General features: G+C 38.6%; 41 protein-coding genes (2 of these 41 cut by a window edge). 12 read left to right on the plus strand and 29 right to left on the minus strand.

Features of this window, described 5'->3' with window-relative positions; genetic code table 11:
- The 15 genes from ACKWBX_RS12610 to ACKWBX_RS12680 all read right to left on the minus strand — a co-directional run.
- On the minus strand, nucleotides 1–411 hold the 5' portion of the coding sequence (locus tag ACKWBX_RS12610; protein ID WP_413969056.1) for a LacI family DNA-binding transcriptional regulator. 165 nt of this gene lie to the left of the window's left edge; only the first 411 of its 576 coding nucleotides appear in the window; its start codon is at nucleotides 409–411; the stop codon falls past the left edge of the window.
- Between the two features lie 249 nt (nucleotides 412–660).
- Entirely contained in the window at nucleotides 661–1,326 is a 666-nt protein-coding gene (locus tag ACKWBX_RS12615; protein ID WP_413969057.1) for an ABC transporter ATP-binding protein, read from the minus strand.
- 15 nt (nucleotides 1,327–1,341) lie between these two features.
- Nucleotides 1,342–3,810 (minus strand): ABC transporter permease, encoded by a 2,469-nt coding sequence (locus ACKWBX_RS12620; RefSeq protein ID WP_413969058.1) that lies wholly within the window; start codon nucleotides 3,808–3,810, stop codon nucleotides 1,342–1,344.
- A gap of 13 nt (nucleotides 3,811–3,823) precedes the next feature.
- Complete coding sequence (locus ACKWBX_RS12625) at nucleotides 3,824–6,238, minus strand: ABC transporter permease (protein WP_413969059.1); 2,415 nt, start codon at nucleotides 6,236–6,238, stop codon at nucleotides 3,824–3,826.
- A gap of 209 nt (nucleotides 6,239–6,447) precedes the next feature.
- On the minus strand, nucleotides 6,448–8,823 hold the full coding sequence (locus ACKWBX_RS12630) for an ABC transporter permease (RefSeq protein ID WP_413969060.1): 2,376 nt from the start codon (nucleotides 8,821–8,823) through the stop codon (nucleotides 6,448–6,450).
- An 11-nt stretch (nucleotides 8,824–8,834) separates the two neighbouring features.
- Nucleotides 8,835–11,234, minus strand: coding sequence for an ABC transporter permease (locus ACKWBX_RS12635; RefSeq protein ID WP_413969061.1), 2,400 nt, complete (start codon nucleotides 11,232–11,234; stop codon nucleotides 8,835–8,837).
- A gap of 30 nt (nucleotides 11,235–11,264) precedes the next feature.
- Nucleotides 11,265–13,745 carry an ABC transporter permease gene (locus ACKWBX_RS12640; protein ID WP_413969062.1) on the minus strand — a complete coding sequence of 827 codons (2,481 nt, stop codon included), beginning with the start codon at nucleotides 13,743–13,745 and terminating at the stop codon, nucleotides 11,265–11,267.
- 101 nt (nucleotides 13,746–13,846) lie between these two features.
- On the minus strand, nucleotides 13,847–16,279 hold the full coding sequence (locus ACKWBX_RS12645) for an ABC transporter permease (protein ID WP_413969063.1): 2,433 nt from the start codon (nucleotides 16,277–16,279) through the stop codon (nucleotides 13,847–13,849).
- 123 nt (nucleotides 16,280–16,402) lie between these two features.
- Nucleotides 16,403–18,835 (minus strand): ABC transporter permease, encoded by a 2,433-nt coding sequence (locus tag ACKWBX_RS12650; protein ID WP_413969064.1) that lies wholly within the window; start codon nucleotides 18,833–18,835, stop codon nucleotides 16,403–16,405.
- A 315-nt stretch (nucleotides 18,836–19,150) separates the two neighbouring features.
- Nucleotides 19,151–21,580 (minus strand): ABC transporter permease, encoded by a 2,430-nt coding sequence (locus ACKWBX_RS12655; protein WP_413969065.1) that lies wholly within the window; start codon nucleotides 21,578–21,580, stop codon nucleotides 19,151–19,153.
- Between the two features lie 171 nt (nucleotides 21,581–21,751).
- A complete protein-coding gene (locus ACKWBX_RS12660; protein ID WP_413969066.1) occupies nucleotides 21,752–24,184 on the minus strand; it encodes an ABC transporter permease in 2,433 nt (810 codons plus the stop codon).
- Nucleotides 24,185–24,302: 118 nt separating this feature from the next.
- Nucleotides 24,303–26,738, minus strand: a complete 2,436-nt coding sequence (locus ACKWBX_RS12665; protein ID WP_413969067.1) for an ABC transporter permease — start codon at nucleotides 26,736–26,738, stop codon at nucleotides 24,303–24,305.
- 116 nt (nucleotides 26,739–26,854) lie between these two features.
- Entirely contained in the window at nucleotides 26,855–27,550 is a 696-nt protein-coding gene (locus ACKWBX_RS12670; RefSeq protein ID WP_413969068.1) for an ABC transporter ATP-binding protein, read from the minus strand.
- A gap of 135 nt (nucleotides 27,551–27,685) precedes the next feature.
- Nucleotides 27,686–28,936 (minus strand): efflux RND transporter periplasmic adaptor subunit, encoded by a 1,251-nt coding sequence (locus tag ACKWBX_RS12675; protein ID WP_413969069.1) that lies wholly within the window; start codon nucleotides 28,934–28,936, stop codon nucleotides 27,686–27,688.
- Between the two features lie 7 nt (nucleotides 28,937–28,943).
- Complete coding sequence (locus tag ACKWBX_RS12680; protein WP_413969070.1) at nucleotides 28,944–30,290, minus strand: TolC family protein; 1,347 nt, start codon at nucleotides 30,288–30,290, stop codon at nucleotides 28,944–28,946.
- A gap of 195 nt (nucleotides 30,291–30,485) precedes the next feature.
- On the opposite strand from ACKWBX_RS12680, the gene ACKWBX_RS12685 reads away from it, so the two are divergent.
- Both ACKWBX_RS12685 and ACKWBX_RS12690 read left to right on the plus strand, forming a co-directional pair.
- A complete protein-coding gene (locus ACKWBX_RS12685; protein ID WP_413969071.1) occupies nucleotides 30,486–31,856 on the plus strand; it encodes a sigma-54-dependent transcriptional regulator in 1,371 nt (456 codons plus the stop codon).
- A gap of 64 nt (nucleotides 31,857–31,920) precedes the next feature.
- Nucleotides 31,921–33,270, plus strand: a complete 1,350-nt coding sequence (locus tag ACKWBX_RS12690; RefSeq protein WP_413969072.1) for a sensor histidine kinase — start codon at nucleotides 31,921–31,923, stop codon at nucleotides 33,268–33,270.
- A 114-nt stretch (nucleotides 33,271–33,384) separates the two neighbouring features.
- On the opposite strand, the gene ACKWBX_RS12695 is transcribed toward ACKWBX_RS12690, so the two are convergent.
- The 5 genes from ACKWBX_RS12695 to ACKWBX_RS12715 are packed head-to-tail and all read right to left on the minus strand — an operon-like array spanning nucleotide 33,385 to nucleotide 36,834.
- Nucleotides 33,385–33,720, minus strand: a complete 336-nt coding sequence (locus ACKWBX_RS12695; RefSeq protein WP_413969446.1) for an MGMT family protein — start codon at nucleotides 33,718–33,720, stop codon at nucleotides 33,385–33,387.
- Nucleotides 33,721–33,728: 8 nt separating this feature from the next.
- Entirely contained in the window at nucleotides 33,729–34,361 is a 633-nt protein-coding gene (locus ACKWBX_RS12700) for a LysE family translocator (protein ID WP_413969073.1), read from the minus strand.
- Between the two features lie 4 nt (nucleotides 34,362–34,365).
- On the minus strand, nucleotides 34,366–35,034 hold the full coding sequence (trmB, locus tag ACKWBX_RS12705; protein ID WP_413969074.1) for a tRNA (guanosine(46)-N7)-methyltransferase TrmB: 669 nt from the start codon (nucleotides 35,032–35,034) through the stop codon (nucleotides 34,366–34,368).
- 49 nt (nucleotides 35,035–35,083) lie between these two features.
- The gene (locus tag ACKWBX_RS12710) at nucleotides 35,084–36,148 is read right to left on the minus strand and encodes a sensor histidine kinase (RefSeq protein ID WP_413969075.1); all 1,065 of its coding nucleotides are present in this window, start codon (nucleotides 36,146–36,148) and stop codon (nucleotides 35,084–35,086) included.
- Nucleotides 36,148–36,834, minus strand: a complete 687-nt coding sequence (locus ACKWBX_RS12715) for a response regulator transcription factor (RefSeq protein ID WP_413969076.1) — start codon at nucleotides 36,832–36,834, stop codon at nucleotides 36,148–36,150. Before ACKWBX_RS12715 ends, ACKWBX_RS12710 begins: the two co-directional genes overlap by 1 nt.
- 183 nt (nucleotides 36,835–37,017) lie before the next feature.
- Between ACKWBX_RS12715 and ACKWBX_RS12720 the strand changes: the two genes are divergently transcribed.
- The 6 genes from ACKWBX_RS12720 to ACKWBX_RS12745 all read left to right on the plus strand — a co-directional run bounded on the left by ACKWBX_RS12720 (nucleotide 37,018) and on the right by ACKWBX_RS12745 (nucleotide 45,667).
- Nucleotides 37,018–39,840, plus strand: a complete 2,823-nt coding sequence (locus ACKWBX_RS12720) for a TonB-dependent receptor (RefSeq protein WP_413969077.1) — start codon at nucleotides 37,018–37,020, stop codon at nucleotides 39,838–39,840.
- A 33-nt stretch (nucleotides 39,841–39,873) separates the two neighbouring features.
- Nucleotides 39,874–41,073 (plus strand): multidrug transporter, encoded by a 1,200-nt coding sequence (locus ACKWBX_RS12725; protein ID WP_413969078.1) that lies wholly within the window; start codon nucleotides 39,874–39,876, stop codon nucleotides 41,071–41,073.
- 156 nt (nucleotides 41,074–41,229) lie between these two features.
- Nucleotides 41,230–41,538, plus strand: a complete 309-nt coding sequence (locus ACKWBX_RS12730) for a T9SS type A sorting domain-containing protein (RefSeq protein ID WP_413969079.1) — start codon at nucleotides 41,230–41,232, stop codon at nucleotides 41,536–41,538.
- A 178-nt stretch (nucleotides 41,539–41,716) separates the two neighbouring features.
- The gene (locus ACKWBX_RS12735) at nucleotides 41,717–42,040 is read left to right on the plus strand and encodes a T9SS type A sorting domain-containing protein (protein ID WP_413969080.1); all 324 of its coding nucleotides are present in this window, start codon (nucleotides 41,717–41,719) and stop codon (nucleotides 42,038–42,040) included.
- Between the two features lie 69 nt (nucleotides 42,041–42,109).
- The gene (locus tag ACKWBX_RS12740) at nucleotides 42,110–43,087 is read left to right on the plus strand and encodes a LuxE/PaaK family acyltransferase (protein ID WP_413969081.1); all 978 of its coding nucleotides are present in this window, start codon (nucleotides 42,110–42,112) and stop codon (nucleotides 43,085–43,087) included.
- Nucleotides 43,088–43,174: 87 nt separating this feature from the next.
- Complete coding sequence (locus tag ACKWBX_RS12745; protein ID WP_413969082.1) at nucleotides 43,175–45,667, plus strand: DUF3857 domain-containing protein; 2,493 nt, start codon at nucleotides 43,175–43,177, stop codon at nucleotides 45,665–45,667.
- A 33-nt stretch (nucleotides 45,668–45,700) separates the two neighbouring features.
- On the opposite strand, the gene ACKWBX_RS12750 is transcribed toward ACKWBX_RS12745, so the two are convergent.
- The 4 genes from ACKWBX_RS12750 to tyrS form a co-directional block, all read right to left on the minus strand.
- Nucleotides 45,701–46,150: a hypothetical protein gene (locus ACKWBX_RS12750; RefSeq protein ID WP_413969083.1), complete on the minus strand. Its 450-nt coding sequence runs from the start codon at nucleotides 46,148–46,150 to the stop codon at nucleotides 45,701–45,703.
- 150 nt (nucleotides 46,151–46,300) lie between these two features.
- Complete coding sequence (locus tag ACKWBX_RS12755; RefSeq protein WP_413969084.1) at nucleotides 46,301–46,831, minus strand: hypothetical protein; 531 nt, start codon at nucleotides 46,829–46,831, stop codon at nucleotides 46,301–46,303.
- 87 nt (nucleotides 46,832–46,918) lie between these two features.
- The gene (locus tag ACKWBX_RS12760; protein ID WP_413969085.1) at nucleotides 46,919–47,308 is read right to left on the minus strand and encodes a lipocalin family protein; all 390 of its coding nucleotides are present in this window, start codon (nucleotides 47,306–47,308) and stop codon (nucleotides 46,919–46,921) included.
- Between the two features lie 12 nt (nucleotides 47,309–47,320).
- Nucleotides 47,321–48,616 (minus strand): tyrosine--tRNA ligase, encoded by a 1,296-nt coding sequence (gene tyrS, locus ACKWBX_RS12765; protein WP_413969086.1) that lies wholly within the window; start codon nucleotides 48,614–48,616, stop codon nucleotides 47,321–47,323.
- A 105-nt stretch (nucleotides 48,617–48,721) separates the two neighbouring features.
- Between tyrS and ACKWBX_RS12770 the strand changes: the two genes are divergently transcribed.
- Entirely contained in the window at nucleotides 48,722–49,729 is a 1,008-nt protein-coding gene (locus ACKWBX_RS12770) for an NAD-dependent epimerase/dehydratase family protein (protein ID WP_413969087.1), read from the plus strand.
- Here the strand turns inward: ACKWBX_RS12770 and ACKWBX_RS12775 are convergent.
- From ACKWBX_RS12775 to ACKWBX_RS12785, 3 genes are read right to left on the minus strand one after another with little or no spacing between them, the layout of a single operon-like run.
- Complete coding sequence (locus tag ACKWBX_RS12775) at nucleotides 49,710–50,144, minus strand: DUF4296 domain-containing protein (RefSeq protein ID WP_413969088.1); 435 nt, start codon at nucleotides 50,142–50,144, stop codon at nucleotides 49,710–49,712. The genes ACKWBX_RS12770 and ACKWBX_RS12775 overlap by 20 nt on opposite strands.
- On the minus strand, nucleotides 50,141–51,475 hold the full coding sequence (locus ACKWBX_RS12780; RefSeq protein WP_413969089.1) for a dihydroorotase: 1,335 nt from the start codon (nucleotides 51,473–51,475) through the stop codon (nucleotides 50,141–50,143). Before ACKWBX_RS12780 ends, ACKWBX_RS12775 begins: the two co-directional genes overlap by 4 nt.
- A 1-nt stretch (nucleotide 51,476) precedes the next feature.
- On the minus strand, nucleotides 51,477–52,205 hold the full coding sequence (locus ACKWBX_RS12785; protein WP_413969090.1) for a polyprenol monophosphomannose synthase: 729 nt from the start codon (nucleotides 52,203–52,205) through the stop codon (nucleotides 51,477–51,479).
- Nucleotides 52,206–52,334: 129 nt separating this feature from the next.
- On the opposite strand from ACKWBX_RS12785, the gene ACKWBX_RS12790 reads away from it, so the two are divergent.
- The 3 genes from ACKWBX_RS12790 to ACKWBX_RS12800 are packed head-to-tail and all read left to right on the plus strand — an operon-like array spanning nucleotide 52,335 to nucleotide 55,410.
- Entirely contained in the window at nucleotides 52,335–54,005 is a 1,671-nt protein-coding gene (locus tag ACKWBX_RS12790; RefSeq protein ID WP_413969091.1) for an ArnT family glycosyltransferase, read from the plus strand.
- A complete protein-coding gene (locus tag ACKWBX_RS12795; RefSeq protein WP_413969092.1) occupies nucleotides 54,005–54,658 on the plus strand; it encodes a DUF4271 domain-containing protein in 654 nt (217 codons plus the stop codon). Before ACKWBX_RS12790 ends, ACKWBX_RS12795 begins: the two co-directional genes overlap by 1 nt.
- Before the next feature lie 8 nt (nucleotides 54,659–54,666).
- The gene (locus tag ACKWBX_RS12800; RefSeq protein ID WP_413969093.1) at nucleotides 54,667–55,410 is read left to right on the plus strand and encodes a uroporphyrinogen-III synthase; all 744 of its coding nucleotides are present in this window, start codon (nucleotides 54,667–54,669) and stop codon (nucleotides 55,408–55,410) included.
- Nucleotides 55,411–55,459: 49 nt separating this feature from the next.
- Here ACKWBX_RS12800 and pckA read toward each other — a convergent pair whose 3' ends face one another.
- Both pckA and ACKWBX_RS12810 read right to left on the minus strand, forming a co-directional pair.
- Nucleotides 55,460–57,076, minus strand: coding sequence for a phosphoenolpyruvate carboxykinase (ATP) (gene pckA / locus ACKWBX_RS12805; RefSeq protein ID WP_413969094.1), 1,617 nt, complete (start codon nucleotides 57,074–57,076; stop codon nucleotides 55,460–55,462).
- A gap of 257 nt (nucleotides 57,077–57,333) precedes the next feature.
- Nucleotides 57,334–57,671: the 3' portion of a DUF423 domain-containing protein gene (locus ACKWBX_RS12810; RefSeq protein ID WP_413969095.1), read on the minus strand. 55 nt of this gene lie beyond the right edge of the window; the window shows 338 of its 393 coding nt (coding positions 56–393); the start codon falls outside the window, past its right edge; the stop codon is at nucleotides 57,334–57,336.

The following is a 57,671-nucleotide window of genomic DNA, read 5'->3' on the forward strand; positions in this document are numbered from 1 at the left end:
ATCTTTTTCGCACTTTTCGGCAAAGCGTTCATCAGTAGTCATAATCAGACCATCAATACTACCATCGAACAATAGGCTGGTTATCTTATTTTTTGCCGCTAACCTGTTTTTGGATTGATATATCACCAACTTATAGCCCTTCTCCGTAGCCTCGTCTCCAATGCCCTCCATAATGTTGGCACAATGTACGTTTGAGAATTCGGGTACTATCAAGCCTATGATACCGGTTTTATTGGATTTTAAGGCCTTTGCCGTATTGTTAGGTTTATAGTTATAGGTTGTTGCAATTTTCTTGATCTTATTTTTAGTTTCCTCACTGATTTCCGAACTGTTGTTCAATGCTTTGGAGACGGTGCCTATGGAGCAACCGCACAAATACGCTATTTGTTTTATATTGATTTCCGATTTCATTTTTTAACTATAACAATTTCACAATAATTTCAATTTCAAGTGAGTTATAGTCATTCTCACAAATAGGGGGAATATTATAATAGTTTAAATCAAATTGGAAAGAACCAATCCTTAACTATAACGTTTGCGTAAAAGACGTCAATTATATTCAAAGTGTTACACTAATAGTTTAAAAAAAGAAAAATTAACATTGTTTTAGTTTTCTTAAACTAAAAATCTTTAATTATTGATAGGAATATACATCGAAAACTAGATTTTTCTCCCATCCAGCAGGTTAATGATTCGTGAACCGTAGGCTGCATTTTTTTCGGAATGGGTTACTTGAATGATGGTCACCCCATCTTCCTCATTCAATTTTTTGAAGAGTTCCATGATTTCCTCGCTTTGTTGAGAATTTAAATTTCCGGTAGGTTCATCCGCTAAAATCAATTTAGGATTAGCGATCAAGGCACGGGCCACGCCCACTAATTGTTGCTGTCCTCCACTCAATTGTGCAGGAAATAAATCTTTCTTCCCCACAATATTAAAACGGTCCAGCATATCGGCTACCATGGCCTTACGTTCGGAGCCCTTGAATTTTTTATACAATAAGGGCATTTCAAGATTTTCCTTCACCGTAAGCTCGTCCAAAAGGTGGTACGACTGAAAAACGAAGCCAATGTATTCTTTGTACAAATTGGCACGGTGTTTCTCTTTTAAAGTATGAACGGACTCGTGCAGAAAATGGTATTCCCCCTCATCAAAGCCATCCAGCATTCCGATTACATTTAGTAAAGTAGATTTTCCGGAACCCGATGGCCCCATTACCGAAATAAATTCCCCTTCTTCTATCTGTAAATTGATGTCCTTCAATAAGAAGATACGCTGGCCTCCCGAGTTGACCCATTTGAAAATGTTTTTTAATTCTAGTAACATAGTTTTCTTTTTAATCTATTCTTCTCTCAAGGCCTTAATTGGATTTGCAATTGCGGCATTATAACTTTGCCAACTCACCGTTAATATGGCCATACCTATAGCTACTATGCCAGATAAAAAATATACCCATGGGCCAATTGAGGTTTTATAGGCAAAATTATTGAGCCATTGATTTAAAATATAACATGCTAAAGGGCATGCAATGACATAAGCTATGATTACCCATTTCATAAAATCCATGTTCAACGATACCAATATTTGATTTGTCCGGGCACCATTTACTTTACGAATGCCTATTTCCTTTATGCGTTTTTTTATATTGAATAAAGCAATTCCCAAAAGCCCTAAACATGAAATGAATAGTGCTAAAATAGTAGTATAACCTAAAATTTGACTAAACTTTTTATCTTGTAGATATTGCCCTGCATACTGAGCATCGGTAAAATTAAAAACAAACTCCTCTTTAGGGTACAAGCGGTTCCATATATCAGCTATTTGGGCAATGGTATTCTCCATATTTTGCGGACTTAGTTGAAATGAATAGAAACCTACCGCATGGTCCCATTGTAAATTTTGGTTGAAAATTGTAGGTCGTACAGGCGTATGTAACGATGTGTGGTGGTAATCTTTAACAACACCTCTAATCTTATAGTTTTGATTATTGACCACCAATGTTGTGCCTACTACCTCAATAGGGTCAGATACCCCCATTTTAGAAATAGCACTTTCGTTTATCAATATATCTTTCGAACTCCAATCGTTCTGGGCATTTAGATTTTCTCCCACTAATAAAGGAATCCGATAAGTCTTGATAAATTGCTCATCTATACTCATTTGGTCAAATAAAACTGGATAAGGTTTTTCTTCATTCAAGGGTTTTACCTCATTGGAGGAACGATTGATTATTTTACCGGGAATTGAAGAACTGGAAGAAAAAGAGACGACCCCGCTCAAAGCAGAAACTTCGTTCTTAAAAGTAGTCAATCTACTAGCCAATTCAGGATGTTGGTTCATTGTCATAGGAGTATAACTGAATACTGTCTGATCGCCAGTAAAACCTAGTTCCTTTCCCATCATAAAATCCATCTGCTTGTAGATTCCCATGGTAGCAATAATCAAGATAATAGTGATGGAAAATTGAAATATAACCATCATTCTCTGATTGATCCATTTTTGTTGCAGTTTTTGACTTCCTGACCTAACGATTAAAAAAGCTTTGTTTCTTACGATAAATAAGAAAGGAACAGTACAAGCTATAAGGGTTGCTGTCAAAACAATACCTGCCATAGATAATAAGGTGGTAATAGTAATTTCTGACCTGATATCTTCTACCGCAATCAATTTATATCCTAGTGGCAAAGAGATACATAATGCCAAAATATTTAAAAGTAAGCTCTGTAAAAACATTATTTGAAACACTTGATCATAACGGGAGCCGTTCAACATTCTGATAGAATAATTCTTCATACTTTCTATCGTAGAAATAGTATTTAAACTAATGAAATTAATGATGCAGACCAGCAATACGACCAGATTGATTATCCATAAAAAAAGCACTTGTTTTTGTGATCCGTTGACAGACCATTCATCGTCCAAATCCGATTTCAAGTGTATGTCTTTAATAGGCTGAAAAATAAAATCCATTTTTGCGTCTTTCAAAATCTGCGGTAAGGCCACTTTTTTAACTGCCGCTCTAGATTTGGATTGTAATGAGGCCAAAGGAATTTTCCTGTTTAATTTAATATAGCCATAAGGACGATATTCAATAGGAGAACGCCATCTATTTGTCATGTAAGGATCGGTCTCAGAATAAGTATAATTAGGATTGTCCACCAAAACTTGTTTTGCATTGTCAAAGTTTTGCATGTAATAGAACAAGGTTTTATAATTGGCAACCATATCTATTTGTAGATGACTATTTTCAGGAATGTCCTCGAACACTGCGCTTACTACATACTTCCAACCTTCATTTACGGTAAGCTCCTTCCCAATAGCTTTCTCATCTCCATAAAGTTTTTTGGCAAAGGATTCCGAGATGGCCACTCCATGAATGTTTTCCAATAGCGAAATACTTTCAGAAGCAATAATTTCTCTATCAAAAACATCAAAGAATGTTGGGTCGCTCCAGACAAAATCTACATCTTGTATTTTTTGTTTTGGCCCATTAAAAACAGTAACTACGTCCTTACCTATATTACATTGAACGGCTACCTCATCCAATTCGGTTTTTAAAAGTTCACTGGCCCCTGGAAAGTTTTTAGCAGATTTTACTTCTTCTCCATTTTCATAAGTAATGTCCAGACCAACCCTGTAAATTGAATCTGCATTGCTCCAGAATCCGTCATAGCTTTTTTCATAATTAATTTTTTCGGTCAAAAAAATAAAAACAACAAACCCTACAATCAAGCCTAGAATTTTAGCTGTGGATAAGAATTTCCTTCTCCAAATATCCCTTAAAACTGCTTTTATTAATTGTAATTTCATCTTCTCATTTCCTTTACTCGTCCCTAAGACTTTTCACAGGATTTTGCATGGCCGCCTTAAGTGTTCTGCCACCTACCGTGAATAAAGCGATGACCGTTGCGGACAAACCTGCAGTAATAAAAAACAGCGGACTTAAGTTTATTTTAAAAGGATAATTCTGTAACCATTCTTTCATAAACCACCAGGCTATGGGCGAAGCTATCAAGAACGATATCCCTACCAATTTCAAGAAATCCTTGGTCAGTAAAAACATGATATTGACTACGCTGGCACCAATTACTTTTCTGACTCCTATTTCCTTGGTACGTTGATTTACGATTAACAATGAAATGGCAAAAAGACCTATACAACTGAGTACAATTGCTATGATCGAACCACTGGTAATCATAGTGGTCATTTTCTCTTCTTTTCTGAAAGTACGATTGATGTTTTCATCTAGAAACGAACCTAAAAATTCTGCATTGGGTTCTATTTTTGCCCATGCTTTTTCTATGGCATCATATGATTTTGCTATGTTGTCTGGCGAAACCTTGACATAGGCATAATATAGGTCATAGTCGCGGCTCATCATCATTGAAATAGGTTCAATGGTTGTATCTAGATTTTCGAAGTGGTAATCCTTGACCACTCCGATTACCGGAAATCGTAATGAATCACTAAAACTTATATAGGCAGTCAACGGGTCTTTTTCGCCAAACTCCTTTGCCATAGCCTCATTGATGACCACACCTGATCTGTCACTTGCGAAGTTTCTATTAAAACTCCGGCCCGCAACCAATTCTAAATCCAAGGTTTCTACATAATCATAGTCCACCGTTAGGTAGTTGGTATTGATTACCCTGTTCTTATATTCAAAACCGAACATACTTTTAGACACGCTGCCATCCCTTCCGTAGCCCAGATTATTGTCAGCACCGGATATTTTCAGAATATCAGGACTGCCAGCCAGCTCATCACGTAATAGGTCCAAGGCATCGTAGCTGTTTTTCTTTCCGTCCAAAGGAAAAGAAATGACCTGTTCTTTGTTGAAACCAAGGTCTTTGTTGCGCATAAAATCCAATTGGCTACGCAGTACCAATGTTCCGGTAATCAATAAAATGGCAATGCCAAATTGAATGACCATCAAGGTATCACGTACCCGATTTTTTCCAGAAAGCTCAACTTTGCCCTTAAGGGATTGAATAGTGCCCAATCTACTTAAAAGCAATGCGGGATATCCCCCAACAATTAGGGTAATCAATAAAACCGCTGTTAGAAATAATAGTACCGTAGTTGGGGATACGATAAGATCAAATGAAACATCAGTGTTAAAAATGGTTTTGAACTCGTCAATGAGCAATAGGCTCAGCACCATACCGATACCCGTTGAGAACAAGAAAATAAACAAACTTTCACTCCAAAACTGAAAAAAAAGTTGTTTGCGTTTTGCGCCCAATGTCTTTCGCATACCAATTTCCTTTAAACGTTGTCCGCTTCGGGCCACGCTCATATTAATGAAATTGACACAGGCGATAAAGAGAATTAAAAATGCTACACACAGCACCAAATAAGCAGTACTTCTACTGACTTCCGCATCTCCGGTCGTGAACTTGGCGAAGTTCATATCTGTCAACGGTAGTAGATCTAACTTAAAATAGCGTCCATCAGCATTGGCCTCAGCCCCATCTCTTTTGGCGTTTTCGATTCGTTCTTGAAAGTTCAGGTCTACCAATGATCGTGTTGCCTTTTCAAATTCTTTTGGATTTGCATTAGCGGCAAGTTGCACGAAAATGTCATGGTATCTGTCGCCCCATGAATTTTGGTTGTTCAGATAGCTTGCCTCTTTCTCAAACCGTACCGCTATCTCAAAATCGAGATTGCTCTGTTCCGGCGGATTAGCCACGACGGTGCTTACCGTAAATGGCCGGTCTTCACCATCAATTAGAATTTGTACGGTTTTGCCAACGGCCTCTTCTTTCCCAAAAAGCTTTTCTGAAGTTGCCTCGGTAATGACCACATCCGATTGCTGTTCCAAAGGATTTTCCATCTTACCTTTTATAGACGGAAATGTGAACATATTAAAGAAATCTGCATCCACCCAAATGGCATCCATATTGATTTCCTTTTCCCCATGCGACACAATGGTTTCCTGTTCCAAATGACGTGTTGCTTTTTCCACGGTAGGAACATCCGCTTTTATCGCATCCATTAACGGGGCGGCGTGGCTTACGTTTGCTACGGGGCCCTTTGGGGTCTGTCCTGCCCAGTAGACCTTATAGAGACGGTCTGCATTGTCATGAAATTTATCGTAGGATAAATCGAAGAATCCTGCCATGGAGAGCAGAATGGCTGCCCCAAATGCAACTGATATGCCTACGGTATTCAAAAGGGTGAAAACTTTGTCCTTGATAAGACCCCTCCATGCAATTTTCAGATAGTTCTTGAACATGACTGTTGTTTTTTGATGTTTTTGGCTGTGTTGGATTGATTTTTTACAGATTATCAAATAGAAAACGATTATCATGCCAAAGGAACAACATATTGAAATTGAATTGATTACATGAAATCATTCAAACAACAGTGTCCAATATTTTTACAAAAGATGTAAAATATGTTTACAGGTTTACTATTATTAATACTCCCTAAAAAAGGAAACAACTATTCCGTTCTTAAGCTTTTTACCGGATTCTGTCTGGCCGCCCTATAACTGTGCCAACTTACGGTAAATGCCGTAACCAAGGTAACGATACCGCCTGCAAGTATGAATATGTATAAATTGACCTCTATCTTATATGCAAATGTTTCCAACCACTTTTTTACTAATAAATAGGCAATCGGTGTTGCTAAAACAAAGGCAAACAGTACCAATCGCAGAAAATCCGTATTGAGCATCATCAATATTTCAGAGATTTTAGCACCGTTCACTTTTCGTATGCCAATTTCCTTAAAACGTCTTTGGGACACCATTAACGAAAGTCCCAACAATCCCATGGCACATACAAATATGGCGATTATCGCAAAAATCAAAATCAGCTTTTTTTGTAGTAGCTCCGTCCTATATACATTTTTATAGAGCGCGCTTACTTGAAAATATTCCAGCGGATAACTGGGAAATAGATTCGCCCATGATTTTCGTATAGTGGCCAAGGCTTCTTTCCTATGGTCAGGTGCATAAGAAATAGTAATATTTTGCAACCAACTACTTTTTTTGAACAGGACCAACGGTTCTACTTTGGTCCGTAATCCAGAGAGGTGAAAATCCTTGATTACCCCAATAATCCTACCTTTGGGCAATGTGACCCCATCTACGGGGGAAATCAATGCGAAGTCTTTCCCCACCACCGTATTGGCATCCTTAAATCCTAAATAATGTAAGGCTGTTTCGTTAATAATGTATTCCCCATTACCTTCTTCATCCCTACTTTTTTCGGTAAAATTTTCACCACTTAAAAAAGGAAGTTCAAATACATCCAAAAAAGAGTAATCACAGGCAAAAACCCCAATAAATTTTTCTTTTTCATTTGGAACATCTTGCATATCAAAGGCAAACATATCGTTTGTCTCCCCGCCTGGAGGAGCCATAATCGAAGAAACGGATTCTATTGCACTTTGTTCAAGAAGCGATGATTTAAAAACTGCGAAATCTTTCTGTATCTCCGAATGCACAAAGGGTATACAGAGTACGTTATCTTCTGTGGCGGCCATACCTTGGTCCAAGGCATAATTGGTCTGCTTTGAAATGACAATGACCCCTACTACTAAAATTATGGCCAACGCAAACTGTGAGACCAATAAAACCTTATGTCCGCTCACGGAACGTTGCCCTTTTATCGATTTCGCCAAGGCAAAATTCCCAAAGCGATTCTTAATAACAGGCTGTATTCCGGCCAAGATTCCCAAAAGACTAAAAGCAACCATTATTCCAGTTACAAACCAACCATTTTTTTCAAATAGGTTTATTTGATAGTTCTCAGAAATAAGCCCGTTCAACTTTAAGGAAACGAACACCACCAAAATCAAAGCTGTAATCACGATAATAGCACTCTCGATCAAAAAATAACGAGTCATAATTCGCTTGGACGATCCCAAAATTTGATTTAAGCTCAAAAACTTCGTGAGATAGCCCGCCATGCCCAGATTGAGGCTGGTGAAATTACTCAGCGAAATAAAAAGCAGCATTAGAGCGGCAATACCCAACATATAAACATGGGTCATGTTTCCATTATGTTCGATTTCACGCAACAAGTCCGATTTTAAATGAATTTCCTTAATATTCATTAAATGGACCTGTGCTTCTGATGCATCACCGATTTCAATACCATACAGCTCATTCAGCTTTTGGGAAAGTTTATCCGTTATGTGAGGCGCGCTGGTTTTCTCTCTTAAAAGCAGGTATACATAGGCCCATCCAGAAATCGCATCCTTTCCGGGCATGACCAATAAATCCGGGTGCAGATGGTTTTGTTGGGCAAAATCTTCCATGACACCCCTAATCGTAAACGCTGTCTCGAGCGAATTAAAATGTCCCGGCGGCAATGAAATAACTTGACCTATCGGATTTTCTTCGCCAAAAATATTTTGCGCCAATGATCTTGAGATTATGGCATTTCCTGGAGCCGATAGGGCATTGGCGTCGCCCTCTTCAAAAACAATATCAAAAATCTCTAAAAAAGAGGTGTCTACGGCAAAAGCTTGGTTTATGGAATAATGTTGTTCTCCTTGCAAGATGAGTTTGTCGCGTAAGGGCATTAAGCGAACAGCTGTTTCAATTTCGGGAATCTGTTCGTAGAGTTCGGGGATTATCTTTGAATCGGGAACTCTTGCAAAATGATTGCCCTTTGCAAAATTAGGACTGGTAATAGTCAATCTATGGATACAGTCCGCTTTGGAATGCCCGCTGTCATAGGTCATTTCATTTTTTAGAAAAAGTGCAATAAATAAAACACCGCATAACCCAAGGGACAGTCCCACTACTTTGATGAAATTTAGCGCGAATCGTTTTTTTATATTTCTAAGCGCATATTTTAAAAGCATATTGGCTTAATTTATTCCGTTCGTAAACTTTTGATTGGATTCTGTTTTGCAGCTTTTATTGCCTGAAAACTAACGGTCAATACCGTGATGCCCATGGCACCGATCACCGCTAAAAGAAATATCCACCATTTTAGGATGACCCGATAGGGGTAATCCTGTAGCCAACCGTTCATAATATAATACGAAATGGGTATCGCAATAAAACAGGATATCGTTACTAGTTTTAAAAAATCTTTGGACAACATGTTCCATACATTGAAAACCGTGGCGCCCAAAACCTTACGCACCCCTATTTCTTTGGTACGCTGCTCCGCCACAAATGAAGTAAGACCGAACAAGCCCAAACAGCTTATTAAAATTGCCAAAGCCGTAAAAATTCCAGAAAGGTGGCCTATACGCTCCTCCGAAGCAAACTTTCTCCCGTATTGCTCATCCACGAATTGATATTCAAACGGAATATCGGGAAAATGTTCCTTATACACCTGTTCTACAATTGCCAAGTTTTCACTGGCACTTTGTTTGGGATTTAAACGCAGATTGTAGTAGCTGAAGTTCTCAAAGCGGTCATAAACATATACTCCTTGCTTTACCGGTTCGTAGGGCGATTGGGCTATCATATCTTCCACTACTCCAATAATTTTCATAGGCGGATCAGGATCCTCATCATCAGTATCTCTCAACAACTTACCTACCGGATCTAACATTCCAAGATATTTCTTAGCGGTTTCGTTGATAAGAACACCTAAAGAATCCGAGGCAAAATCCCTTGAAAAATCTCGCCCTTCCACAATTTTAAGATTCAACGTTTTTGCATATTCTGCGGATACTTCGGTCCAGGCCAGGTCCTCTTGAAAGCCATCCGGTTTTCCTTCCCAGGTAAAACCACTTCTATTGGACCAAATCTGTGTTGTAGGACTGCTTGATGTCGCCATGTGGGTAACGGCACCTGATGCTATAAACTCGTTTCGCATTAAATCGGTTTTTCCACTGAAATCCTGACTAAAAGTGGGTATTTGAATCAAACCTTCCCTATCGTAACCAATAGGGCGATTCTTGGCATAGTTAATCTGTTGCATTACGATTACGGTACCTATGATAAAGGCTATGGATACCGTGAACTGCACTACCACCAATATTTTTCTTGGAAGCCCGGCATATCTGCCAGCCTTAAAAGTTCCTTTTAGGACATCCACAGGTCTAAATGATGATAGGTACATGGCCGGATAGCTTCCTGCCAATAGTGCGGTAAAGAAAATAAACGCTATGGATATCAGCCAAAATCCAGAACTCTTCCAAGGAAAAACCATTTCTTTTCTTGCCAACTCGTTAAATCCGTTCAGAGACAAAAGCACAAATAGCAAAGCGAGAAAAAAAGCAAATACTACCACTAGGAAAGATTCACTTAAAAACTGATATACCAATTGTCCCTTTTGTGAACCGATGGATTTACGTATGCCAACTTCCTTAGCTCTTTTTTCCGAACGCGCCGTACTTAAGTTCATAAAATTGATACAAGCCAAAAGCAAAACGAAAGCCCCAATAATCCCAAAAAGCCAAACATATTTTATACGGCCACCTACTTGTTTTCCTTGCTCAAAATTGTTGCGCAAATACCAATCTTCCATCGGCAAGAGAAAAATCTGTGGATTAAATTCTGCCGTGTCCTCATTTAAATCCTTTTTTAAATTTCGTATGGTTTCAGAAAACTTCTTCATATCCGTGTTTGGCGTTAATTGCACAAACATCTGAAAGGAATTGTTTCCCCAGTTTTCCAACGAGTTTTGGATCCATTCCCTGTTCGCGGTATAGTGTTCCCAAGGAATAATGTACTCCGTATCATGAAAAGAATTGTTTTGGGGAATATCCTTATAAACACTGGTCACCATTAAATCATACTCGTTACTGATGCGTATTACCTTACCAATGGGGTCTTCTTCCCCGAAAAGGGATGAAGCCGTAGATTCAGAAATCATGATTGAATTTACTTCTCTAAGCCCATCCTTTTCACCCTTCAATATCTGCAAATCCAAAAGTTCGGGTGCTGTCCGTTGCATATAATTTCCAGGTCTGGAAATTTTGTTTTCGCCGTATTTTAAAAAGGAATCGTTCGTCCAAGAAGACATCACCAAGTGTTCAAAGCTATCGCCATATCTTTCCCTAAGCGCGGGCTCCAATGGAAGTGGAATTGCCGGTCCTGTACCCGTATTTCCATTAAAGGTCTGTGATTGGTAAACCTGGGCAATTTTACTTTTATCCTGAAAATAGTTATTGTATGAGAGCTCGTCGTTTATCCATAGACCTATGATTAGGGTTACTGCCATTCCCAATGCCAGTCCCCCAACGTTTATGATGGAATAGCCCTTATTTTTGAGAAGATTTCTCCAAGCGATTTTCAAATAGTTCTTAAACATGATTGATGATTTTTTTTAATTGATTTTAATTTACTCGTCTCTTAAAGAGATTGCTGGGTTGATAAATGCTGTTTTTACAGCCTGTGAGGAGATGGCCAACAATGCTACTATGGTTACAATAAATAACGGCAATAGAAACATCCAAACATCCATTTCAACATTAAAAGCATAATTCTCCAACCACCTTTTTAAAACAAAATAGACAACCGGAATAGACAGAAATCCAGAAATCAAAATAAGGCTCAACAACTTTTTGGGAATTAAGATAATTGCTTGTAGTGTTGTAGCACCCAATACTTTACGCAAACCTATTTCCTTTACCTTTTGTATGGCCATATGAGAACCAAGTCCAAACAATCCTAGTGCGGCAATAATAATAGCAAGTATAGAGAATAAAAGGCATATGACTCCGAATTTCATATCGGCCTCATATTGTCTATTAAAATATTCATCCAAAAAAAAGTAGTTGAAATGGTCATTTGGAAAAAACTTATTAAAAGTTGTTTCAATAGACGCTACCGTACTTTTAATATTCCTCCCATCAATATTGGAAGTTAAATAAGTAGCAAAATAATCATCCATATAAATGAATACCATGCCATTAAAATCACTTTTTAAAGATTCGTGATGATAATCTTTTATTACACCTATTACTTCTGCTTTTCTATCAATTGGTCCTTCTTTAAAAATTACTTTTTGGTTAACAGCAGCTTCAACATTTGAAAAACCTATTTTTTTAGCAGCAGATTCATTTAGTATTACTTTATGCAATGGTGGATTTTCAAATGCATCATTATTATAATATGAGGTCTTGTCCTCATACCTAAAATCACGCCCCGCTAAAAGGTCAACTTTATAAGTTTGTACAAAATCGTGGTCAGCATATAAATAACTTGCACCTACACTTGTGGTTTTTTCATCTTTCTCTTTACGAATATTATTCACCGTTATGATAGTTTTACCAGGAACAGAATTTGTAAAAGAGCTGGAATTGATATTGGGGTTCTTTAACAACTCCCTTTTGAAAGCCTCAACCTTATTTCCCGTAGTAGAATCTTTATAAATTGGAGCATTTATAACCAAACTATGATCTTTGTTGAAGCCAAGGTCCTGATTCTGCATGAATGAAAATTGGTTGTACACTACAAACGTACCCGACACTAAGGCAATGGAAACTGCAAATTGAGTTACGACCAAAGCCTTCCTAAAAATTGAACCTTTTGAAGATTGATGAAATTTTCCTTTTAAAACCTGTATGGGTCTAAAACCTGACAATACAAAAGCTGGATATATTCCGGCCAAAAGACCTCCAGTAAGAAATACCAGTACCATGGTAGCCCAAATACCGGACTGTGACCACATGTCAAACGATAGTACTTTAAACCCTATTAACTGATTGAAGGGTACTATTAAAAGATTCACCAATACTATGGATAGGCATATAGCCAAAAGATTAATAATTAGCGATTCACATAAAAATTGAGTAATAAGTGAATTTCGTTGAGCTCCCACTACTTTTCTTATACCAACTTCCTTCGCTCTTTCCAGAGACTTTGCCGTAGATAAATTGATGAAATTCATCAAAGCAATAGCAATTACAAAAAGGGCTATAATAGTTAAAAAATTTAATGTGCTCTCATCATTATTAGCTGATAATTCTCTTCTTAAGTGAGATTTTAAATGGATGTCTTTTACTGGCTGTAATGTCATTTTTGCCTCAAAACCGTGCTCTTCCATAATATCAGTGAGATATTTCTCAACAAAAAAAGGTAACTTTTTCTCTATTTGTTTTGGGTCGGTTCCTGGTTTTAACTGTATATAGTTATAAAACTCAGGCCATAACCACGTGGTTTTGGTATACTCATTTAGTGTCTCAAAAGAGAATAACATATCAAAATCTAAATGTGAATTTTGAGGAATATCTTCAAATACGCCAGTAACCTTTACCAGATCATCATTATTAATAGTAATAATTTTTCCGATAGGATTTTCGTCTCCAAAAAAACGCCTAGCTAAACTTGACGATAGAATTATTGTCATAGGTTCAGATAAAGCTGTTCTTGTGTCTCCTATAACCAATGGAATATTAAATAATTCCAGCATGGAAGATTCTCCTATCAATAATCGGTCGTCATTGGTACTCACTTTAACAATATCTCCAATGGTATTTCTGTAGGAGAGTAAAAAATTATTGACCCAGACTACACTTTTATCAACTAAACGAGCGTAATTCTCAACTTCGGGAAAATCTTTCTTCAGTGCAGTAGCAACTGCAGGATGATTAGTAGCAGAAGTTTCAAAGCCATTACCTCCTAAATCTGTAGTGAGGGTTACCCTGTATAGATCATCAATATTGACATGATAATTATCGTACGATTTTTCAAAATTTACATATTGTGTAATCAGTAAAAAAGCTGTGATTCCAATAGTCAATCCTGAGATGTTTATAAACGTAAAAAGCTCATTCTTGGAAAAAAACCGAAATGCGATTTTTAAATAGTTCTTAAACATGATTCTCGTTTTTTTAATTTGTCCGTGAGCGTCCCGAATTCTAGAGAGAGAACTATTGACCTCTTGACTGCGCTCGAGGGGACAACAACACCTACATATATTTATTCCGTCCGTAAACTTTTTACAGGATCTACGATTGCGGCTTTAATGCTTTGATAGCTAACCGTGATGGCCGCCACCAAAACCGCCAAAAAAGCAGCGAGCAATAAAACGCCACCGCTTACCTCTATTCGATATGAAAAATCTTCTAACCATTTGGTCATCACATACCACCCTATTGGCAATGCAATCAGTACTGAAATAACCACCATCTTAAGAAAGTCAGTAGTTAATCTAAATGTAATTTGGCCCACACTGGCTCCCAATACTTTTCTGACACCAATCTCTTTAGTACGCTTTTGGGCATTGAAGGCCGCAAGACCAAAAAGACCAAGGCATGCAATCAGTATTGACAATACGGTAAAGACCATGAATATTTTGCCCAAACGCTGTTCTGCTTCATAGGTAGTGTTAAAAGAGTCATCCATAAAGCGATAGTTAAAAGGTTGTCCAGGAGCAAGCTTATTCCAAATACTTTCTATATCGGTCAACGTTTTGGAAAAATCCCCTGCCTTGATTTTTACGGCCATATTACCTGTAGATTCATCCATGAACAAGCCCAAAGCCCCTATATCTTCCCGTAAGGATTCATAATGAAAATTCTTGACCACTCCAATGACCGTATAAAATTGTGCAACTTCTAATTCTATGTCCTGGGAAATTTGCATTCCCAGTGCATCCTCCGCCCCTACACCCAAAATTGGAAGGGTGGCCTCGTTGATAATGATTGCGGTAGAATCTGTTGTAAACTGAGGGTCAAAATTTCGCCCAGCCACAAGTTTCATGTCCAAAGTTGGAATGTAACCATGGTCTACCAACCAAGTTTGCATCTGAATGGCATTCTCTTGGTTCATTGCATCTTCTTTAAAGAACGAACTGTTTGATCGCCCGGATGGGGTAGGTAGGTAGTCGCTCAAGGTTACATTTTCAACTTGGCCCAATCGCAGTACCTCTTCCCTAAAAGTATTTACCTGATTTCCGGCTGCATAGGTATCATTGATAATTGCCACTTGGTCTTTATCAAAACCCACATCCTTACTTTGGATAAAGTTCAATTGTTGAAAAACGACCAGCGTGCCTACTATCAGGAAAATGGATATGGCAAATTGACATACTACCAGCGCATTTCTAATTTTTCCACCCCCTATACTTTGTGCCCCTCCCCCTTTAAGGGTTTTTACAGGCATGAACCGAGACATAAAGAATGCAGGATAGCTTCCTGAAAACAATCCCAATATGAGCGTTGCCAGTAAAACGATAACCCAAAACGCAGAATTTGTATAAGGGAAAGAAATTGATTTCCCCGAAAGTTCATTAAAAAAAGGAAGTGCCAGAACGACAATAATCAGGGCCAATAACAAAGCTATTAAAGAAATTAGGCCAGATTCTGTCAAAAACTGCCGTACCAAATCTAATTTTTTGGACCCTAAGGTTTTACGAACACCCACTTCTTTTGCCCTTTTTAAGGAATAGGCCGTAGAAAGATTCATAAAATTGACACTCGCCAACAGAATAAGAAACAAGGCGATACATGAAAGAATATATACATTTTGAATACTACTATTGGCACTTAGCTCGCTTTGGCGGTCGGAGTGTAAGTGAATATCTGTCAACGCCATTGTGCGGTACTTAATATAATTTCCGGATGCGGCAAATGATTCCGCTGTGATTCCGGGAAAATATCCTTGTGCCCATGGCATCATATATTTTTCAAAAATGCCTTGCAACGGCTCTTGGAAATCCTCAATGTTGGCCGAGGGAATCAATTTGATGAAGGTAAAATAATTGCTATTGCCCCAATTGTCCACTCTGGAATCGGCATAACCGGCCATGGCCATAAAAATGCTATGGTCTCGCAGAAAAGAATTTTTAGGCAGATCATCAATGACTCCGGTTACAGTATAGGTGTCCGTATTGTTGAGCACCACATTTTGACCCAAAGCATTTTGGAGTCCAAAATGCTTTTCCGCTGCGGTCTTCGTGAGTACCAAGGTGTTGGGTTCGGTCAAAGCGGTATTGGCATCGCCCACCAAGAAGTCGATTCCAAAAAAGTTGAAAAAGGTAGAGTCCGCAAAGGCAACGTTCAACTCTTTGGTATTGGCTTTAGTACCGGTTTTCTTGATCAACGCACTGCCTCGATTACGTATTCTTGTCGCTGCCGCTACCTGTGAATAATCACGTTCCAATGCTTGGGCCATGGGTGCCGCGGATTCTGCGGCCTTGATTTCAGCTCCTCCAAATTTTATATCGGCATCGATCCGATGAATGCGATCAGCATCTTTGAACATCTTGTCAAAACTCAGTTCATCATAGATGTACAACCCTATTAAGAGCCCGCCAGCGATACCGATGGCTAGTCCAAAAGTGTTGAGAAATGTAAAAAACGGTTGATTTTTTAAGCTTCTCCAAGCGATTTTTAAATAGTTGTTGAACATGGTTTTTTAGTTTTTGTCTTCCCCCTAACCCCCTTCCGAGGGAGGGGGAACGAGTTTGTTTTTTGATAATTATTTTTTCTTCCCTTTTGGGGGAGATACCTGCCTTTAGCAGGTAGAGGGGGCCTATTCCGTTCGTAAACTTTTTACTGGATTTACGGTGGCTGCCTTGATAGTTTGAAAACTTACTGTAATCAGTGCCACAATTAGAATAGCCACAAAGGGTAACACAAAAAATGCCCAATGGATACTTATCTTAAAGGCATAACCCTGTAGCCAATTGTGAATTGTAAACCAAGCTATGGGAATCGCAATGACAAATGCCAGAACCAATAACCAAGCAAATTCCTTATACAACAGTTTTAAAACACCTAAAACCGATGCTCCAAGTACTTTGCGTATTCCTATTTCTTTCGTACGCTGTAATGTGGTGAAAGATGCCAAACCGAATAGCCCCAAACATGCGACGAGTATGGCCAATCCTGTAAACACTCCAAATACTTGACCAAATTGTTGATCTGCACGGTACTGTTTATTGAAATGGTCGTCCAAAAAGAAATATTCGTAGGTATTCCCCGGGAAGAACTTATCCCACTCTGTGCTAACTTGGGCAATAGTCTGTGCTACATTGTCCGTATTTGTTCGTATGGTAAAATAACCTTGAACATCAGGCATTAATCGAATGACCAATGGTTCATAAGCCTCACGGAGCGATTCTTGATGAAAATTCTCAGCTACACCAACAATATCATATTGATTTCCCCAAAAATCTATTCGTTTTCCTACAGCCTCTTCAGGATTCTTAAACCCTAATTGTTTCATTCCCGCTCTATTGAATATGACCGCTTGAGGGTCCGCTCCAAAATCCTTTGAAAATTTCCTGCCGGCAATTAATTTAATATCAAACTGATCTATATAATCATAATCCACTCCGATGACGCGGTATTGGTTACCTGCCGATTCATCTTCGGAGGTTAATTTTATACCTCCGGCATTCCAACCCACAGGTTGCCCCGGAACCGTAGATGCCGTTGCTACACTGGTTACACTGGGATGTTTTAATAGGGTTTCCTTAAAGGCCGTCATTTTGCCCAAATAGGTAGAATCAGTAACAATTGGGCGCTCAACCACCAAAGTTCTATCTATGCTTAACCCTAAGGATTGCTTCCGCATAAATTGTATTTGTTCATACACGGCAAATGTTCCTATCAATAAAAATAAAGATGCCGCAAACTGAAATACAACCAAGGATTTTCGCATTAATCCTCCTTGTTTGGTACTTACCATTTTGCCTTTTAATACCTCAACAGGCCTAAAGCTTGAAAGCACAAATGCAGGGTACGCTCCCGAAAGAAAGACCCCGACGACAAAAAGTATAATGAAACCGATCCAAAAATCGTCCCTGGCAAATAATTCATAAGATAGTGTTTGACCGGAAAGCCTATTGAATGCAGGTATACTCAATGCCATAAACCCAAAAGCCATTATCAATGCCAATGCATTGAAAAGTCCGGATTCAAAAAAGAATTGAACAATCAATTGTTTTCTATGCGAACCGACCGCTTTTCTAACCCCTACTTCTTTAGCTCTTCCAATGGCCCTAGCGGTGGCCAAATTAATATAGTTGACCCAAGCTAAAATGATAATGAAGAATGCAATTCCCAGAAGTAAGTACACCGTTTTTCCATCTCCCGTAGGGTTAGGTTCCATCATGTAATTGGAATACAGATGAATATCGGTCAATGGTTGTAAAGTATACACAGCATTGCTATTGTACTGTCTTAAAAATTCCCCTGCCAATTCTTCTACAATAGGAACAAACTTATTCTCGACCGTTACAGGGTTTACCCCTTGCTTTAATTTCAAATAAGTCAAACAACCATCGGAAAACCACCAATTTTCTGGATTAGAGTTTGGGTCCTGATCATTTTGGGCCAACATTCGTTCTTTAAAGGTGATATAGGACAATAATATGTTGGGCCGTAATTGCGTATTCGTTGGCATATCCTTATAAACACCCGTAATTCTGTATTCGCTATTCCCATTTAAATTTATTGTTTTACCTATGACATCTGTAGTGCCAAAAATCTTTTTGGCTATGGATTCTGATAATGCCGCTGTTGTAGGTTCTGCAAAAATCGTTTGTTTCTCTCCAGCTATCAGCGGGTAGGAAAATATGTTAAAGAAAGACTCACCGGAATAATAAACGTCTTGGATTTTTAAGGTTTCGTCGCCTTTGTCAATGACTACGTCGCCTGCATCAAAAACCATCACATAATCCTCTATCTCTGGGATACGTTCCTTAAAATGAAATCCAGCGGCGAATGCACCGGCAGCCCATTCTGTTTCTAGCTCGCCGTCATTATATCGGTCTTGTTTTACTCTATATATTTTATCACCATCTACATGAAAATTTTCATAGCTAGTTTCAAACGCTACATATTGAAGAATAAGAAGGCAAGCCGTTATTCCTATGGCCAACCCACCAATATTGATTACGGAGTAGGCCTTATTTTTGAAAAGATTTCTCCAAGCAATTTTTAGATAGTTTTTGATCATGATCGGCGTTTTGCGTAGCTACTAATTCCCTGTATCACCATTTCAAGACCTATTTTCATGCCAAATAAATAAGTTATTGATTTTCAATTATATACAGCAAAACTAATCTTATGTACTGTAAAATATTTTGACAAAAGATGTACAATATATTTACACCTTAAAGACAACTCTAAAAGTGAACTGTTACATTAATTTCTGCTCTTTTTTATGTTAAAAATTAATGCTCTCTTAAAACTTTTCCGATGGTTTGTTTTTTGATAATTATTTTTTCTCCCCTTTTGGGGGAGATACCTGCCTTTAGCAGGTAGAGGGGGCCTATTCCGTTCGTAAGCTTTTTACCGGGTTGGCCACGGCCGATTTGAGCGATTGAAAACCAACAGTCAAAAACGTAATCATCAATGCGAAACCTCCGGCCAAAGCAAATACCCACCACTGTATCTCAATACGGTATGTAAAGTCTTCCAGCCAACGCTGCATAAAATAATAGGCCAAAGGAGCAGCAACTGCCATGGCAACCAAGACCAGCTTTAAAAAATCCTTTGTAAGCATTTGTACTACGGAAGCAACACTGGCCCCCAATACTTTTCGTATGCCTATCTCCTTTTTCTTTTGCTCCGCTATATAGGAGACCAAACCAAAAAGACCTAAACAACTAATAAAAATGGCAAGAAGGGTAAAGACTACGGAGATTTGTCCTAAACGTTTTTCCTCATCATATAATTTCTCTACCTCTTGGTCCACGAACCTGTAATCAAAAGGTACATTCCGTACAGAAGCTTTCCATTGCGTCTCCAAACCTGCCAACAACTGTTGATAATCGTTGGTCTGTGTTTTTATGAACAACCAGTTAGGTTCTGTCTCCTTATATAGAAACAAAGGTGCTATTTCATGTTTCAGCGATGCATAGTGATAATCTTTCACCACACCGACAATGCGCATTTCAAAAGTTTCATCCCTAAAACTCTGTACGAGCCTTGCGCTCAGGGCACCTTCCTCTTTAATATCAAAAATGCGCAATGTAGCCTGGTTCACTATGATTTGATCTGTAGTATCGGAAGCGGTAAAATCCCTTCCTTTCAGCATAGGAATGTTCATGGTCTCAAAATAGCCTTCGCTTATGCCCTGTCTTTTTACGATGGTATTATTTTCACGATTTCCTCCGGGCAGATACAATCCATTATCGTTTAATATTACTTCGGATGGTGCATAATTTCCACTGGAAACGTTCAGCACTCCAGGTATGTTCAAAAAGGAAGCTTTTAGGGATTCAAACTTACTGGAAGCTTCTGCGGTACCTATACGTAATGCCAACAGATTTTCTTTCTGAAAACCTAGGTCCTTATTCTGTGTAAATCGAAATTGTTGCGTAACAATAATTACCGTAGCCACTAAACTAATGGATACTACAAATTGAAATATTACCAAAGCTTTCCGAAAAGTACCGTTCCCCGATTGCAAGATCGTACCGCTCTTTAAAGCTTTTATCGGTTTTATGGAAGACAGGATTATGGCCGGATAAATTCCCGATACAAACCCGGTGAGCGTACCGAGACCCAATAGAATAAGTTCGATACGCCAGTTTAATAAATCCTGATACACCAAACTAGCCCCGGTAAGTTCATTGACCAAAGGCAACAAGAGAATGGTCAATGGAATACTTATCAGCATAGCGAATAGGGACAACAACAAGGATTCTCCCAAAAACTGCCGCATGAGACTGTTCTTTCCTGCGCCTACAACCTTACGAACACCAATTTCCTTGGCACGCTTACTAGCCCTTGCCGTACTTAGATTTATAAAATTGATACAAGCCACCAATTGAATAAAAAAGGCCAACGTCAATAAAAAATAGAGATATTTGATGTTGGAAACTTCATGAATCTGATTTTCTCTTCCAGCCGAATACAAATGAATGTCCGGAATATTTTTAAGAAACAATTTTTTATTGGTCATTCCGGCATCGGACAAATCTTTCGCTCCCCTATCCTGAATAAAACCGGGCAACTTATTTTGAAGAGACTCCGCACTGCTATTCGTCCTTAATTTTACATAGCTGTATACAAAATTATTAGTGGCAAAGCTTTCAAAATTCTGTACAAAAGTCCCCATCCCCGGAGTACTCATACTTACAATATAATTTGGGTTCAGATGCGATTTTCCATAGTGCTCATCAAAAACACCTTTTACCGTCAGTGTTTGTGCATCCTCTCCGCTTCCCCATGTTACGGCTTTTCCCAAGGCATCTTGATCACCGAACAGTTTATCGGCCAAATACGAGGACAGTACCAAAGCATTCGGTTCATTTAATGCGGTCTCCTGTATTCCTTCTATAAATTTATAATCGAACACCTTAAAAAAGGTAGAATCGGCCATGTAGACTCGTGGTTCATAATAGGCATCATCGCTATCCGCTGCCCCAATCAGATTACTATAAAAAACATCGGTCAAAACAACACGAGTGGCTTCCTCAACTTCCGGAAAATCTTCTTTTAACGCAAAAGCGATCGGAGGGGAAGCAGCAGCCGTATTAAAACTATCCTTACCATCCCGTTCTATTATGGTTTCTACCCTATATATGGAGGTTGCATCCTCATGGTGCTCATCGTACCCGAATTGGGCAAAAACGTACAACAGGATAGCGAGACAACTCACCGTTCCTACTGTTAGGCCCAAAAGATTGATAATGGTCTGCTGCTTATTTTTTAGGAGGTTTCTCCAAGCGATTTTGAAATAGTTTTTGATCATGGTTTTGTTTTTGCACCCAAACCTATTAGGTCTTATGGGTTTTATTGATGTTTTTTATTTTCCCCCTAGTCTCTCCGAAGAAAGAGAATAGATTGGATTTTATAAATAATTCTTTTACGTACCCGACTTCCAAGTCCCTTTCCTTTTGGGGAAGGGATTTAGGGGTGGGGCCTATTCCGTTCGTAAACTTTTCACCGGATTAACAATGGCCGCCTTTATACTTTGATAGCTCACCGTAATTATGGCGATGGTTATGGCCAATACTCCTGCCAAGACCAGCACCCACCAACTAATTTCTATACGATATGAAAAATCTTGTAACCATTTGTTCATGGCAAACCATCCCAAGGGTAACGCGATCAGTATGGCAACCCCCACAAGTTTTAGAAAATCCAAGGTCAATCTGTAGGATATTTGACCCACCGTTGCCCCGAGTACCTTTCGCACCCCAATTTCCTTGGTCCGTTTTTCGGCATTAAAAGCGGCGAGACCGAACAAACCTAAACAGGCAATGAAAATAGATAGTATGGTAAACACCACAAAAATACGCCCAAGGCGTTGCTCCGCTTGATAGGTCGTATTGAAGGAATCCTCCATAAAACGGTAAGCAAAAGGCTGTTCAGGAATATTCTTTCTCCAGATTTCCTCGATCCCGGCAATGGTGGCAGAATAATCTCCTGCGCCTAGCTTGATTGCCATGTTGCCCGTTGAACTTTCCAAGGTTAAGCTTAGGGCACCAATATTATCGCGTAGCGTCTCATAATGAAAATTTTCCACGACACCTATAACCGTTTCAAAATTCCCGTTCTCGTTTCCAAGATCATTGGAAAGTTGTAGTCCTAAAGCCTCTTCCGGTTCAAAGCCCAAAAGTGAAGCGGCAGTCTCATTGATGAGTATGGCAGTAGAATCGGTCATTCGTTGCTCGTCAAAAAAACGTCCTGCCTTCAATTTGATGTCCAAGGTTTCCAAATAGTCTTGATCAATCCCCCAACGTTGCATGTTGACCGCATCTTCTTGGTTCGGGAAGCCTTCCTTGAAATAGGAATAATCCGATCGAGCGGATGGGGTGGGAAGAAAACTGCTGACGGTGACCCTTTTTACCTGGGCCAACTTTTCCACTTCTTGTTTGAAGGTCTCGCCTTTTTCACCTGCCCCATAAAAATCTTCTATGACCAAGACCTGATCTTTTGAAAAACCCAATTCTTTGCTTTGAATATAGTCGAGTTGCTTGAATACGACGAGTGTTCCCACAATCAAAAAGACCGAAATGGCAAACTGGAAAATGACCAGAGAGTTTCTAATAGCGCCACCACCAACGCTATCTTTGCCCAGACCTTTTAAAACTTTTACGGGAATAAACCGGGACATGAAAAATGCAGGATACCATCCTGAAAACAGGCTTAACACCAAGGCCGAAGCAAACAAGACGAGCCAAAAGAACGGATTGGCAAAAGGCACGCTGATTTCCGTTCCTGCCAGTTCATTGAAAAAGGGCATGGCCATTACGGCCAAGACCATCGCGACCACCAATGACAAAAAGGAGATTACACCGGATTCGGTCAGGAATTGACGCACCAATCCGGATTTATTGGAACCAAGTGTTTTTCGAATACCGACTTCCTTTGCCCTCTTCAGGGAGTATGCCGTAGAAAGGTTCATAAAATTAACACTCGCCAATAGAATCAAGAAAAGCCCGATAAACGATAGAATATAGATGTCTTGAATAGATCCGTTTGCGCTAAGCTCGGTACGAGCCTGTGAATACAAATGGATATCGGTTAAGGGAATGGAGTAATAATTCACATAATTTCCAGTGGCCCTAAATTGCTCTTCCGTAATGCCTGGATATATTTGCTGTACCCATGGTATCAAATAATCGCCCACGATGCCCTGAAGCGGGGCCTGAAAATCCTCGATGTTAGCACTGGGGATAAGTTTTATAAACGTAAAATAATTGTGGTTTCCCCATAATTGGTTTTGTGCATCTTCATAGCCGGACATGGCCATGAACACACTATGATCTCTTAAAAGGGAGTTCTTTGGGAGGTCATTGAGAACGCCGGTCACCGTATAAGTATCGGTATTATTCAACAATACTTCTTGGCCTACGGCATTGTTTAGTCCAAAATGCTTCTCGGCAGCGGTTTTGGTGAGAATCAAGGTATTGGGTTCTTTCAGGGCAGTTTCCACATCACCGACCAAAAGATCAAGACCGAACATTTGAAAGAAATTGGCATCGGCAAAGGCCGTATTCAGTTCTTTGGTGTTATTGACCGTATTTTGTTTACGGATGAGCACACTCCCCAAGTTTCTGATCCTGGTAGCCATCTCCACCTGCGAAAAATCGTTTTTCAGCACGGCCGCCATGGGCGCAGCGGTTTCGGCCGATTTACTCTCTGTTCCCCCAAATTTGATATCGGCATTAATTCTGTGGATCCGGTCCGCATCGGCAAACATCCCGTCATAGCTTAGTTCATTGTGAATGTACAGGGCAATGAGCAATCCACCGGCCATGCCCATGGCAAGGCCAAAAATATTAAGAAACGCAAAAAAAGGTTGTCTTTTTAGGCTTCTCCAAGCGATTTTTAAATGATTTTTGATCATGGTTTTTTCGTTTTTGTCCTCCCCCTTCCCCCTCCGAGAGAGGGGGAACGAGTTTGTCTTTTGATAATTATTTTCTCCCTTTTGGGGGAGATACCTGCCTTTGGCAGGTAGAGGGGGCCTATTCCGTTCGTAAACTTTTAGAGGGGCTTGCTAAGGCAGCCGAGATAGATTGATAGCTGATGGTGAAAACCGCAATCATAATAGCGATAAGGGCACCCATTACCATTAATTCCCAACTTATACTTGTTCTGTATGAAAAATCTTGAAGCCATCGGTCCATGATATACCAAGAAATGGGCAAGGCAATGATGGAGGAGATGACTATCAATCTTAAAAAATTGATTGTCAGCAACTTATAAATATTTTGCAAAGTAGCTCCCAAAACCAAACGAATGCTGATTTCTTTTTTGCGTTGCTCCACCATAAAAGCGGAAAGTGCAAAAAGCCCCAGACAGGCCACAAGAATGGCCAAAATCGCAAACGTGATGAATATGGTCTTGATACGGCTTACGTTATTGTACATTTTGGCAAAAGAATCGTCCATAAACACGTAGCGCGGCTGCATATTGGGCATAAACTCCTGCCATTTGTCCGCTATGGAAGCAATAATGGTTTCCATATTATTAGAGCTTACTTTGATCGAAGTTATGGTAGGGCTAAGGCCTTGAAAAAAACAAAGTGGCTCTACTTTTTGTTTCATGGTATTGAAATTGAAATCTTCTACCACGCCGATAATTTCATAAAGTGTTCCGTATCTTGAAATCTTCTTGCCCAAAGGTTCCTCCAAATTCAATTTTTCGACCATGGTTTGATTGATTATCGTTGCCGTACTATCCGTACTTCTGTCTTCGGAAAAATTTCTTCCCTCGACAAGCTTCATTCCCAGGGTCTCCAAATAGTCCTCGTCTATTAACCATGCCTGGCCAAAAATGGTTTCATCAAGGTTGTCGCGCCCCTCGTTCACAAAAGCGTTCCCATTTCTTTTAGTGCCTTCCAAAGGCAAATAATCGCTAACGCTGACATTTTTTACGCCATTGATATTTTTCAGCTCCTCTTTAAAAGTGTCGATTTTATCCCCCAACATATTTGTTCCGTACAATTGTATCACCTGCTCTTTTTCAAATCCGATTTTTGAATTTAGGATAAAATCCATCTGCTGATTCACGATCAAGGTGCCCACGATGAGAATAATGGAAATCGAAAATTGAAAAATCACCAAACCGCTCCGTAGACCGCTAGACTTGCTCCCTATGGCCAATTTGCCCTTAAGCACGGCACTGGGTTTAAATTTGGAGAGGTAAAAAGAAGGATACAAGCCTGCTAAAAATCCAACAAGCAAGGCCCCTACTATAATACTGATGACGAACAGCGGGTTCGTCCATGGAAATTCCAATGCCTTACCCGTCATTTTCCTGAAAAGGGGCATCATTAAAAAGGAAATAACCACCCCCACAACAAATGCAATTACGGTTATTAGGATAGATTCTGTCAAAAACTGTCCAATAAGATTACTCCTTGATGAACCCACTACTTTCTTTACCCCTACCTCTTTTGCCCTGTTGGCGGATTTGGCCGTTGATAGGTTTACAAAATTGATGCTGGCAATCACTAATATAAATAGTGCTACGATACCAAAAATGGAAACTACTTTGATGTCATTGCGGATACTGGCCTCAAAAGTGATGTTTTTGGAATAGAGGTTGATATCCGTCAAAGGTTGTAGTTGCATACTGAAAACGTCATCGGAATTATCAGGTATCACAAATCCACCAGCTTCCAAAGCCGGTTTTATATAATTGTTAATGAGCGTTGACGACATTTTCTTTTGAAAGGCAGCTACATCTGTATCGGGTCGAAGTTCCAAATAAGTGTAATAATTATTTTGCACCCATCTTGTTTGTTCCCCTTCCCCAAATTCGACCCCGGATAATGTGATCAAAAAATCATAATCCATATGGGAATTACTGGCGAAATCCTCCATAACGCCGTTGATCCTAAAGGGCTGGTCATTATTCCCGTTCAAATAAAGGGAACGCCCAACCGGGTTACTGTCCCCAAAATATTTATGGGCAATAGCCTCGGAAATTACAATGGTATTGGGTTCGGACAATGCCGAGGTTTTTTCACCGTACACCATATCGATATCCATGATATCTATTATAGCTTGGTCCGCATAGGTAAATCCTTCTTCATGATGTTGCACTTGCTGCCCATCGATCCTGATTTCATTACTTCCCGCTCCGTAAAAAAGGTCATTATCGTTCAACCTGCCGGCGTTCACCACTTCGGGAAAATCATTCAATACAGTTGATGCAGTATTGGCGGAAAAGTGAATTCCATCGTTTATTTTTCCATCACGCGCATCCCTATTGAGCATTCTGTAAATGTTGGAAGCATTGCTCACCGTGCCATCATAGTTGCTTTCATGGATGATATAAATCGATATCAGTATGCATGCGGCAACCCCTAAACTTAAACCAATGATGTTGATGTAGGTAAACCCTTTGTTCTTAAAAAGATTCCGCCAAGCGATTTTTAAATAGTTTTTAAACATAATTGTTCTAATTTTTGATTGATTAGTTAGGCTGATTATTTTAAAGCTGAAACCATTTCAGTATAAACTGATGAATAAACTCCTACTATAAAACTTGTTACAACTTAGTTGGTTGATTAGACCATTGCCCCAATAGCCCTATTTTGGCTTTCGGTTACAATTTGACCGTCAAACAGATTCACTACCCTATGCGCATAGTGCGAATCTCTATCCGAGTGGGTTACCATCACGATGGTAGTTCCTTCTTGGTTCAGTTCGGTTAACAGGTTCATGACCTCGATACCGTTTTTGGAATCCAGATTACCTGTTGGCTCATCCGCCAAAATCAATTTTGGATTGGTAACTACCGCTCTGGAAATAGCGACACGTTGCTGTTGCCCTCCTGAAAGTTGCTGTGGAAAATGCTTTTCCCTATGTGCGATTTTCATACGTTCCAAGACCTTCATCACTTTTTCCTTACGTTCCGCTTTGCCCATTTTAAGGTAGATAAGTGGAAGCTCCACATTTTCATATACCGTAAGCTCATCGATTAGGTTGAAGCTCTGGAACACGAATCCTAGATTTCCTTTTCTAAGTTGGGTACGCTGACTTTCCTTGAGTCCGCCCACTTCGTTACCTGCAAAGTTGTAGCTGCCTTCCGTAGGATTGTCCAGCATCCCTATAATATTCAACAAGGTGGATTTTCCACAACCCGAAGGTCCCATGATGGCCACAAACTCGCCATCCTCTACATGAAGGTTTACGTTGTTCAGTGCCAAGGTCTCTACCTCCTCAGTTCTGAAACTCTTTTTTAAATTTTGGATTGTTATCATTATTTCTGGTATTTCTATTTATTAAAGACATCAAGACGGTACTCAATGTGACGATTTACCGTTATTATTTATAATCTATTTTCATTTCTTCCAAGAGTCTCCTCTCCTTTGGGGAGGGGATTCAGGGGTGGGACTTTATTTTAAAACGATACGTTCCGCCTCTCCAAAAGAATCATAATTACTGGTTATGACTTCCTCCCCGGCTTGCAGGCCTTCCAACACTTCATAGTATCTGGAATTCTGCTTTCCGACCCTAATATTTCTTTTTATTGCTTCATCACTTCCGGGTGTCACTACGAATATCCATTGCCCTCCCGTGCTTTGAAAAAAGCTTCCTTTGGGCAGTAACAAGGCATCGCTGGATTCTCCCAATTGCAACTTGATATTATAACTCTGGCCCGTTCTTATGGTCAAGGGTTTTGCATCCGTAAATACAAGGTCTACTCTAAACCTGCCGTTACGGACTTCCGGATACACCTTTCTCACCCGTAATGGAAACTCATTCCCATTACGTTCCAATACTGCGACCAAATCTCTTTTTACACGATCTATATAATGCTCGTCAATATCCGCTTCAATCTTATAATCGGTCAATACGTTTATTTGTCCTATACGCTGTCCTTGGGAAATATTTTGACCTATTTCAGCATCCAAAAACCCTAACTGCCCATCTGCCGGAGCGCGTACGTTCAAATGATCTAAACGTTGGTACACCATGCCCAAGGTTTTTTGCATACGGGCTAAATCTACATCCAATCCGCTCAGTGAGGTCTTTCGCAGCTGGTCATCATTCTCGGTCTGTTGCTTAACGATTTCATACTGTTTTTTGGAAAGCTCATAGTTCTCTTTGGAAAGTTGATACACTTCCTTTGAGATGAGTTCTTCTTTGTATAAAGACTCGTTCTGTTCGTAGTTTCGTTTTAACCTTTGCAAATCTGTACTTGCCGTGGCCAAGGACCTCCTACCCTCTACCTGTCTGGAATCAAAATTTAATCGTGTAGACCGTAGATCGTTCTGTTTGAGTGCCAAGTTACTTTCACTGGCCAAAATCTGTTCGTAAAGGTTCATGTTCTCCAATTTTAGGATGATATCCCCTTTTTTGACCATAGCTCCCTCCTCTATTAATTTTTCCGTAACACGACCACCTTCATAAGCATCCATATATATCGTAGAAATCGGGGCTACGTTTCCGTTGATGGTAATGTAATCATCGAATTTGCCTTGGGAAACCTGAGCAATGGAAAGCTTATCTTTCTCCGTCCTAAATGTGGATACCGAAGTTGCAAAAATTAACTGGTACGCCACAAAAAGTAGCAGAATGCCCAATGCTATATATCCGTAATGCTTCGGTTTTAATCCTTTTTTCTTTTCTAATTTTATGTCCATTTCTTATTTAATTTATATCAAATACAGGTAGGCCTCTGTAAAAATCCAAGGTACTTTTATTAATCTCCGACCTAAGGCGCACCTGCAAGTTTTCATTTTGGGCATTGGCGAATAAATTCTTCGCCGTAAACAGTTCCAAGGCATTAATCAATCCTTTCTCATACCTTTTTTGTGCAATGGTAAATGCCAAATTTTGTGCTTCAACCTGTTTATCGCTCTGCGCCAATTCTACAATCAAGGAGTTATACTCCTGCACCAGCTGCTGAATGGTCTGCTGTAAGGTCTGCTCCTGAATATCCAGGTTGTTCTGAGCCCTTAAGTATTCAATTTTTTGTTGTTTTACCCGAGAACGTCTGGACCAGCCCTCCGTTAAAGGAATATTTAGGCCAACTCCTATAAATTCAGCGGCATTATCCCTGAACTGGTCTCTAAAAGGTATGGTAACGCCCAACGAATCTCTAGTAGTCTCAAAGTATCCCGTTCTATATCCTGCAAACAATTGTAAAGATGGATAAAGATTTCCGCGAGTAGCCGCCAATTGCTTTTTGGCCGCTTTAGTTCTTAATTCCTGTGCCTTGATCAAAGGGACAAAATTTTTGGCCTGTGTGAATATGGAGTCGGACGCGATAGCGGTTAATTCATTATCCGATTTTAATTCTGGCAAGCCCACTTGGATATCTATATCGGTTACACCTTCCAGGTTCATTTCTTGAATCAAGTTCAGTTTGGCCGCTGCCAACTGATTTTCGCTTTGCGTTACATTCAACTTATCCGTTAACAATAAAGACTCTGCTTCATATAAATCTGCACCCGCCATTAAACCCAACGCTATTTGTTTTTGTACCAAATCATAGTTTGTTTGGGAAATCTGCTGTTGTTCATTTGAAATGGCAACCAACCCTTGAAAAAACTGAATGTCATAGAACGCCTGCATCACCCTAAAAGCCAATAAATATTTTTGGTGTGTGGCCTCTTCACTAGTGGCCTTATATAAAAACTTAGAAGCTTTGATGGTATTGAGCTTTTGAAATCCTTGAAACAGATCTATGGAACCATCCAAGCTATAAGAATTGGAAAAGAAATCCTGTGTTACAAAAGTCCCCGTATTGGGATCTTCTGATCTACCGTAACTGATTATATAGTTACTGGATGCATTTGCCCTCGGTAGAATATCCCTGATAGATTGCCTATATGTTTCCCTATTGGATTGCGTATTATAATTGAAATCTTTTAATTGTAGGTTATTCTCCAAAGCATGATCAATACAATCCTCTAAGGTCCATTTTTCCTGTGCCATTAGCGTAATGCTAAAAGCAAGTAAAAGAATGGTGGTAATTTTAATATTACGGTTCATATTATAATTGGTATGCCAACTTCTTTGCTATATGTGTGCCATAAAATTATTGATTTGATTTTCAATACGTTATGATTTGTAAAATAAGTATATCAAATTCAAAGTGTAAAATAGTTGTACAGATATCGTAAAAAAATTGGACACTTTATTAAATATTTTAATTCCGATTTGTAGTTTTAATCGAAGCTATACATTATGATAGATGCCAAAATACTTGTAATTGACGATACAAAAAGCGTACTGAGTGCTCTAGAAATACTTTTACAGTTTGAATACAAAAGTGTTAAGACCATCTCCAACCCTAACCAAATAGCATCATTTCCCAATTTTTCGGAGCTGGACATTATTTTGTTGGATATGAATTTTTCGGCCGGGGTAAACACGGGTAACGAAGGTTTGTATTGGCTGCGCGAAATAAAAAAGAAGGCCTCACATATTTCGGTCATTATGATGACGGCCTATGGAGCGGTAGACCTAGCGGTAAAAGCATTAAAAGAAGGTGCCTCAGATTTTGTATTGAAACCATGGAACAATGAACGCTTACTGGCCACGGTAAAATCGGCCTATGAACTTAGGCAAACCCAAAAAGAGGTCAAACAGTTAAAACAAAAAGAGAGCAACCTAAAACAGGTCATCAATCAAAATAAAAATTACATCATCGGTAATTCAAAAGCGTTGAACCAGGTTTTGAACCTTGTTCAAAAAGTGGCCAAGACCGATGTAAACGTGCTTATTACCGGGGAAAATGGAACAGGAAAAGAATTGATTGCGAGAGAGCTACATAAACTATCCGCAAGAAATAATGAGGTTTTTATTTCGGTAGATATGGGTTCTATTTCTGAAAATCTTTTTGAAAGTGAATTGTTCGGTCATGTAAAGGGCTCTTTTACCGATGCAAAGGAAGACCGGGCCGGAAAGTTTGAAGCTGCCAGCGGCGGAACTTTATTTCTAGATGAAATCGGTAATCTTTCCCTGCAGATGCAGGCCAAGCTTTTATCCGTTATCCAAAATAGAGTGGTCGTGCGTGTGGGTTCCAATAAACCTATTCCCGTGGATATCAGGTTGGTATGCGCTACCAATTGCAATCTGGACCAAATGGTGGCGGACGGACTTTTTAGGGAGGATTTATTATATAGAATCAATACGATTCGGGTAGAAGTACCCCCATTGCGCGACCGCGAAAACGATATTCTGGTCTTGGCCGATTTTTATCTAAACAAATTCACCCACAAATATGGGAAGGCGGGGCTCAAAATAAATCAGCTTGCACAAGAGAAACTTATGGGTTATGCCTGGCCTGGAAACATCAGGGAACTATTACATACCATAGAGCGCGCCGTTATTTTGTCCGAAGGAAATGTTTTAAAACCTACCGATTTTTTATTGGCTCCCAAAAATTCCGTTTCCATAGAAAACGGACCAAATACCCTGGAAGAAATGGAAATCTTAATGATCAACAAAGCACTAGATCAACATGATGGTAATTACAGTGCGGCGGCAGAACAATTAGGTATTTCAAGACAGACCTTGTACAATAAGTTGAAAAAAAAGTCTCCGAATTTATAGCAAGGAACGGGTTAATGGTTAAATTAATTTGAATTTGTTTTTGAGCTTGTATCTAAATTAAAATATGGTCAGTAGAAATATTTACGTACAAACAGTACTACGCATTGTTTTTATCACCTTTACGGCATTGTTATCTGCCTATTTCTTTTTTGGCGGCCAGTATATCGCGTTTTCCATAACGCTTATTATTCTAATTATCCAGGCTTCCTACTTAATTTCTTATGTAAACCAGACCAACCGAAAAATCGCCTATTTTTTTGATGCGATAAAAAATGAGGATTTTACGCTAAGGTTTCCCGAGAAATTAAGTGTAAAATCCCTTGAAGAACTAAATCATAGTTTAAATATGCTGAATGAGATGATTCAAGACATCTATGTTAAAAAACAAGCACAAGAACAATATTATCAAGAGATTCTGAGGCAGGCGGACATTGGTATTTTTACAATCAATCCAAAAGGCCATATCCTTTATGCCAATCCAACGGTTCAAGATTTGCTCAATTATCGCCCTTTGAACCATGTAAAACAGCTCAATCAGGTAGACCATGAATTATATGGTCTTTTCAAGGATTTGCAGCCCTTTGATAACACTATTTTTCAATTGGGAAATGAACGAGGAAAACGGGAATTGAGCTTAAAATGTACCCCTATTACAATTGAGGAACAAACTCTTTTGCTGGTAGTAGTCCATGATATCCATAAGGAACTGGACGATAAAGAAACGGATTCTTGGGTAAAATTGATACGTGTACTTACGCATGAAATCATGAACAGCATCACTCCTATAACCTCTATATCAGAATCGATTTTAAAATATTTTAAAAAAGGTGAAGTGTTAATGTCTCCGCATGAATTTGGAGAGAATCAAATGAGGAACAGCGCCAAAGGATTGGAAGTCATCAAAGACCAAGGCAATAATTTAATGGGGTTTGTACAATCTTACCGCACATTCTTGAGCGTTCCCGAACCGGACAGGGAACTTATCCCGGCAAAAATCATTTTGGAACGTGTTCAACTACTCCTAAACGAACAAAAAGAAGAGACAGCGGTTACCATTGAAATTAACATTGAACCTCAAGACCTAGAACTTTATATTGACCAAAAACAAATTACGCAAGTCCTTTTAAACCTTGGCAAAAACGCCCAACATTCACTCGTAGGTACTGAAAATGCTTTAATTAAATTTATTGTTGGCATTAATGAACTGAACAAAAAAGTCATTCAAGTACGTGATAATGGCCCAGGAATTCCGCTAGAACTTATGGACGAGATTTTCGTGCCTTTCTTTACTACAAAAGATACCGGCACAGGTATTGGTCTTAGCCTCTCCAAACAGATTATGAGATTGCACAAGGGCACTATTCGAGTGGCTTCCGTTCCCGGAAATACTGTTTTCACCTTGACTTTTGATTGATAACAATATTCGTCTCCAAACGAGCGGAATGGAATATAAATATGATTGAATTACTTAATCGTTGCTTCGCTCCTCATTTTGAAATGACTCGAAGGAATTTAAATAGAAAACTTCTTAATCAAGTTCCTTATATGGATCCCAAAAATGTTTTTCCAAATTTTGAATCTGATTGTCCACCACTTCAATACCTTCGCTTTCCAACAATTGTTGCATTAAATTAGTGCCGCCAAAATGATGTTTTCCCGTTAACAGTCCAGCTTTATTGACCACACGATGCGCAGGTACATTTTCCATACTGCCGGCACCGTTCATGGCCCAACCCACCATTCTGGCACTTCGTGCCGCACCCAAATATTTGGCAATTGCCCCATAGGATGTTACCCTACCGTACGGAATTTGTGCTGCTACTTCATATACTTTTTGAAAGAAATTTTGATTTTCCGGTTTCAATTGCGACATTAATTTTGGTTCATTAAACGAACAATAGTGACAACAGCAAGCACAATCATTAATGCACTTAAAATATAATTGCTGTTCTTTGAAAATCGATTTGTTTTTCGATTCATCTTGTTAAAATAAAAGGCATAGAGGTACATGACAAGAAAAGTTCCCGCTCCTGCCGCAAAAATAAAAAAGACTTCATCAATAACTCTGTAATTCATAAAGCCCTGTTTATGAAAAATAGTGTTCAAGCCACTGTAATAAGGAATAGCCAAAAGATTGATGGCCTCTAAAAATAATCCTTTTGTAAAACTGCTGCGTTTCTTACCATATTCCATCTCAATAGGTTGTACTTCCTGTTTTTTGCCTTTAACAAAAAAAACTACGGCCAATATGACGAAAATCACCACCGCAATCTGCATCAATACATGGATTGTCTCCGGATTTCTAGAAAGATATTTGGCGATGCGAACGGATAAATATGCCTGCAGCAATACCATTACCGCCACACCAAGCCCGAACATAATGCCATTGGCCTTGCCTTTTTCAACACTCGTTTTGGCCACGTTCATATTTAGAAGGCCCGGTGGGGCCGTAGCTAAAAATGCCGCCGAAAAGGTGGAAAAAAACAAGATGGCTAGTTGTTGCATAATACTAGTTTATCCGAAACTGGATATAGGTAATCGGTTTCCCTTTTTCAAGGTACTGATTTTCGTAGAAAGTTTGGATTTCCAACACTTCTTTTGGGCTTCCCTCGTTCTTATAGACATCATGATTGGCATACAGTATTTCATGTCCCAATCCGTGAAGCAAGCCTAAGGTATACCCATGCATAAACTCGCTATCGGTCTTTAAATGCAAGGTTCCTTTGGGCTTTAGTATTTTATGGTATTTATCCAAAAACACTTTATTGGTCATACGGTGTTTGGTCCGTTTGTACTTGATCTGGGGGTCCGGAAAGGTAATCCAGATTTCGGAAACTTCGTTTTCTCCAAAAAGTAAATCTACCAGTTCAATTTGCGTTCGCAAAAAAGCAACATTTTCCAGGTCTTCCTCCAACGCTGTCTTGGCACCACGCCAAAATCGGGCACCCTTAATATCGATTCCAATAAAATTTTTATCCGGATTTTGTTTGGCAAGCCCCACGGTATATTCTCCCTTTCCACAACCCAGTTCCAAGACTATGGGTTTTATATTTTTAAAGTGGCGGTGCCATGAGCCCTTAAATGTAAAACCTTCCGCTACCTCTTGTCTTGTTGGTTGAATGACGTTGTCAAAGGTTTCGTTTTCCTTAAATCGTTTCAGTTTGTTCTTGCTTCCCAATCGTGTTCTAAATATGGAACAAAACTATGAAAAATAACCCATGGGAAACTTAGGTTGTTGCAGTGTTTTCTTCGGCACTTCTTTCTAGGGTGAACGAAAATTCCGAACCTACTCCGGAAGAACTTTCCACATAAATTTTTTCTTCGTGAGCCTCAATAACGTGTTTTACAATAGAAAGTCCCAAACCGGAACCTCCCTCACGCCTACTACCACTCTGGTCCACACGGTAAAAACGCTCAAATAGTCTAGGGATGTGTTGTTCCGGAATGCCTTCTCCATTATCGGTTACGCGGATGATCACTTTGTTTTTGACCAAATTCTCTACACTGACTTCCGTAGTTCCATTTTCATTTCCGTATTTAATGGAGTTCACCAGTAAATTGGTAATGACCTGCCTAATTTTTTCCCTATCCGCATAAACAAGAATAGGTTTTCTGTACTCCATATCAAAAGTTAGCGTAATATTTTGCTTGGCAGCTTTCATTTCCAAAAGGTCGAACACACTCTGTATAAGCTCAATGATGTTAAAATCCTCTTTTTCAAGGTTTAAATCCCCAACTTCCAACTTGGTGATCAAGTCCAGATCTTTCACAATATAGATAAGACGGTCTACTGCCTTGTTAGCGCGATTCAAGTACTTTTCCCTAACTTTTTTATCGTTCATGGCGCCATCCAATAACGTTTCCAAATAACCTTGGACCGTGAAAAGCGGAGTCTTTAATTCATGCGAAACATTTCCAAGAAAGTCCTTACGGTATTCCTCCCTTATTTTTAAGGTATCTATTTCTATCTTTTTGTCTTCCGCAAACTTTCCTATTTCCGCGGTCAATGTACGCATGTCCGTAGTAATGGGTTGTGCCGTAAATGAAGAGGATTCCAAAAGGGCCACATCGTCATATATTTTTTTGATACGCCGATAAATGAATTTTTCTATTCGAATTTGAATGATAAAAAAGGAAAAAATAAAAACGAGAAGACTCAACAACCCCAACAATAACCAATTGTTAAAATTTAGGAACCAAAAAGCGATTCCTAGAAAAACGGCAACCGATAAAGTCAAATAAACGGCCGAACGAAACGCAAAGCGATATGATTTCTTAGCCTGGATAGCCATTAGAGCACAAACTTATAACCTACCCCTTTAACGGTTTTAAAATGGTCTTCCCCTATTTTTTCTCGAAGCTTTCTAATATGTACATCTATGGTACGGCCACCAACGACCACCTCATTGCCCCAAACTTTATCCAAAATGACCTCTCTTTTGAAAACCTTGCTCGGTTTGGAGGTAAGCAATGCCAGCAATTCAAATTCTTTTCTGGGCAGGATAATCTCTTTGCCTTTTTTGATAATCTTATATTCTTCCCTATTGATAACGATATCACCTACTTGCGTGATATCATCCTGCTGGTGCTCTTCATTTTTCACACGCCTTAAAAGCGCATTTACCTTACTCACCAAAACTTTAGGTTTTATAGGTTTAGTGATGTAATCATCCGCACCTGCATCAAAACCGGCTACTTGTGAATAATCTTCTCCCCTCGCCGTTAAAAAAGTAATGATCGTATTTTCCAGACCAGGAGTTTTGCGCATTATTTCGCAAGCCTCAATACCATCCATCTCCGGCATCATCACATCCAAAATAATAAGATGGGGCTGTTTTTTCTTGGCTTTGTTAACGCCCTCGGAGCCATTGGAGGCAGTATATACGTCATACCCTTCGCTAGAAAGGTTGTAGCTAACAATTTCTAAAATGTCCGGCTCATCATCTACTAAAAGTATCTTGATATCCTTCTTTTTCATGGTTCTTTTGTGAGGTTATTTTCTCAAATGTAAAGATAATACCTATATCAAGGAGTCGCTTAACATTGATTTAATATAGTAACGTTTAGGTAACGCTAATAAAATAAATGCTTAACACGAGGGTAACTCCACTTTTACGTATGTCTAGTTTCTTTGCCGCGGAATTGAGAATCATTACATCCAATGAAGAAACTTTTATTAGGTCTCCTATTTTTATCATCATTTTATCTGTCATCACAAGAAACAGGTAGTGTAGTAGGTAAGTTAACCGATAAAGAATATAACAATGAACCGTTGGCCTTTGCCAATGTACTTATAAAAGGTACGACAAAAGGAAGTACTTCAGATTTTGACGGACTTTACGAAATCTCAAATTTAGAACCGGGAGATTACACCGTGGTGTTTAGTTATTTAGGCTATGAAACGGTTGAAATACCCAATGTAAATGTGGTAGCGGGTAAAGTAACTACAGTGAATGTTCCCATGAGCGCTTCTGCAGGGGTTTCTTTAGATGAAGTCGTAGTCGTTACTACTTCTAGAAAAGATTCTGAAGTAGCATTACTTCTACAACAGAAAAATGCAACGGTGATGCAGGAAGCAGTGAGTGCGGAAGCATTAACGCTTAAAGGAATAGATGATGCCGCGGGTGCAGTTGCACAGATTTCCGGTATCTCAAAACAAGAAGGTTCCAGTAATGTATATGTACGTGGGCTTGGTGATCGCTACCAAAACACGACCATGAACGGCCTATCATTACCCTCCAACGATGTGAATAAAAAGAACATCGATTTAAATTTATTTTCTTCCAGCATCATTGAGAATATTTCTGTAAGCAAAGCTTATAATTCAGCCTATTATGGAGATTTTGCCGCTGGTAACGTGAATATAGATTCAAAAGAATATACAGGTGACGGTTATTTGGAAGTTGCCTTGGGCAGTGGAATCAACTCAAATGCCATTGGAGAAGATTTTTTACAAAGTGAAGGAACAAGCTTCTTTGGCTTTTATAACAGGTACAATAATAATCCCTTTGCAGTAATTCTTTCGCATGGTGTGGACCCGGAAAGTATGTCAACCCCAGTAAATATTAATGGTTCTGTTGAGGGCGGTTATTCCTTCAACCTAAGTGAGGAATCTAGATTGAGCTTTTTTGGAACTGCTAGTTTTAGCAACGGCTATGAATTCTTACAGGGTCCGGCTAGGGATTTTACCAATGTATTGAAATTTGATTTTCCAAATACAGAAGAATACGCATACAATACTACGACCACAGCACTCGGAAACATTGTTTACAAAATAAATAATGAGCATAAATTAAAATACAGCTCTTTATTTATAAACAGTGCCACGGATGCCGTAAGCTTTTTTGGAACGGAAGGACAAGGTTTTAACCGCGATGGTATTACTTCAGATAATGGCTTTTTCATTTCTAATGTGCAATTTAACCAAGATATGATTTTTGTAAATCAGTTGACCGGGCAACACCGTTTTGACGAAAAATGGGTTTTAGATTGGGGCACAGGTTATAACAAAGTATTCTCGGACGAACCGGACAGAAAACGTATCACGCTAGAAAACTATCAATTTGCCTTAGACAACGACCCTAATACAAATCCAGTTTTTTTTACGAACACGGCCTTTGAGAACCAACGTTTCTTCCAAAGCATTGAAGATGAAGAATTGAACAGTTTTATAAATCTGAGCAATACCATTTCCGAGAAATTTACTTTAAAATTTGGTTACAACGGGAGAACTAAAGAGCGTAGATTCAACAGTATTCGTTATGGTTACAGAATCTTTGACAGAACCACACCCGTAACCAACGTAAATGATTTTGATTCGTTCTTTACCATTGAAAATAGTAGTCTAGGCGGAGCGGAAGGTGCGCTCTATGAAATAAGAAACCTTAATCCTATCAACAATGACATAGGTGCCGTTAACAGACCGGGGAATCCGGATAACACCTATCAAGGTAATCTTGATATTCATGCCGGTTTCCTAACGGCAGAATGGAGCGTCAATGAAAAATTATTATTAGTTCCCGGTCTTAGAGCTGAATCTGTTAGCCAGAACATTGTGTATGACGTAATCAATCTTCCTCCATCAGATCCAGGGTTCAGGGATGTTTATGAAAATGTCTTCTTGCCAAGCTTGAACGTACGTTATACATTGACCGAAAACTCCAACCTTAGGTTTGGTTTTAGCAATACAGTCTCTTTTCCTGAATTTAAAGAGGTAGCACCCTTTGTTTACGAAGGAGTTACGCAGCGTTTTGGTGGAAATCCAGACTTGTTCGGAGGTAAAAACGGAGATGGTGTCAACTTCTCCAACATATACAATTTTGACCTTAAGTATGAATGGTTCATGGAAAGAGGGGAATTAATTTCCTTGGCAGCTTTTGGAAAACTGATACAAGATCCCGTGAACCGGGTTATTGCCGCAGATGCGACGGGTACACAAAGACTTTTCCGTACTGGAGATCAGGCAGAAGTTCTTGGGGTTGAAATAGAAGTTCGAAAAAACCTGATTACTGACGAAGATGAAAACACTACCCTCTCATTAGGTTTAAATGCTGCGTATACCGCTACAAATCAGGATTTAAAAAATATTGAGGCCGGGGATGAAAATACTTTCGGTACCACTTTTGATAGGGATTCAGATGACCTTCAGGGCGCATCTCCCTTTATTATCAACGCAGACATTAATTACAGTCCTCAATTCGAAAATTACAACCCGAAAGCTACATTGGTGTTCTCTTATTTTTCCGATAGAATTTCCGCTTTAGGAGCTGGTTCCCTTGGGAATATTGTTGAAAAAGCAGTTCCTACCTTAAATTTCATTTGGAAAAATCCAATAGGCGAACATTTTGAAGCGAACATGAGCGCTAGTAACCTTTTAGATCCAAGCATTACCCTTACAAGGGAAAATACGGGAAGCGGTGATGTCATCATTAGAGAATATAACTTAGGAATTAACATAGGGCTTACTCTTAAATATAAATTTTAATAAAATCCATAATTACATTTTAAACTGAAAACAATGAAAAATAAACTTTTAGTACTTGGTGTTGCCGCTTCACTTTTCTTCTCCTGTGAACGTGATGACACTGCAGACATCGTAATCAACGATAATAGTGTAACCACCGTTAACAATACGAACGGGCAGCAGGGTGGAGAAGAAGAAACAGTAGTATTAACACCAGCCTCTGGTGCTATCACTGAAGATTTAACATTGGAAGCCAGTAAAGAATATATTCTCAATGGTGCCACTATCGTTGCATCGGGTACTGTTCTCACCATAGAGCCAGGAACAATTATAAGAGCGGAAGCAGGACCAAATGTTTATTTGGCCATAGAGCAAGGGGCTCAGATTGTTGCTAATGGTACCTCCTCTAACCCAATTATTTTTACATCTAACTCCACAACTCCAAAAGCTGGTGATTGGGGAGGTATAATCCTTTTAGGAAGAGCTCCGGTAAACTCTGTTACCGGTACTTCTACCGCAACATCTGAAATAGGGAACTTACCTTATGGTGGAGATGTTTCCGATGATAACTCTGGTGTTTTACGTTATGTTCGTGTACAATATTCAGGAGGTGCCGCAGATGGACAATCAGAAAACAATGGTTTCTCTTTTTATGGTGTAGGTAGTGGGACAACTGTGGAGTATATTCAAGCTTTTGAAGGAGCTGATGATGGTGTTGAATTTTTCGGAGGAACCGTTAATGCAAGTTTTGTTGCGGTCGTGAATGCACAAGATGATTCTATTGATTGGACAGAAGGGTACAATGGGACAATTACGGACGCTTATGTTTTACAAGGAAATGGAATTGGAGATGAAGCTTTTGAATGTGATGGGTTCAATACCGATTTCACCAATGCCTCCGGAGCGTTTTCCAACCCAACTGTAACTAATGTAACCATTGAGAGCGAAAGTGGCGCAAATGATAGCACAAGAGGGTTTTTGTTAAGAGCCGGAACACAAGGTACTTTTACAAATGTATTGATTGTTGGAAAAAATACAGGTATCTCTGTGGATGATGATGAAGCATCTACTCCCACATCACAAAATATTACGGACGATACTTTAACTTTTACCGATGTTACTTTTACAGATGTAACTGCAAATACTTCCATTGATGGAACAGCTACAGAAGCAGAATTAGTAAGTGGAATAGGAAACGGAACAGGAAGTGACGTTGCTTCTTGGGGTGCGGGATGGACCGCGGGTATTAATTAATACCGGTTCTAAATTTTATAAAGGCCCATTTCAGACATCTTTCGGAAATGGGCTTTTTTACATTTCATCGAAAAATTATAAGAAAGTCCCTAATCTATTGACCTCCAGTGGACATAATTCTTATATTTGTGGCATAGCATTTGTAACCAGCTATATATGAAGCACCTTTACCTCATTGCTTTTTTATTATTTTTCTCCTTTAGTTATGGGCAAAGTTCCCAGAACAAAGGGGATATTGATGGTTTTAAAATGTATCCTAATCCGGTGACCAACGGTAAGGTTTTTATCACTACTACGGCCCAAAGCCCTAAAGAGATCATGATTTATGATGTTTTGGGAACATTGGTCCTCAAAACCACCATTTTAGGAAAAGAGCTCAACTTAACGGGTTTGGATGCGGGCGTCTATGTACTTCGTGTTTTGGAAAAAGATAAAATGGCGACTAGAAAGCTGATTATCAAGTAGTTTTTATCAACTTCCTTTTACTTATACAACTATTTTATGTCGATTATCGGTCAATAAATCCGATAAGTTGTTTCACGTATCTTATTGACATACAAATAAGTACAGTTCACAACAATTTTCAATTACATCTGTGAACCGTAATTACCTTTATGGTGTTGGTACCCAAATCAATACCAAGATGAAAAAAATTTACTTTATCCTATTTATCGGAATTTCATTGACTGCCTACGGTCAGGATACCTTGGATTATCAAAATCTCAGAACTGATGAAATAGAAGGGTTTAAGCTATACCCCAATCCTGCTGTTTCAGATGTGGTGTACATCACTACAGCAAAAAATGATATGAAGCAAATAAAGGTTTATGACGTTTTTGGAGAATTGATATTAAAAGACCGTATCACTGATAAGGCGTTGAATATTTCCAAGTTATCTCCAGGAGTGTATATGGTCCAAGTTACGGAAAACAAAAAAACCATTAATCGTAAATTGGTGTTACGCTAATTTTCAATAGCTTCTTTCCATATTTGTATTCGCTCATGTTCTGTACCTTTGCCTCAATTTGGGAGGTATATGAATTACGATGAGATTTTTAAAATAAAGACCGAGGCGGATTTTCTTTCCAAAACGCTCCAAACCTTCCAATTTCAATATACTAATAATACGGTTTACAGGACCTACTGTGAACACTTATCCATCAATCCTAAAGAGGTAACCTCGTTAGAGGACATTCCCTTTTTACCCATTCAATTTTTTAAATCGCATCAAATCGTCAGCACGAAAAAAGTCCCGGAAATTACTTTTTCCAGTAGTGGCACAACGGGCAGTGCCACTAGCCAACACCACGTAACCGATTTGAAAATATACCAACATAGTTATTTAAAAGGTTTTGAATTTTTTTATGGTCCGGTCGAGGAATATTGTACGCTAGCTTTACTCCCTTCCTATTTAGAACGTAATGGCTCTTCCTTGGTCTACATGGTCAATGATTTCATTGAAAAATCCACCCATCCTGAAAGCGGTTTTTTTCTCAAAGACCTCCATACTTTGAACGAAACCTTAATCAAATTACAAAAACAAGGAACAAAAACACTTTTGATAGGAGTTTCCTTTGGTCTATTGGACTTTGTGGAAAAGTACCGTCTGCAGTTCAAAAACACCGTAGTGATGGAAACCGGAGGCATGAAAGGACGCCGAAAGGAAATAATCCGCGAAGAATTGCATCAATTTTTAAAAGAAGGGTTCGGCGTAGAAAAGATACATTCGGAATATGGCATGACCGAATTACTTTCCCAAGCTTATTCCAAAGGCGATGGTATATTCCAATGCCCACCGTGGATGAAAATTATGATAAGAGACACAGAAGACCCTTTTTTATATCATAAAAACGGAAAAACAGGTGGAATAAATGTCATTGATTTGGCCAATATAAATTCTTGCTCTTTTATTGCCACTCAGGATTTAGGAAAAATCCATACCGATAACGGTTTTGAAATTTTAGGCAGGTTTGACCATTCCGATATTCGGGGATGTAATTTGATGGCGCTTTAATGTTGAATTTATACGATATCAATTTAGTATTCGTTATCTCATAAGAAATTTCTTGCTATTGCAAAACCAACTACTTCAATTAGTCTTATGAGATTTTATCAACTTCTGTTTTGCATTTTATCAATATCAATTAATGCACAAAAAGTTAAAAAAACCAAATTGCCAGATTGGGTAAAGAAAATTGACATAGCTGACAACGACCAACAAAAGCAAGAAGGAGCCTTTAACTATTTACTAATAGACCTACAGGATAATCTTATTAGTAAAGAGCAATTTGTTCATTATGCAGTTAAGGTTTTAAATTCGGACGGAGTACAAGAACTATCTGACATTAGTAGTTCATACGACCCAGCTTTTCAAACATTAGAATTTCATATAGTTAACATTATAAGAGATGGAAAACCCATTGAAAAATTGGCTAACAGCATTATAAATAGTTTCCGAAGAGAAACAAATTTGGAACGCTCTCTTTATGATGGTTCCCTAACCGCAGTAATAAACTTAGCTGATGTTAGAGAAGGAGATATTATAGAATATGCATATACAATCAAGGGGTTCAATCCCGTAAATAAAGGAAACTATTCCAGCGTATTTTATCAACAATATACTTTACCAGTAGATAGAATTTATACTAGGCTTGTCACAAATTCAAAGAATAGAATACAGTACAAATTATTTAATAATGCTTCTGATCCTAAAATAGTTGATGAAAATTCGTTCATGGAATACATTTGGGATACAAATGGATTAAACAATTTCATCTACGATGTAAATGTACCATATTGGCTTAATTCTCAGAGTAGAGTTTCAATTTCTACTTTTAAAGACTGGAAAGAAGTTTCAGATTTATTGAATCCATTGTATAAATCGATTAATAAGAATTTAAAAAATCCCATAATAATAGATGAAAAATTAGATACTAAACAAGATGTTATTATAAAACTTATACGTTTTGTACAGGATGAAGTGAGATATTTAGGTTTTGAAGCGGGAATTGGAGCATATAAACCTAATGACCCGTTGTCAGTATTATCACGCCGGTATGGAGATTGTAAGGATAAATCGCTATTACTATCAAGTTTACTTCAAAATCAGGGCGTTACTGCATATCCTATATTAGTAAACACACAGCCCACAGAAGATTTGGACAAATTGCTTCCTAGCCACTATCTATTTAATCACTGCATCGTTTATTTCGAAAATGATGGAGAAGAGTACTTTGTTGATCCAACCATTTCCAATCAAGGTGGAGATTTATCTAGAATATCTACACCTGACTACAAATTTGGTTTTATTTTAAAAGAGGGCAATGAAAAATTGACCTCAATTCCCAAACCAAATAAACCCTCTCTGAGAATAGTAGAAGATATTGTAATAGATTCTATAGGAGGCAATGCTACTTTCACGGTTAAATCGGAATATTCAGGTAGCAAGGCTGATTTTATGCGAGCCTATTTCAAGAACAATACGGAGGAAAGTATTAATAAAGAGTTTCTAAATTTTTATAGTGGAATTTATCCCGGAATTTCTTCTTTGAATGAGATAACATATGTAGACGATTCAAGACCATGGGAAAACATTTTCACAACTGAAGAATCGTATGAAATAGAATCTCTCTGGTCATCTATGGACAACAATAATGGTATCTACTTTGAAACTTATCCTTTAGTATTAGAAAGCCTTATTAACTATACTAAATCTGCTAAAAGGAATATGCCATATTATTTAGGCATACCTCATTCTTTCAACCAAACGACAAGAATAACACTACCAGAACCTTGGAACGTAAATGAAGAAATAAAAACTGTTGAAGATGAAGCATTCACCTATACTAAGGAAGTCAGTAAAGTTGGAAATGTAGTTTCTCTAGATTATAAATATAACCTTCGGAAAGAAGCTATAAATGGTAATTTGGCAGCATCTTTTTTAAGCAAAAACAATAAATTAAGAGAGCAATTAGGGTTTCAGCTTTTTTATGACAATTCAGTCTTGGTCAGTAATGATTCTAATCTTAGCTGGTTGTCCATAATAATAACACTTATAACATTATCAATAAGTATTATTTTTACGATTAAACTCTATAAAAACTACAACCCTCCATCCAGACATGATAAAGAAACACAATCAATTGGCGGTTGGATGGTTCTACCAGCCATAGGTCTAGTATTAACTCCTTTCTATCTATTATTTCAACTCTTTAGTGCTGAATACTACAATAAAGCTATTTGGTCCGGTTTTGAAAATGCTGGGTACGAAAATGCAGAAATTCTCAATATCTATTTAGGATTTGAGCTTATTGCCAATATTGCTTTTTTAGTCTTTTCTGTTCTCTTAAATGTTCTATTTTTTAATAAACGAACTAGTGTACCTATCATGATGGTATATTTTTATAGTATTAATCTAGGCTTAATACTTCTAGGAAGTTTTGTAATGAATCAGTTCGGAATAGATGATCCTACTTTTTTTAAAGATTTGTCTAAGGGACTAATCGGAGCGGTGATATGGATTCCTTATTTTTTAAATTCAGAACGTGTGAAGAATACGTTCGTAAAAATCAATGGAAATCCCATATCAAAATAAAACTATATTGAAGAAAAACCAGTTACCGACTGACTATTCTTCTACCAAAACATAATCCAATCCAGGTCCGTCACAAGCTTGCCATGTGCTAGATAGCTCCTTTGGGGAGCGGTACACCAATGTTTCAGAATTGTTTCCATAACAATTCCCGGCCAATTCAGTTCCCTTAAGAAAAACAAGTTCTAGATAATCCTGATCATCATTGGCAAACTCTACCACTTCAAAAGTGCCGCTGGCCTCAATAATCATACCTTGCCTAGTTCTAGATTTCAAGAAAGTACCATCAGGGTTGAAAACATAAGTCTCCTGCCAGTCCATGGCATCGCCCTCTGTAACGGAACCTACAAAGCTTCCGGTCATACGAATCAATTTCCATGTCTGGCTCGTAAATTGCAATTCTACCGTTTTGCTTTCCATACCATCATCAATGGAACAGGAAACCAAAAATAGAAGCGTAAAAAATGACAGAACAAGATTTCTCATAGCATTGACTTTTGCTGTTACTTTATTAGACGTAAAAATCTTAGAAAAGTTGCGCAGCGATGCTATTTTTAACAGAAAAATGGATTTCTCCATTTCTATCTGACGGAATTTGTCAAATTATAGGGTCTTGACCTTAAACTCAAAATGAAATTATAGACCCAAAATCTTGGCATCTACAAAAAAGGTAGAGTTAATTTCTATTTGATGATCGGTACCTAGCACTTCGTCCGTAACCGTATTTATCCTTAAGCTATAGCTGTCTTTTTTGATATATTCCTTTAGGTCCATATCAGAAACGTCCAATAGCAATGTATTGCCCACCATTTCCGATACATCCGCGGCAGAAGCTATTTGGACCTCGTCCAGACCTTCGGCAGAAATAAAAATAGTAATGGACTCCAGAAAGCTAAAATCCGCATCTTCCGGAGAGATTAAGACCAGTTCCAAGGCTGTTAATCTTATTTCTTCGATTAAATCCTTTCTGGTATCATTGGACTCAAACTCAGATTCAGAATTGGTCTCGGTAGCCGGCGTAAAAATATCAAAGGGCAAATCTATTCCCGTAGATGCGGGTATTGTTGCTCGTTGGCTATACTCGATATCGAATTTTGTGAGTTCCGAAAGCTTATCACAATTAAAGAACAATATGGCTATACTTAGAAAAGCTAAACTCTTTTTCATCGGAAACGTTTTTAAAACAACGTTTCAATCTCAATTTTATTGAATTACGTAAGTAATTTATTACTTTTTAGATTTGTAAAAGAATAACTAAGGTCTCCTAAATTCGTAGCTTACTTCGTCATCGGCAATATTAGGATTGTCCACAAAGACCAATCGAAGAGTAAGCTCTTCTATCAAATAGGTATAGGATTCATTGGCACTAAGACGAATTTCGTTCTTTTCTCCTTCGTAGGTGTACTGTCCCGCTTCCTTAAATAAGGAATTATCATCAGCTTGTGTTACTGTTAAGGTTTTATCATCTACCGCAAAAGTTATTTTAGTTGCAGTGAAATCAATATCGGGCTCAAAAAAACAAAAACAGGAAATATTGACCAACTCCCAAGTACCTTCCAAAGAATTATCTATAAAAGCATCTTGGTCGTTGGAGCAACTACCCAACAATATAATTGTACAAGCTAAAATCAGATATTTCCGCACGATATATTTTCTTTATTTGACGACCAATACAAAATAATTCTTTTTGCCACGCTGAAGCAGCACGAATTTATCGTTGATCAAATCTTCAGTAGTAATCAGATAATCATCTTTTACCTTTTCTTTATTGACGGATATTGAATTTTGTTTCAACTCCCTACGGGCTTCGCCGTTGGAGCCTAAAAAACCGGTTTTTGCGGATAAGGCTGCAATCATATCCATCCCATTTTCAATTTCGGTCCGGGCGACTTCGGCTTGTGGCACACCTTCAAAGATGTCCAAAAAAGTTTTTTCGTTCAAGTCTTTCAAATCGGATGAAGTAGATTTACCAAAAAGGATTTGGCTCGCTTTGACCGCATTGTCCAAATCTTCTTGGGAATGCACCATCACCGTAATTTCCTCGGCCAATCTTTTCTGAAGCAATCTCAAATGAGGGGCTTCCGCATGTTCTTTAGTGAGTCCTTCAATTTCAGATTGACTCATAAACGTAAAAATCTTGATATATTTTTCCGCATCCGCATCCGAAGTATTCAACCAGTATTGATAAAATTTATAGGGCGAAGTCCTTTCGGCATCCAACCAAACATTACCGCTTTCCGTTTTTCCGAATTTAGTACCATCGGCTTTGGTAATCAACGGACAGGTCAAGGCATAGCCTTTACCGCCGCCTATTCTCCTGATGAGCTCGGTACCTGTAGTTATATTGCCCCATTGATCACTGCCTCCCATTTGTAAAGTACAATAGTGCGTCTTGAACAGATGTAAAAAATCGTACCCCTGTACCAATTGATAGGTGAATTCCGTAAAGGACATCCCTTCTTTTGCCTCTGCCGATAACCGTTTCTTAACGGAATCTTTGGCCATCATATAGTTTACCGTAATATGCTTACCTACATCACGGATAAAATCCAAAAACGAAAAGTCTTTCATCCAATCATAATTATTGACCAAGACCGCAGCATTTTCGGAATCACTATCAAAATCTAAAAAACGGGACAACTGCTCTTTTAACGCATTCTCGTTATGCCTTAAGGTTGTCTCATCCAAAAGATTTCTTTCGGCCGATTTTCCGGAAGGATCTCCTATCATTCCCGTAGCCCCACCGATCAAGGCATACGGTTTGTGCCCGGCCAGCTGAAAATGGCGCAACATCATCACGCCCACCAAATGACCAATATGAAGCGAATCTGCCGTAGGGTCAATTCCCACATAGGCCGCTTGCATGGCTTCCATCAAGTGTTCCTCGGTTCCAGGCATGGCATCGTGCAACATTCCCCTCCATTCCAATTCCTTTACAAAATTTGAAGCCATTCTTTTTGTTTTCTAGATTTTGATTGCAAATATAAAAGGAATTATGTGCGCCCACTAGCCCAAGGGAGTACGAATTTATCCATGGGTATTCCCTAACTTTGAGCCATGGTTTTAGTAACTGGCGGTACTGGACTGGTGGGTTCCCATCTTTTATTGGAGTTGGTAAAGACGGGTATTTCAACAAGAGCTATCTATCGTTCCGAAACAAAGCTGCGGGAAGTTAAAAAAGTCTTTGGATACTATACTGAAAATCCAGACGAGCTTTTTGAAAGGATAGAATGGGTAATTGCGGATATTCTAGATATTCCGGCCCTAACAGAGGCTTTTGAAGGTATTACCCATGTTTACCATGCCGCTGCGCTAATATCTTTTGATCCAAATGATTTTAACCGACTTCAAAAAACCAATGTTGAAGGAACCGCGAACGTGGTCAACCTTTGTATTGCCAACAACGTTAAAAAACTGTGCTATGTGAGCACCATAGGAACTATTGGTAGAAGTACCGGTGATACAAAAGCCAATGAAGAGACGGAATGGAGTGCTATGAACACCAATGTTTACTCCATTTCCAAGCACATGGCCGAGATGGAAGTATGGCGGGGTTCGCAGGAAAGCCTATCCGTTGTTATCGTAAATCCGGGTGTTATTATAGGTCCTGGATTTTGGGAAACAGGAAGTGGTAAGCTTTTTAAAACTGTGAACAAAGGATATGGTTTTTATCCTCCCGGGGGAACGGGCTTTGTTAGCGTTAATGATGTGGTGAGGGGCATGATCAGGTTAATGAATTCCCCAATCGTGAACGAACGCTATATTATGGTAGCGGAAAATCTTTCCTTTAAAAGCATATTAGCTAAAATCGCGCCAAAACTCGGTGAAAAAACTCCAGGAAAAGTGCTTAAAATATGGCAATTACAAATAGCGCGCTACGGGGATTGGTTGGTAAATCTACTAACAAGAAGAGGACGGAGAATTACAAGAAATACTATTTATTCTTTGAAAAATCCAGAATATTATGACAATTCAAAAATTAAAACGATCCTTAATTTTAAATTTGAACCTTTGGAAAAAAGTATTGCGTTTAGCGCGGCCAAATTTATTGAGCAACATCAGTAGTTTTGAGGGGCATTTTGGATTTGTCCTTTTCAGCTGATTTCATTTTATTACGCTCCAAACTATCGACTAATTTCTTGGCCTCATCCAAAATCTCTTTTTCCTTTTCCAGTAACGTTTCAACTTCTATATAAAGTGCTTCGTAATCTTCGGGCAGCGATGCATAATAACGGTCGCTTTCTACAAATTGGGCACTATCAATACCGTATTTTTCAAAAACATGATTGGTAGGGTCTATACCGTATTCTTTTAATTTTCCTAAATTAATCCCTTTGGCGGCATTTAGAATGGCCATATCTTTTAAGATTAACACCATTTCGTCCTTAGGAATAAGGTTTTCAGGGGTATCTATTAGTTTTTCCCCACATGCCAATAGGAACAGGAGTAATCCTACCGCGATAAGTTGCTTTTTGATCATCTATTAAAAGTGAGTCTTTTTCCGTTTCTTTTTTCTGAAATTTTGCCATGTTCATAGGCTAGGTGCCCATTGACAAAAGTGTGCGTTACCTTAGCCTTAAAAATGTCGCCATCAAAAGGAGACCATCCACATTTATAAACAATGCTTTCTTTGGTAACTTCCCAAGAATCCTTTAGATCTACGATGGCCAAATCCGCAAAATACCCTTCGCGTACATATCCCCTTTTTTCCAATTGAAAGAGCTTCGCGGGATTATGGCACATTTTTTCGACCAAACGTTCCAAGCTTATTTTTCCGTTGAGACTTGCTTCGAGCATAGCGGGCAATGCGTGTTGTACCAATGGTCCTCCCGATGGCGCCTTGGTATACACATTATCTTTTTCCTCTAGTAAATGCGGGGCATGATCGGTAGCAATGACATCTATCCTATCGTCCAATAGGGCATCCCACAACATACTTCTGTCTTTGGCCGTTTTTACCGCTGGGTTCCATTTGATCAACGTTCCCTTTGTTTTATAATCGGCATCGGAAAACCAAAGATGGTGAATGCATACCTCGGCAGTGATTTTCTTTTCTTCCAACGGAATATCATTTCGAAACAAAGCGGTCTCTTTTCCCGTGGAAAGATGAAAAACATGCAATCTTGCTCCGGTTTTCTTTGCGAGTCCTATCGCTTTTGACGAAGAAAGGTAACAAGCTTCTTCGCTTCTGATCAATGGATGTTTTTCAATAGGAATAGCATCGCCATATAGTTCCTTATATTTGGCCATATTCTCCCTAATGGTGGTTTCATCCTCACAATGTGCGGATATTACCATTTCCGTACTCCTAAAAATAGCTTCTATTACCTTTTCGTCATCTACCAACATATTGCCTGTGGAAGATCCTAAAAAAAGTTTCACCCCGGAGCAGGCATTTTTGTCCAATCGTTTTATTTCTTCCAGATTGTCATTGGTGCCGCCGAACAAAAAAGAATAATTGGCGAAAGACGATGCTGCTGCCATCGCAAATTTTTCTTCCAATTTTTTAATGGTGGTCGTCTGCGGATTGGTATTGGGCTGCTCCATGAACGTTGTAATACCGCCGGCGACCGCAGCTCTACTCTCCGTAGCTATCGTGCCTTTATGTGTTAGACCGGGCTCCCTAAAATGTACTTGATCATCTATTATTCCCGGTAGTACATGCTTGCCATTTAAATCGATAACTTTTACAGCGTCATCCGAAATAGCATTTCCTATTTTGGCAATATGTTCCCCATCAATAAGTATATCCTGAACCTTTTGGTTCCCTTCATTGACGACCACTCCATTTTTTAAAAGAATTCTTTGCATCCTAAAATTTTTTTCTCAAAAAGAGACTTCGCATTTTCATAGCGAAAACACCCCAAATGGCCTCACTAATGATCGAAGAACTCATTTTTGATTTTCCTTTCTCCCTGTCCCTAAAAATAATGGAGACTTCTTCTATTTTATAATTTTTTAAATAGGCCCTGAATTTCATTTCAATTTGAAACGCGTACCCTACAAAACGTACCGAATCCAAATCGATATTTTCCAATACATACCGCTTATAGCAAACAAATCCGGCAGTAGGGTCGTGTACACGCATGCCCGTAATCAGTTTTACATAGACCGAGGCGCCATAAGATAAAAGTACCCGGTAAAGAGGCCAGTTCACTACGTTCACGCCTTTTTTATAACGAGACCCCACCGAAACATCCGCTCCGTTTTCGCATGCTTTCAGCAATCTCGTTAAATCGGTCGGGTTGTGTGAAAAATCGGCATCCATCTCAAAAATAAAATCATATTTCTTGTCAATGGCCCATTTAAACCCGTGAATGTATGCCGTTCCCAAACCCGATTTTTCGGTTCTCGTCTCCAAAAAAAGTTCATTTTTAAACTCTTCTTGCAATTTTTTTACGCAATCCCCAGTTTTGTCCGGTGAATTATCGTCCACTATAAGAATATGGAAATGCTTTTGCAAATCAAAAACTGCCCTGATGATGGCTTCTATGTTTTCAATTTCATTGTAAGTAGGAATTATGACAATGCTGTTGGACATACAAATTGGCCTGAAAGAACAAAAGTAATGTTTTCATTACGTTGTTAAAACGGGTGCGGGCTGTTTATGATTTTTTTAAAAACCGATAACTCCCGAGAATTTGTAATTTTGCCCAACCAAAGCAACCTAATGTTAGCCAAATTCCCTAAATCGTTTTTTTATTTTCTTGCCGGTTTTTTGGTCGTTAATCTACTCCAAGCCTGCTTTACGGAGCTTATTTATGATGAGTCCTACTATTGGTATTATAGTCAAAATATGGCTTGGGGCTATTTTGACCACCCTTCTATGGTGGCCGTGCTCATAAAATTGAGCAGCCTTTTTTTTAATGGCGAACTTGGTGTACGGTTTATAACCTGCTTAATGGGCGCAGCAAATCTGATGGTGCTCTGGCTTCTTATCGATAATCCAAAAAAGAAGGGATATGTAACGCATTTTTTTGTGCTGGCCTTCTCGATGACCTTATTGAATGCCTATGGTTTTCTTACTTTGCCGGACACTCCTTTGTTGTTTTTTACAAGTTGTTTCCTTTTGGCGTATAAAAAATTCATTGCCAAACCGTCGCTGTTTTTAGGAATGGTGTTAGGTATATTGATGGCCGCTCTAATGTATAGTAAATATCATGCAGTGTTGGTCATCTTATTTGTGTTGCTGTCCAATCTTACTCTGTTAAAAAATAAATATGCATGGTTGGCCGTATTCGTAGCACTGTTATGTTATGCACCACATTTTTATTGGCTCTATGAAAATGATTTTGTTTCCATCAAATATCACTTGTATGAAAGGCCCAACGGAGCGTATCGTTTTGAAAAATATACCTTGGGCTTTTTTGTAAATCTGATCGCCATTTTTGGATTGACTTTTCCTTTTATCTATTATGCGCTGGCAAAAACAAAATCCAAAGACTTGTTTACCAAAGCATTGCTCTACTTGACTTACGGTGTTATCATTTTCTTTTTCATCTCTAGCTTTAATAGAAGGGTACAGACCCAATGGGTCATTATCGTTTGTATTCCTTTATTGATTATTTCCTACAATTTTATGTTGATACATAAACAGGCCTTAAAATGGATTTTTAGATTGGCACTCGTCAATATTGCTATTCTCTTTTACCTAAGAATTGGACTGGTATATCAACCTTTGTTGTTCAATTTTTATTATGAAAGCCACGGGAATAAACAATGGGTAAAACAAGTGGAGAACGAGGCAGGCGATACGCCCGTTGTTTTTGAAAATTCATATAGGAGAGCACCAATGTATGCCTTCTATTCTAATGGAAAAACTTCATTTTCATTAAATAATGTTTTTTATAGGAAAAACCAATACAGTATTGATGACTCAGAAGAAAAAGTAAGGAATCATAAAGTGCTTTATATTTCCACCTATATGAAAAAAGGCGATTTTTCATATACGCAGACTAACGGATATGAAATTTTTGGGAAATATATTGACAATTTTAAATCCTATCGAAAACTGGAGTGTTTGGTGAACGAAGAGGAAGGTCCATTTAGCATGGGCCAAGTAATGAACTTTAGGGTCTTTAATCCTTATGATTTTGATGTTCCCATGGAAGAGCTAAAATTTAATGTCGCTTATTTGGATGTGTACAAAAAAACGCAAGAAATACTGCCTGTAAATGTCAATACCCTAAGAGATTTTTCAGTCTTAAAAGCAAATGACACGGTGGCTTTCAAGTTGAAATTACCAAGGTCGGAAAAAGAAAATTTAGCTAAATTTAGAATCGTTATTTCTGAAAATGGCCTGTACCCCGGGCTCAACGGAAAACCAATTCCACTTAATTAATGGAACCTATACTAAGAACTACATATGAAACGGACTGGATTACATTGGTCATTTTTGGCAGCTTATTTTTAGTACTCATCGCTAAAAGTCTTTTTTACACACGCTTTTTTAATTTTATCATACTTCCCTTTAACAATAAGTACATCTTTATGTACAACAAAAAGGAGAAGTTGTTCAATTGGTTTCATATTTTCTTTACCCTTTTTCAGGTTATCAATACCTCGCTGTTCATTTATTTAGCTTGGCGTGCCTTCTTAAAGCAGGAAAACCAGGAATATGCGTTTCTTTTTCCGGCCATTCTCATAGGCTTCTTTCTATTCCTTATACTGAAGGTTTTCTTACAACTGGGTAACGGCTTTATTTTTGGTTCCTCCCAAATCTTTAGCGAACTGGTTTTCAAAAAATTGTCCTATCTCAACTATGCTGGTATTGTATTGTTTATCGCCAATATTTTTCTGACCTATGTACTTATAGATTCTAAAATTGTTGTTTCCATAGCTTTTCTGTTGTTTTTGATCATTAATGTTATCGGTTGGGTTACAGTCATTAAGAATTCTCAAAAATTACTTACAGGACATTTTTTCTATTTTATTTTGTACCTTTGCGCACTCGAAATTGCACCCTTACTTATTGTAGGAAGCTTTCTAAAATAGTTCATCATATGAAAGTAAAGACGATTTTGGTTTCGCAACCGGAGCCAAAAATGGAAAACTCTCCCTATTCCAAACTTATAGACAAAGAGAAGGTTAAGGTAGATTTTAGACCTTTTATTCATGTGGAAGGAGTAGAGGCGAAAGAAGTCCGTCAACAAAAAATAGATTTAAAGGAATATACTGCCATTATCCTTACGAGCAGAAATGCCGTAGACCATTATTTTAGACTGGCAGATGAAATGCGCTTTAAGGTTCCGGATTCCATGAAATATTTCTGTCAGTCCGAAGCCGTCGCATATTACCTACAGAAATACGTTGTTTACAGGAAAAGGAAAATATATGTTGGAAAACGGTTATTTACAGATTTGGTTCCTTTGATTAAAAAATACAAGGATGAGAAATTTTTACTTCCCTCCTCCGATGTTTTAAAACCGCAAGTACCTGAAACTTTGGACGGATTGGCCATTTCTTGGACAAGAGGCATTTTTTATAAAACGGTAATCAGCGATCTTTCCGACTTAAGAAATGTGTACTATGACATTTTAGTGTTCTTTAGCCCCTCAGGTATTGAGTCGTTGCTGCAGAACTTCCCCGACTTTGAACAAAATGATACCAGAATTGCGGTTTTTGGTAACAGCACCGTAAACGCGGCTACTGATGCCGGCCTACGTATAGATATTAAGGCACCTACCCCGGAAACACCATCCATGACGATGGCACTTCAAAAATATATCACTAGCGTAAACAAGTAATTACGCTAAGTAAAAAATAAAAGCCCGGTCTATCGACCGGGCTTTGTGTTTAAAACGCATAGCGTTGCGGACCGCCACGCCTTATTTCTTCACTAGCATATTTCTCGAACTTTTTAAAATTCTCCCTGAAAGCATTGGAGAGCTTAAATGCTGTTTTATAATATTTTTCATCATTGTTCCAAGTAGTTCTAGGACTTAGAACACTTGTAGGCACACCAGGGCATTCTCTGGGCTGCGCAACCCCAAATACAGAATGTATATGATAATTATCATAGGAATACAAACCAAGCTCACCGCTCAAGGCGGCACTGATCATGGCCCTTGTATATTTTAATTTCATTCTTGTGCCAATCCCATAGGGGCCACCCGTCCAACCGGTATTGACCAACCAAACGTCTACGCCGGACTCTTTCATTTTATTACTGAGCATTTCTGCATATTTTGTGGGGTGCAAAGGCATAAAAGGTGCTCCAAAACATGCCGAAAAAGAAGGTTGCGGCTCTACTACACCTGCTTCTGTACCAGCCACTTTTGCAGTATAACCAGAAATAAAATGATATGCCGCCTGACTAGGTGTCAACTTTGATATTGGAGGGAGCACGCCAAAAGCATCGGCAGTTAGGAAAAATATATTCTTGACATCTTTGCCTATGGAAGGTTGTTGAATATTATCAATGTGATAAATGGGATAACTTACCCTGGTATTCTGTGTAATGGAGGTATCTGCAAAGTCAACATTACCATCATCGTCCAAAATAACGTTCTCCAAGATGGCACCCGGCTTAATGGCTCCGTAGATTTCAGGTTCTTGCTCTTTGGAAAGATTTATAACCTTAGCGTAACAACCTCCTTCAAAATTAAACACTGTGTTTTTTTCGGTCCAACCATGTTCATCGTCCCCGATCAGTTTTCTATTGGGGTCTGTGGAAAGCGTCGTTTTCCCTGTTCCGGAAAGTCCAAAGAAAATAGCGGTATCACCCTCTTCTCCCACGTTGGAAGAACAGTGCATGGGCAAAGTGTTTTTGTAGACCGGTAGCATAAAATTAAGTGCGGAAAAAATTCCCTTCTTTATTTCACCTGTGTAGCCCGTCCCACCGATCAAGGCAATTTTTCTGGAAAAATTAAGAATAGCGAAATTATGCTGGCGCGTACCGTCTACTTTGGCATCTGCCATAAAACCGGGAGCGTTCACTACTGTCCATTCTGGCTCAAAATTGGTCAGTTCCTCTTGGTTTGGCCGTAAGAACATATTATAGGCAAACATATTGGACCAAGGATATTCGTTGATTACCCTAATATTCAATTTATATTCCGGATCGGCACAGGCATAACTGTCCCTAACAAAAAGTTCTTTCCCGTTCAAATAAGAAATGACCTTTTCATACAGGTCATCAAACTTTTTACTCTCAAAAGGAATGTTGATATCGCCCCACCAAATTTTTTCTTCGGTGATGTCATCTTTCACAATAAAGCGGTCCATGGGTGACCTCCCGGTAAATTCCCCGGTATTGACCGCAAGTGTACCATTGGCAGTCTCCACACCCATGTTTTTTTCTATTGTAATTTGTTGAAGTTCTTTTGGGGATAATTGATAGTGAATGTTATCGTGATGTATCCCATAATTTTTTAACGAAATCGTTTTAGTAGTATTGACAGTACTGTCCATAATTAGTTTTTTATCGTTACAAAACTATTAAATTCTCTTTCCAATAACTTGGTATATTCGGCAAATTAATCCCCTTTACCGTAGAAATGCGAAATCACTATCCTTCTGAAAAAAAGATTAAAAAATCAGCAGCAGAATTATTTAATTATAAAATAATGATTTAAAAATTGCAATAAAATTACGAATTCGATAAAATTAGTTCGTTATTTTTTCCAAATTCTAGTTTTAAGGGATTATCCCGAATGTAGCACCAACCTCTAAGAACTAGCTTTTGATCGTATCATTTGATACCCGAGGACTATCCATCCACAAATCAGAAAAACACCTCCCAACGGTGTCAAAAAAGCGATTTTTTTAAAATCGATTGCCGTTAGATCATTTAAGGCCAAAAGGTAAATTGAAAAGGAAAACAACAACACTCCAATTAGGATCAATCTATAGATAACGGTTTTTGCTTTGAGCGATAATTGCGGTAATAGCCCCACCACGAATAATAAAAATGCATGATACATTTGATACCGCACCCCGGTTTCAAAACTATCCACTGCATCAGAATTGACCAATTTCTCCAATCCATGCGCACCAAAAGCGCCCA

The organism is Maribacter algae (assembly GCF_047345745.1).
Classification (GTDB): domain Bacteria; phylum Bacteroidota; class Bacteroidia; order Flavobacteriales; family Flavobacteriaceae; genus Maribacter.

Bases quoted from the DNA above. Each gene is read 5' to 3' on its own strand.
- ACKWBX_RS12720 (WP_413969077.1), top strand. From the start codon at position 37,018: ATGAAGAAACTTTTATTAGGTCTCCTATTTTTATCATCATTTTATCTG.
- ACKWBX_RS12730 (WP_413969079.1), top strand. From the start codon at position 41,230: ATGAAGCACCTTTACCTCATTGCTTTTTTATTATTTTTCTCCTTTAGT.
- ACKWBX_RS12710 (WP_413969075.1), bottom strand. From the start codon at position 36,148: ATGGCTATCCAGGCTAAGAAATCATATCGCTTTGCGTTTCGTTCGGCC.
- ACKWBX_RS12645 (WP_413969063.1), bottom strand. From the start codon at position 16,279: ATGTTCAACAACTATTTAAAAATCGCTTGGAGAAGCTTAAAAAATCAA.
- ACKWBX_RS12620 (WP_413969058.1), bottom strand. From the start codon at position 3,810: ATGAAATTACAATTAATAAAAGCAGTTTTAAGGGATATTTGGAGAAGG.
- ACKWBX_RS12650 (WP_413969064.1), bottom strand. From the start codon at position 18,835: ATGATCAAAAACTATCTAAAAATTGCTTGGAGAAATCTTTTCAAAAAT.
- ACKWBX_RS12715 (WP_413969076.1), bottom strand. From the start codon at position 36,834: ATGAAAAAGAAGGATATCAAGATACTTTTAGTAGATGATGAGCCGGAC.
- tyrS (WP_413969086.1), bottom strand. From the start codon at position 48,616: ATGGCTTCAAATTTTGTAAAGGAATTGGAATGGAGGGGAATGTTGCAC.
- ACKWBX_RS12770 (WP_413969087.1), top strand. From the start codon at position 48,722: ATGGTTTTAGTAACTGGCGGTACTGGACTGGTGGGTTCCCATCTTTTA.
- ACKWBX_RS12615 (WP_413969057.1), bottom strand. From the start codon at position 1,326: ATGTTACTAGAATTAAAAAACATTTTCAAATGGGTCAACTCGGGAGGC.
- ACKWBX_RS12685 (WP_413969071.1), top strand. From the start codon at position 30,486: ATGATAGATGCCAAAATACTTGTAATTGACGATACAAAAAGCGTACTG.
- ACKWBX_RS12725 (WP_413969078.1), top strand. From the start codon at position 39,874: ATGAAAAATAAACTTTTAGTACTTGGTGTTGCCGCTTCACTTTTCTTC.
- ACKWBX_RS12775 (WP_413969088.1), bottom strand. From the start codon at position 50,144: ATGATCAAAAAGCAACTTATCGCGGTAGGATTACTCCTGTTCCTATTG.
- ACKWBX_RS12785 (WP_413969090.1), bottom strand. From the start codon at position 52,205: ATGTCCAACAGCATTGTCATAATTCCTACTTACAATGAAATTGAAAAC.
- ACKWBX_RS12690 (WP_413969072.1), top strand. From the start codon at position 31,921: ATGGTCAGTAGAAATATTTACGTACAAACAGTACTACGCATTGTTTTT.
- ACKWBX_RS12680 (WP_413969070.1), bottom strand. From the start codon at position 30,290: ATGAACCGTAATATTAAAATTACCACCATTCTTTTACTTGCTTTTAGC.
- ACKWBX_RS12665 (WP_413969067.1), bottom strand. From the start codon at position 26,738: ATGTTTAAAAACTATTTAAAAATCGCTTGGCGGAATCTTTTTAAGAAC.
- ACKWBX_RS12635 (WP_413969061.1), bottom strand. From the start codon at position 11,234: ATGTTTAAGAACTATTTGAAAATCGCTTGGAGAAATCTTCTCAAAAAT.
- ACKWBX_RS12735 (WP_413969080.1), top strand. From the start codon at position 41,717: ATGAAAAAAATTTACTTTATCCTATTTATCGGAATTTCATTGACTGCC.
- ACKWBX_RS12800 (WP_413969093.1), top strand. From the start codon at position 54,667: ATGAAAGTAAAGACGATTTTGGTTTCGCAACCGGAGCCAAAAATGGAA.
- ACKWBX_RS12780 (WP_413969089.1), bottom strand. From the start codon at position 51,475: ATGCAAAGAATTCTTTTAAAAAATGGAGTGGTCGTCAATGAAGGGAAC.
- ACKWBX_RS12750 (WP_413969083.1), bottom strand. From the start codon at position 46,150: ATGAGAAATCTTGTTCTGTCATTTTTTACGCTTCTATTTTTGGTTTCC.
- ACKWBX_RS12675 (WP_413969069.1), bottom strand. From the start codon at position 28,936: ATGGACATAAAATTAGAAAAGAAAAAAGGATTAAAACCGAAGCATTAC.
- ACKWBX_RS12755 (WP_413969084.1), bottom strand. From the start codon at position 46,831: ATGAAAAAGAGTTTAGCTTTTCTAAGTATAGCCATATTGTTCTTTAAT.
- ACKWBX_RS12745 (WP_413969082.1), top strand. From the start codon at position 43,175: ATGAGATTTTATCAACTTCTGTTTTGCATTTTATCAATATCAATTAAT.
- ACKWBX_RS12655 (WP_413969065.1), bottom strand. From the start codon at position 21,580: ATGATCAAAAACTATTTCAAAATCGCTTGGAGAAACCTCCTAAAAAAT.
- ACKWBX_RS12640 (WP_413969062.1), bottom strand. From the start codon at position 13,745: ATGTTTAAGAACTATTTAAAAATCGCATTTCGGTTTTTTTCCAAGAAT.
- ACKWBX_RS12630 (WP_413969060.1), bottom strand. From the start codon at position 8,823: ATGCTTTTAAAATATGCGCTTAGAAATATAAAAAAACGATTCGCGCTA.
- ACKWBX_RS12740 (WP_413969081.1), top strand. From the start codon at position 42,110: ATGAATTACGATGAGATTTTTAAAATAAAGACCGAGGCGGATTTTCTT.
- ACKWBX_RS12670 (WP_413969068.1), bottom strand. From the start codon at position 27,550: ATGATAACAATCCAAAATTTAAAAAAGAGTTTCAGAACTGAGGAGGTA.
- pckA (WP_413969094.1), bottom strand. From the start codon at position 57,076: ATGGACAGTACTGTCAATACTACTAAAACGATTTCGTTAAAAAATTAT.
- ACKWBX_RS12790 (WP_413969091.1), top strand. From the start codon at position 52,335: ATGTTAGCCAAATTCCCTAAATCGTTTTTTTATTTTCTTGCCGGTTTT.
- ACKWBX_RS12795 (WP_413969092.1), top strand. From the start codon at position 54,005: ATGGAACCTATACTAAGAACTACATATGAAACGGACTGGATTACATTG.
- ACKWBX_RS12660 (WP_413969066.1), bottom strand. From the start codon at position 24,184: ATGATCAAAAATCATTTAAAAATCGCTTGGAGAAGCCTAAAAAGACAA.
- ACKWBX_RS12625 (WP_413969059.1), bottom strand. From the start codon at position 6,238: ATGTTCAAGAACTATCTGAAAATTGCATGGAGGGGTCTTATCAAGGAC.
- ACKWBX_RS12700 (WP_413969073.1), bottom strand. From the start codon at position 34,361: ATGCAACAACTAGCCATCTTGTTTTTTTCCACCTTTTCGGCGGCATTT.